The organism is Stenotrophomonas sp. Steno-C15, assembly GCF_056393265.1.
This window is the reverse complement of the sequence record NZ_JBWJPF010000003.1, coordinates 225,746-283,416: the sequence shown is the minus strand read 5'-3', so window position 1 is coordinate 283,416 and position 57,671 is coordinate 225,746. Positions and strand designations below refer to the sequence as shown.

Here is a 57,671-nt window from a genome sequence, read left to right as displayed (position 1 = left end):
GCACTGGCTGCGCGACGCATTCCGGCTGGACGACTGCTGATGCCCTCGATCATCACCCACGCTGCCGTGCCGATGCCCGGCGCAGAGGCAGCCTGTAAGGCCATCCACTCCGTACCGGTTGTTCCACGAGATCCAACATGAGCCCTGCCCTGCCCGCTGCCCTGGTTGCCGAACTGTCCGCCCTGCTGGGTACGGAGGGCTGGCGCATGGATGACACCGCGCTGGAGGCGAATGCGCAGGACAACTCATGGCGCCGGCAACGCCCCGCCGCCGTCGCGCTGCCGGCCGACACCGAACAGGTGCAGGCGCTGGTCCGCGCCTGCCGTGTGCACGGCGTGGCCCTGGTCGCGCGTGGCGCGGGCACCGGTACCACCGGGGCGGCGGTGCCCCTGCCGGGCAGCATCGTGCTGTCGTTCACCCGCATGGATCGCATCGTCGAGATCCGTGCCGGTGATCGCTGCGCGGTGGTGCAGCCTGGCGTGCTCAACGGCGCCCTGCAGCAGGCGCTGACACCGCATGGGCTGTTCTGGGCGCCGGACCCGTCCAGCGCGGAGATCTGCAGCGTCGGCGGCAACCTCGCCTGCAATGCCGGTGGCCCACGCGCGGTGAAGTACGGCACCAGCCGAGACAACGTACTGGGGCTGGTCGCGGTCACCGGCACCGGCGAGGTGATCCGCTGCGGTGGTGCCTATACCAAGGATGCCACCGGCTACGACCTGACCCACCTGCTGGTGGGCAGCGAGGGCACCCTGGCGCTGATCGTGGAAGCTACCTTGAAGCTGACGCCGCTGCCGGTCGCGCAGGCCGGACTGCGCGTGCTGTACCGCGATGCCGATGCCGCCGCCGCCGCGGTATCGCGGCTGATGTCGCAGCCAGTGGTACCCACCCGCCTGGAGTTCATGGACGCGCGCAGCCTGGAACTGCTGCGCCTCAATGGCGCCGACGTACCGGAGGCCGGCGCGATGCTGCTGGTCGAGGCCGATGGCGACCACGACACCCTGCCCTACCTGCTGCAGGCGCTGGCCAGCGCTGCCGAAGGCGACGGCATGATGGAACTGGACGTAGCGATGGAGGGCCGCGCACGCGACCAGCTGTGGGCGGCGCGCAAGGCACTGTCGCCCGCGCTGCGCAGCGTTGCGCCCGGCAAGATCAACGAAGACGTGGTGGTGCCGGTATCGCGCATTCCCGACCTGGTTGCCGGGGTACAGGCGCTGGCAGGCCAGTACAGCCTGACCATCGTCACCTTCGGCCATGCCGGCAACGGCAACCTGCACGTCAACATCCTGTACCACCCGGACGATGCCGATGAGAGCGCGCGAGCGCATGCGGCGCTGCCGAAGATCTTCGCGCTGACGCTGGCACTGGGCGGCACACTGTCCGGTGAACATGGCATTGGCCTGGCCAAGCGCGATTTCATGGCGCAGGCGTTCACTCCCGCCACGCTGGCGACCATGCGCGCGATCAAGGCCACGCTGGACCCGGATGGCATCCTCAACCCGGGCAAGGTGCTGCCGCCTGCATGAGGCGCCGCCCTGTGCATGAACGCCGTCCGTGTCAGGACGGTAGCGCCGGGCCATGCCCGGCGTCTTCATTCGTCAGGCGAAGTGCTGATAACCACCGTCGGCCACTTCGCCATCCACGTGCACGCCCTGCCCTTCGGCGATGCGGCCAATGCGGGTGAGCGGCAGGTCCAGCGATTCGGCGAGGTAATGCAGTGCGTCGCGCTGATCGGCGGCCGCAGTGAAGCACAGCTCGTAGTCGTCTCCGCCCCGCAACGCGCAGTCGCGCGCGCCATCGCGGCCGAGCAGCTCACGCAGCGCGTGCGAGATCGGCAACGCATCGGTATCGACATGCGCTGCCACGTCACTGCGGCGGGCGATGTGGCCCAGATCGGCCAGCAGTCCGTCGGACACATCCACTGCCGCATGCGCGAAGGCACGCAGGCGCAGGCCGAGGGTCACGCGTGGCGTCGGCCGCAGCAGGCGCAGGCGGAGGCTTTCGTAATCGGCCAGCAACGTGGCCGTGGCCACGTTCAGCGCCCCCTGTTGCCACAGGCGCAGCGCACCTGCCGCATCCCCCAGCGTGCCACTGACCCAGATGTCATCGCCGGCCTGTGCACGGTCGCGGCGCAGGGCCTGACCACGGCCCACTTGGCCCATCGCGGTGACAGACAACGACAGCGGTCCGCGCGTGGTGTCACCCCCGATCAGCGCGACGTCATGCTGGTCGGCCAATGCGAAGAAGCCATCGGCGAATGCCTCGATCCAGTCTTCGGACGTTTCCGGCAATGACAGCGCCAGGGTGCACCAGGCCGGTCGCGCGCCCATCGACGCAAGATCGGACAGATTGACCGCCAGCGTCTTCCAGCCGATATCGAAGGCCGGCGTCTCCACCGGGAAGTGCACGCCACTGTTGAGTGTATCGGCGGTCACCACCAGCTGTTCGTTCGCGCGCGGCTGCAGCAGCGCGGCATCGTCACCGATGCCGAGCAGCACGTCATCGCGCTCGGCGGTACGGGCGCGGATACGGTCGATGAGGGCGAATTCGGCCAGGGACATGGGGCGTTCTGCTCTTAGGTAGCAGCCGGGCCATGCGCGGCTGCAGTTCGATCACGCGCCACACTACCGGACGCAGCCCTGCCCTGCGCGGCAAGCCAGGCAGGGCACGGCTCTACAGCGATCGGGTCAGTGGCCCGATTCGACCTTGCGCCATTCCACGGCGGCGCGGTCCAGCACACCGTTGACGTAGGTGTGGCCGTGTTCGGAGCCGAAGCGCTTGGCCGATTCGATGGCCTCGTTGATCACCACGCGGTACGGCACGTCCAGGCGGTAGCGCAGCTCGTACGCGGCCAGGCGCAGCACCGCGCGTTCGATGGCATCGACTTCCTCGATGCCACGGTCCAGATACGGGCCCAGCGCTTCGTCGATGTCGGTGCGGTTGTCGAGCACGCCGTGCATCAGCGCCTCGAAGTACGCCAGATCGGCGATCTCGCGGGCCTGCTCATGCGCGAACTGGGCGATCAGCGACTGTGCGTTGCCGCCGGAGATCTGCCACGCATAGACGGCCTGCACGGCACGACGGCGCGCGCGCGAGCGCAGCACCGGATCAATGCCATCGCGGCGGACGGGTTTACCGGAGGGCTTGCCCTGGGTGTTCTTGTTCATGGCAGCTGCTCCAGAAGATTGACCATTTCCAATGCGGCGAGTGCGACTTCCTCGCCCTTGTTGCCGTGGCTGCCGCCGGCGCGGGCCTCGGCATCTTCCACGCGTTCCACCGCCAGCACGCCGTTCAGTACCGGCACGCCGAAATCCAGCTGCACGCGCATCAGGCCTTCGGCGCAGCGGTCGGCCACGTGTTCGTAATGACGGGTGTCGCCGCGGATCACACAGCCCAGGGTGAGGATGGCGGCGTGTTCATGGGCGGCGGCCAGGCGTGCGGCGACCAGCGGCAGTTCCCAGGCGCCCGGCACCCGGATCACGTCGATGTTGGCTTCGGTGATGCCGTTGCCGGCCAGGCTCTGGCGTGCGCCGGCCACCAGCGTATCGGTGATGCGGGCGTTCCAGCGGCTGGCCAGGATGGCAAAGCGCGCCGACTCGGGAGTGCGAAGATCGCCTTCGTAGTGGCTCATATGCGGCTTGGGGGACTCGATAAGGGGTAATTCTAGCGTGGATGGGCCCCGGCCGTGGTTGGCGGGGGCCTGACATCCGCCCGGCATGGCCCGTCGCTACCGGGGTCAGATCCCGCACCGCGGCCTCCGACCCCACGGGGCGACCGTTACAGGGCCACCGTCTCCACCACTTCCAGGCCATAGCCGGCCAGGCCGATCTGCCGGCGCGGCGTGCCCAGCACGCGCAGCTTGCCCAGCCCCAGATCGGACAGGATCTGCGCACCGGCGCCATTGCGGCGCCACTGGCCCACATCCTTGTCCTTGCCCGGCACCACCGGTGCGGGCTGCTGGCGCAGGCGGGCGAGCAGCGCCTCGCCATCGCGCGGCGCCGACAGCACCACCATCACGCCGGCACCTTCGGCGGCGATCGCACGCAGCGCGTCGGTGGCGGCCACGCCGAAATCGTCACGACGCCAGTGCAGCAGGTCAGCCAGCGGATTCTCCACCTGCACGCGCACCAGGGTAGGCGTGCCAGCGTCGGGAGTGCCGCGGACCAGGGCGAAGTGCAGGTCGTGGGCGATGCGGTCGCGGTAGGTCACCAGCCTGAACGGGCCAAACTCGGTATCGATGTCGCGCTCATCGACGCGTTCGACAGTCTTCTCGGTGGCCAGGCGGTAGGCGATCAGGTCGGCGATGGAGCCCATCTTCAGGCCGTGCTCGCGGGCGAACACTTCCAGCTCCGGGCGACGCGCCATGCTGCCGTCCGGGTTGAGGATCTCCACCAGCACGCCGGCCGGTTCCAGCCCGGCCAGCATGGCCAGGTCCACGCCCGCTTCGGTGTGGCCGGCGCGGGTCAGCACGCCGCCCGGCTGGGCGATCAGCGGGAAGATGTGGCCGGGCTGGTGCAGGTCCGACGGCCGCGCGTTGGGCTTCACCGCGGTGCGGATGGTATGCGCGCGGTCATGGGCGGAGATGCCGGTGGTCACGCCCTCAGCCGCTTCGATGCTGACGGTGAAATTGGTCTGGAACTGCGCGGTGTTGGCCTGCACCATCGGCGCCAGGCCCAGGTCGGCGGCGCGGGTGCGGGTCAACGGCAGGCACACCAGGCCACGGCCATGGGTAACCATGAAGTTGATGTCGCTGGCCTTGACCAGCTCGGCAGCCATGATCAGGTCGCCTTCGTTCTCGCGGTCCTCGTCATCGACGATGACGACCATGCGGCCCTGGCGGATGTCTTCCAGGATCTCGGGGATCGACGCGAAGTTCATGCTGCGCCTCCCTGCAGGTGCCCGCCAACAAGACGTTCGACATAACGGGCGACCAGGTCGATTTCCAGGTTCACCGCACTGCCCACGCCGGAGGCGGAGAAGGCGGTGTTGGCCACGGTATGCGGGATCAGCGCGACCTCGAAGCCTTCCTCGTCCACTTCGTTGACGGTGAGGCTGACGCCGTCCACGCAGATCGAGCCTTTCTTGGCGATGTAGCGCAGCAGCGAGGCCGGCGCGGCGAAGCGCCAGCGCTGGGCGCGCGCGTCATCGTGGATGGACAGCACCTGGCCCAGGCCATCAACGTGGCCGCTGACCAGATGCCCACCCAGACGATCGGTCGGGCGCATGGCACGCTCGAGGTTGATGACCGCGCCCTGCTCGAGTTGGCCCAGCGTGGTCAGGCCCAGCGTCTCGGTGGAGGCATCGGCCTGGAAGCTGTTGGCGTCGAATGCGATGACCGTCAGGCAGACACCGTTGATGGCGATGCTTTCGCCCATCTGCACGTGATCGAACGGCAGGTTGCCGACATTGAAGGTGAAGCGGACATCGCCGCCGATGGACTCGCGTGCGGCCAGACGGCCGACGCCTTCGATGATTCCAGTAAACAAGTAACGTTCTCCGCAGGATGTGAGCGAAAAACGCCGCAAGGCAAACAGGCACGCGCAGGGCATGAGCCCTGTGGCACCGTCTTCTTTCATCCGGACTATGACCGTCGGCTCCGGCCTTGAACCGGATCTGCTGACCCCCGGCCGTGGACCGGGGCGCTCGCGGGCTCGTGCTTGCGCACCTACCGCCGGTGGGGAGTTGCACCCCGCCCTGAAGACGTTTGTGTACCGGCGAACCGGCGCAGCAAGTGTACCAGCCCGTGCTGAACGGGGTGGGATGCCCGGCGCCGCAGCCGTTTCCCGGCGGGAAACGGATCTGACCCCAAGCCTGCCCAGCCTGTGACGGCTGTCTCTCGCATTTTGTAAAACTTTCATTAAAATTCGCCGCGGACGACATGACGTCGCCACGGGCGGCGCCTCCGGCGCGCCCGCCAATGGACTGCAATTCACAGGAATTCCCATGCGCAAGCTCCTGATCATCGCCAGCCTGCTGGCCGTCGCTCCGCTGGCCTCGGCCGCCGAAGGGCTGAGCTACACCTACGTCGAAGGTGGCTGGACCCAGGTCAAGACCGACGACAGCGATTTCAACGACCCGAAGCTTGACGGCGGCTACGTGCGCGGTTCGTTCGCGCTGGCCGAGCAGGTGCACGTGTTCGGCAGCTGGTCGCGTACCAGCAAGAGCTACCACTTCACCGGTGCGTCGGCCAAGTTCGAACTGGACCAGCCTGAGCTGGGCATCGGCTACCACATGCCGTGGACGGACCGCCTGGACTACACCGCCGACATCGCCTGGGTGCGCCAGAACGCCGAGCTGACCGTGAAATCGGATCTGTTCGGCCGCGAACACCTGAAGGATCACACCAACCTGGCCCGCGCCACCATGGGCGTGCGTGGCAAGCCTTCGCCGAAGACCGAAGCGTGGGCCAAGGCCGGCTACATGGATGGCGGCAACGACTTCAAGGGCACCTGGGTCGGCACCGTCGGTGGCCAGATCAATTTCACCCCGACCTGGGGCCTGGTGGGAGAAGTCTCCGGCCAGCGCGATGTCACCCAGTTCTCGGCCGGCGTCCGCGCCAGCTTCTGATTGCCCGATCCTCGTCGTGCGATCGAACGGGCCCCGCAAGGGGCCCGTTTTTTTTCCGCTGCACACCGTTATCTGGCTGCATCGCGCCATCGAAAGCGTGGGCAGATGCGCTAGGCTTGCCCGCCTCTGGACCCGGAATCACTGTCATGAAGACCCCCCTGCGCTCCCTGCTGGCCACTGCACTGTTGTGCGCTCCCTTGTTCGCCAGCGCCGCCTCGACGCAGCTGAGCCCCGAACAGACGTTCGATCTCTATGCCCGCGTACTGCTGGAAGACGACGCGACCGCCACGCGCACGCTCAACGACGCGCTGAAGCCGGCGTTCGAGGGCCAGGATGCCGTGACCCCGAACCCGGGGGCGCTGGCCAAGGCATTGGCCGAACCCTGGCAGACCGTGCTGGCCAGCACCGGCGCCAAGGTCGACGCTGCGGCCACCGAAACCCTGTACGCCAAGGCGCTGCGTGATTCGAAGTGCCGCGCAACCCAGAGCGTGATCGAAGACAACGAATACGTTGAAGACCAGAAGCTGGCGCGGATCACCTACACCTGCCAGGTGCCCGACCTGGGCAAGGTCCGCCCGCTGTTCGCCGCCAGCCTGGCCGACCATGCCAGCCCGGCCTCGCGCAAGCAGTTCACCGACGCCTACACCCAAGCGCTGCAGAGTGGTGCACGCGTGCCGGTCAGCGGCACCTTCACCCTCTACCCGGCCAAGGACAACGGCTACTGGTACAGCGGCAACTTCGATGACTTGGTGGGCACCGTGGCCGGTGCGCTGGCACCGTTCGAAGACTGGATGCAGGACGCGCAGGCGGCCAACGCGCCGAAAGTGACCGGCATACCGGGCTGCGACCTGCTGCTGCAGCAGCACCGCGCCTGCGTGGCGAAGATCGCACCCGACCAGATCAGTGGCGTGGACGCGATGGCCGAAGAGCTGAAGGCCAAAGCGCAGGTGCAGTCGGCCGAGGAGATGACGCAGGAGTGCAAGGCACTGCGCCCGCTGGCCGAGATGATGTGGACCGACGAATGCACCTGAGCCGCTAAGTGCTAGCGCCGGGCCACGCCCGGCGACACTCGAATGCACCTGATCGCGTGATGATGGCATCGCAGCGGGGACATGCGCTGCATGACCCCGCTTGCAACTTGTTGCATTGATTCACAGGGTGCCGGGGCCGATCCTGCAGCACCCTTCCCGGCCCCATACATGCGCCTGCTCGCCGCTCTGTCCTGTCTGTTCACCAGCGTGTGCATTGCCGCGCCACACACGCCGGAACAGGAGTACACGCTGCAGGCGCGTGTTGTCCTCCAGCACGATCCGGCTGCGCGCGACCAGCTGACCCTGTGGGACGCTGCCGCTGTTCCTCGCAACGGAATCGATTGGCAGCGCAGCCTCGATGATCTGCCCACCTGGTTGCGGCAGCAGCAGATCGTGCCGCCCTCGGCGGCGGTGATGCAGGATGTCACCGATGCACTGCTGGCGCGACTGTCGACGGCCACCTGCCACGCCGAGGCGTTCCTGCCGCTGGGCAGCCCCGAGATCGGTCAATTCACGCTCGCCTGCGCGTTGCCCGATCCGGCGCCCACGTTCGCGCTGTACCGGGCACTGCGCCAGGCCGGGCCTGGCGGGCAGGCGCAGCACAGCGATGTGTTCTTCAGCGCCTACGCCGCCCACCTTCGCAGCGCACCGGCGGCATTGCATCGCACCCATATGGTGGGATGGTCCTCCTATCGCCATGGCGATGTGCATGAGGCCCGTTCGGAACAGCTGTACCGGACCATCCTGCTGCACCTGATGCCGTTCGAAGCATGGAACCGGCATATCGCTGGCGATGAAGCCGCGACCATCCTGCACGACTGAGCAGGCCGTCCAGCGACGCGCCGATGCCGAGCCGTGGACGCAGCGCTGCTCACAAGGGACACCGAGCGCCATTGGTGTCTGCTGGCAGAGCCGCCACGAGTCACCACGTATCTCATCTCTCATCATGTTGGAAATACAGATGTTCGCTTCGCTCAGACCCCTTGCTCGCGCCGCGCTGCGGCTGCTGCCCTCCCTGCTGCTGATCGGCTGCGCGCAGGGCGCTCAGACCCCGATGGCCATACCCGGCTCGGTCGTCAGCCTCGTGCCACCTCCGGGATTCGCGCCAGCACCCCATTTCTCCGGCTTCGCCAGCGAAGATGGTCGCGCCAGCATCCTGGTCGCCGAACTGCCCGCCGACGCCCGTGCCGCCGTCAGCGGACTGTTTGTAGACGAGGCAACCGCGCGCAACCGCTTTGCCAGCCAGGGCGTCCGGGTCGACCGTCTGGAATCGGTCACCAGCGACGGGCGGACGATTCCGGTGGTCATTGGCAGCCAGATCGCCCACGGTTACACCTTCGACAAGTGGGTTGCGCTGTTCAGCGGCTCTCCAACGGTCATGATCACGATCCAGGCCCCGCGCGAACATGGGCTGACGCACAAGCAGGCAATGCGTGCTCTGGCCTCGGTGACCCTTGGCGCGCAGGCCACGCTTGAGGAGAAAGTCGCCGCCATGCCCTTCAGCGTCAGACCCGAGCCACCCTTCCGGCTGATCGACACCCATGCAAACTCGGCCGTAATCCTTACGGCCGGTGAACTGGATACGGATCCCGAGGGTCGCCAACCTCTGGTGGTCGTCGCCTCCCAGCTTTCTCTGCCGTTTGATTCGGACGATCTGGCGGAGGTATCCGATCAGTTGATTGCTGGAACTGTCCGCATCCAGGGAGGGACCGTTGCCTCGAGGAGCAACGTGCCGTTCGGCGGCATCGAGGGGCACCGCGTTGATGGACTCACACCCGACGGGCGTCACTACCGCCACTACCTTGCACTCTGGCCAGGTGAGCGGTTTGTCCGTCTGGCCGCGATTCTGCCGGCGGAGAGCACGCAGGAAGTGGAAGAGGCGATTGATGCCATCGCCGCCTCGGTCCGATTCCACGAATGACAGTGCAGACCGAGGACGGCGTCTGCCACTGCATCATGTGCGCAGCAGCAGGCGCAGGTCCTCACCCACCTGGCATTGCTCGACCACGCGCAGCCGGCGTTGCTGCTGCATCGCTTCGATGCCCAGCCCGGCCAGCAGCGGGCGGGCCTGGTCACCCAGCAGGGTGGGCGCCTGGTACAGCAGCAGCTCATCCACCCAGCCGCCGCGCAGCAGCGCACCGGCCAGCGTAGCGCCGGCTTCGGTATGCACTTCGTTGATGCCGCGCCCGGCCAGCAGCGTCAGCATCGCGCCAAGATCGAGACGGCCGTCGGCACTGGGCACGCAGGCGAACTCGGCATCGGCGGCATCCGGTGCGCTGACCGCCGCATCGTGCAGGTACAACGTGGGTGCCCCACCCTCGCGCACGCGGCTGCACTGCAGGGAACGCAGGCGCGAATCGAGCACGACGCGCAGCGGCGGCATCACGTCGACGTCCCGCAGGCGCACGGTCAGCATCGGATCATCAGCCAGGACGGTATCGGCACCGGTCAGGATCGCGCCAGCGCGTGCACGCCAGTGCTGCACGTCTTCGCGCGCCGCTGCTCCGGTGATCCATTTGGACGCGCCGTCGGCCATCGCCGTACGCCCGTCCAGGCTGGCGGCCAGCTTCACCCGCAGCCACGGGCGATTGCGCTCCACGCGTGACAGAAAGCCCTTGTTGAGCTCGCGTGCCTGCGCCGCCATCAGCCCTTCGGCGACCTCGATGCCGGCGCCGCGCAGCAGGTCGAATCCGCCGCCATCGACCTGCGGGAAGGGATCACGCAGCGCAGCGACCACACGCGATACACCGGCCTCGATCAGTGCCAGTGCGCAGGGGGGTGTGCGCCCGTAATGCGCGCAGGGCTCAAGGGTGACGTAGGCAGTGGCACCGCGCGCCTCATCACCGGCCTCGCGCAACGCGAATACTTCGGCATGCGGGCCACCGGCACGCTGGTGCCAGCCCTGCCCGACCACACGTTCACCATGGGCGATCACGCAGCCGACCATCGGATTGGGGCGGGTGGTGTAGGCGGCGCGCTCGGCCAGGCGCAGCGCGCTGGCCATGTGCAGATGGTCGAGTACGGAGAATGGGGTGGTCATCTGGCCATGGTAACGCTGCCGGTGTTGATCCATGCCATCGGTGCCAACCAGGGTTGGCACCCACCAGTGAATGCGGCCATCGGTGCCAACCAGGCAGAGGCGGTCAGCCCTTCTTCTTCTTGGCCAGGGCGATCACATCGCCCAACAGCTGCAGCTGTTCGGTGCTGGCCGGCAGCTCGCGTTCGAGTTTTTCGATTTCCTCGCGGAAATCGGCCACATCCTCGAAGCTGCGGTAGACCGAAGCGAATCGCACGTACCCCACGTGATCGAGCTTGCGCAGCTCGTTCATCACGAACTCGCCCACCTTGATCGAAGGCACTTCACGCTCGCCACTGAGGCGCAACTGATGGACCACCGCACGCACCGCCGCTTCGATCTTGTCTTCCGGCACGGCACGCTTCTGCAGCGCGCGATCAAAGCCGGCGCGTACCTTGCGCTGGTCGAAGGCCTCGCGGGTGCCATCGCTCTTGACGATGGCCGGCAGCTTCAGTTCGACGGTTTCCAGGGTGCTGAAGCGCTCGTTGCAGGCCTCGCACTCACGCCGACGGCGGATCGTCGCGCCGTCTTCAGAGACGCGCGAGTCGATGACCCGGGTATCGGCATGTTGGCAGAAGGGGCAATACATGGAACGCCTGGCTCAGGGGACAACCTACATGCCACGGTCATGGCAGCGTCGCAAAGGTACCTGAGAAGGGGCTTTCCGGCAAATTCCATGTGCTATACGGCCCCCTCGTCAAGGGCAACCCTGCAGCCGTCCCAGATGCACCCCAATACTCGGAAACACCCTGATGCGTGAGGCTGGACAGGCGATCCCTGCACCACCATGCGACCTGCCTGGAAAGTCAGGCGCCCGGAAGGTGAGCAGGCCGCCAGCGCAGCCAGGCCAGATGCGCCGCCGGCAGCAGCAGCGGCGGGCCGAACAGCAACAGGCTGAAGCCCTCCATGCGCTCGGTCATGCCGACCACCAGCCCCAGCACGACGGCGGGCACCGCAGCCAACGCGCCCAGCGCCAGCAACGCCCACCACACCCGGCCCACTGCCTGCAGGCCAGACCGGCCCTGCAGCAGGAAACCGGCGCCGATGTACAACCAGGCAACAATGCCCAGCGCCCCGGCGCTGCCCCAGCACACCAGCAACAGCCGGCTCGGCAGGCGGGTTTCCTGCGTCAGGCCGGAGTACACGCCCACCAGGGCCACGGTGCCTCCCAGCAGCACGCCTGGCAGCCCGAACAGCAGGGCCTGCACGAGGTGCAGGCGCTTGTGCAGACGTTCATCCATACGTTCATCCATGTGCGTTGCTCTCCCTGGGCCGGGGTCAGAGCCCTTCCCCTGCGGGACGGGATCCGACCCCATCAGCCGATCAACCGTAGACCGGGTACTTGCGGCACTGCGCGCTGACGGCGTCGCGCACGCGGGCGATCACGGCGTCATCGTTCGGCGCATCGAGGACATCGGCGATCCAGTTGGCCAGATCCACGCAGTCCTGCTCGGTGTAGCCACGGGTGGTCACCGCCGGCGTACCCAGGCGCAGGCCCGAGGTCACGAACGGCGAACGCGGGTCGTTCGGCACCGAGTTCTTGTTGACGGTGATGTGCGCCTTGCCCAGTGCCGCTTCCGCGTCCTTGCCGGACACGTCCTTGCCGATCATGTCCACCAGCATCAGGTGGTTCTGGGTGCCGCCGGAGACGATCTTGTAGCCGCGCGCGATAAGCGTGCTGGCCATCGCCTGGGCGTTCTTCACCACCTGCTGCTGATAGGTCTTGAAGGCCGGTTCCAGCGCTTCCTTGAAGGCCACCGCCTTGCCGGCGATGACGTGCATCAGCGGACCGCCCTGGATACCCGGGAACACGATCGACTGCAGCTTCTTGACCAGGTCCTCATCGGCACCCTTGGCGACGATGATGCCGCCGCGCGGGCCGCGCAGGGTCTTGTGGGTGGTGGAGGTGACGACGTGGGCGTGGTCCAGCGGGCTCGGATAGACGCCGGCGGCGACAAGACCGGCGACATGGGCCATGTCGACGAACAGGTAGGCGCCGACCTTGTCGGCGATGGCGCGGAAGCGTGCCCAGTCGATCACCTGCGAGTAGGCCGAGAAGCCGGCCACGACCATCTTCGGCTTGTGCTCCAGGGCCAGGCGCTCGACTTCGTCGTAGTCGATCAGGCCCTGGTCGTTCACGCCGTACTGCACGGCGTTGAACAGCTTGCCCGAGGCGTTCACCTTGGCGCCATGGGTGAGGTGGCCGCCGTGGGCCAGGCTCATGCCGAGGATGGTGTCGCCCGGCTGCAGCAGCGCGAAGTACACGGCCTGGTTGGCCTGCGAGCCGCTGTGTGGCTGCACGTTGGCATAGTCGGCGCCGAACAGCTGCTTGAGGCGGTCGATCGCCAGCTGCTCGGCGATGTCCACGTATTCGCAACCACCGTAGTAGCGCTTGCCCGGATAGCCTTCGGCGTACTTGTTGGTCAGCTGGCTGCCCTGCGCTTCCATCACTGCCGGGCTGGTGTAGTTCTCGCTGGCGATCAGCTCGACATGGTCTTCCTGGCGCTGGGTCTCAGCGGCGATGGCCTTGGCCAGTTCGGGATCGTAGGATTCGATGCGGACGTCACGCGGGAACATCGGGTACTCCAGCAGGCAGGGAAAGGGGGTGTACGGCTCAGCCCCTGATTGTAGCCCCGCACCGGCCGGCTGGGGCCGAAACGGACGGGGCCGGATCCCTCGAAGGAATCCGGCCCCGTATGGTTCCGAGTGATTTTGCGGGGTCCTCAGCGGCTGCTGAGCACGTACTGGGCGATCACGCCGGTGGCGATGGCCACCAGCAGCATGTTGCCGCGGTCATCGCGGATCCAGTGGTGGCCATGCGGCGGACGGCGCAGGTGGTAGCGCGGATAGTCGTTCACCACGTAGATCGGGCCGCGATAGTAGTCGCGGTAGCGGTGCCCGACCTTCCAGCCATAGCCGGGGCCGTAGGCAGGGCGGTAGACCACACGCGGCGGCGGTGCCGGGCGGTAGTAGCGGTCATGGTCACGGTGCCACTCGCGGCGGTCCTGCCGGTAATCGCGCCGGGCCTCACGGCGGTCGCGCTCCCAGTCACGACGGTCCTGTCGCCACTCGCGACGATCCTCCCGCCACTCGCGGCGGTCGTGACCGCGGCCGCGATGGTCGTCGTCGGCAAATGCCGGGGCAACCGCGCCGAGCGCCAGCACAGAGGCCACGGCTCCGGCCATTACTCGATTGATGCGCATGTCAGACCTCTGCTTGGGTGGTGGTGACCCCATATTGCGCACCGGATCTGAACCGTTTCCGGCTGGAAACGCTTCCCGCTTCAGGACTGTGACGGCGATTCAGGCCGCGGCCAGCCCGGCCGGCTCCCGGTGGCGCGGCGGGTAACCGGTTCCGGCTATAATTGGCGGTATTCCATTCAAGTCTGTGCCCGCTGCCGCACCGGGAAACCTCCCGTGACGGTCGGGCGCAGGGTCGCGCCTACGGAGACCTCATGTCCTCGCAATACATCTACACCATGAACCGCGTGTCCAAGGTGGTCCCGCCCAAGCGGCAGATCATCAAGGACATCTCGCTGTCCTTCTTCCCGGGCGCGAAGATCGGCCTGCTGGGCCTGAACGGCGCCGGCAAGTCGACCGTGCTGAAGATCATGGCCGGCGTGGATACCGATTTCGAGGGCGAGGCACGCCCGCAGCCGGGCATCAAGGTCGGCTACCTGGCGCAGGAACCGGAACTGGACCCGAACAAGACCGTGCGCGAGTCGGTCGAGGAAGGCGTGGGCGAAGTGCTGCAGGCCCAGGCTGCGCTGGAGGCGGTGTACGCTGCCTACGCCGAGGAAGGCGCCGACTTCGACGCGCTGGCCAAGGAACAGGAGCGCCTGGAGGCGATCCTGGCCGCCGGCGACGCGCACACCCTGGAAAACCAGCTGGACGTGGCTGCCGATGCGCTGCGCCTGCCGCCGTGGGATGCCAAGATCGCCAACCTGTCCGGCGGTGAAAAGCGCCGCGTCGCGCTGTGCCGCCTGCTGCTGCAGAAGCCGGACATGCTGCTGCTGGACGAACCGACCAACCACCTCGACGCCGAGTCGGTGGAATGGCTGGAACAGTTCCTGGCGCGCTACACCGGCACCGTGGTGGCCGTTACCCACGATCGCTACTTCCTGGACAACGCCGCCGAGTGGATCCTGGAACTGGACCGCGGCCGCGGCATTCCGTGGAAGGGCAACTACACCGAATGGCTGGTGCAGAAGGATGAGCGCCTGAAGCAGGAAGAAAACCAGGAAAAGGCCCGCCAGAAGGCGATCCAGAAGGAACTGGAGTGGTCGCGCCAGAACGCCAAGGGCGGCCGTTCCAAGGGCAAGGCCCGTCTGGCCCGCCTGGAAGAGCTGCAGTCGCAGGATTACCAGAAGCGCAACGAGACCAACGAAATCTTCATCCCGCCGGGCGAGCGCCTGGGCAACATGGTGATGGAGTTCAAGAATGTGTCCAAGAAGTTCGGCGACCGCCTGCTGATCGACAACCTGTCGATGCTGATTCCGCCGGGCGCGATCGTCGGCATCATCGGCCCGAACGGCGCCGGCAAGTCGACGCTGTTCAAGATGATCACCGGCCAGGAGAAGCCGGATTCGGGCGAGATCGTGATCGGCCCGACCGTGCAGCTGTCCTACGTGGACCAGAGCCGCGACAAGCTGGAAGGCAACCACAACGTCTTCCAGGAAATCGCCGGTGGCCTGGACATCCTCAACATCAACGGCATCGAGATCCAGTCGCGCGCCTACATCGGCCGCTTCAACTTCAAGGGCCAGGACCAGCAGAAGATGGTCGGCTCGCTGTCCGGTGGTGAGCGTGGCCGCCTGCACATGGCCAAGACCCTGCTGCAGGGTGGCAACGTGCTGCTGCTCGACGAACCGTCCAACGACCTGGACATCGAAACGCTGCGTGCGCTGGAAGACGCGCTGCTGGAGTTCCCGGGCAACACCTTCGTGATCTCGCACGACCGCTGGTTCCTGGACCGCATCGCCACGCACATCATCGCTTTCGAAGGCGACTCGCACGTGGAGTTCTTCCAGGGCAACTACCGCGAGTACGAGGAAGACAAGAAGCGCCGCATGGGCGATGACGCTGCGCCGAAGCGCCTGCGCTTCAAGGCACTGAAGTAACGCAACGGGAAAGGCCGCGCTCGCGCGGCCTTTCTCCTTCTGTGGGTCGCCCGCTTGCCGGGAGACACCTTCACGAGAAGCCCCATGTCCCTGTTCGAACGCCTGTTCCAGCTGCAGCAGCACGGCACCACCGTGCGCACCGAGCTGCTGGCCGGTGTCACCACCTTCCTGACGATGTCCTACATCGTCTTCGTCAACCCCGAAATCCTCGGCACCACCGGCATGGATGCGGGCGCGGTATTCGTCGCCACCTGCCTGGCGGCCGCGCTGGGCTCCACGGTGATGGCGCTGGCAGCCAATTTCCCGGTCGGCATGGCTCCGGGCATGGGCCTGAACGCGTTCTTTGCCTTCACCGTGGTCGGCGCCGCCGGCCTGCCCTGGCAGCAGGCGCTGGCGGCAGTGTTCATCTCCGGCCTGGTGTTCCTGGTGCTGTCGCTGACCGGCGTGCGTGCCTGGCTGGTATCCGGCATTCCTTCGTCACTGCGCTCAGCCATCGTCGCCGGCATCGGCCTGTTCCTGGCCATCATCGCCCTGCAGAAGTCCGGGGTGATCATCGGCAACGAGGACACGCTGGTGGCGCTGGGCCCGCTCAACACCGCCCCACCGCTGCTGGCACTGGCCGGCTTCCTGCTGATCGCCGTGCTGGAGGCGCGCCGCATCCGTGGTGCGATCCTGATCGGCATCCTGGCGGTCACTGGGGCCGGCTGGGCGCTGGGCGACGTGCAGTACCAGGGACTGGTGTCCCTGCCGCCAAGCCTGGCGCCGACCTTCCTGCAGCTGGACCTGCCGGGCCTGCTGCACCACGACGGCGGTGCCCCCATCGCGGTACTGCTGCAGGTGGTGCTGGTGTTCGTGCTGGTGGAGGTGTTCGATGCCACCGGCACGCTGTACGGGGTGGTCGGCCGCGCCGGCCTGCTGAAGCTGCCGGGTGCGCAGAAGCGTTTCGGCCGTGCACTGCTGGCCGACAGCACGGCAATCGTCGCCGGCTCCATGCTGGGCACCAGCAGCACCACGGCATTCGCCGAAAGCGCCTCGGGCGTGCAGGTGGGTGGCCGTACCGGCCTCACCGCCCTGGTGGTCGCCGCGCTGTTCCTGGCCGCCCTGCTGTTCTCGCCGCTGGCCTCGATGGTGCCAAGCTACGCCACCGCACCGGCCCTGCTGTTCGTTGCCGGGTTGATGCTGCGCGAGCTGGTGGAAGTGGACTGGAGCGACCTCACCGAATCGGTGCCGGCGGCCCTGTGCGCGCTGGCGATGCCGTTCACCTACTCCATCGCCAATGGACTGGCTTTCGGCTTCATCGCCTACGCCGCGCTGAAGGCCGGCACTGGCCGCTGGCGCGAGGTGCATCCGGCGGTGTGGCTGGTGGCCGTGCTGTTCGTGCTGCGCTTCGCGCTGGAGTAATCAGGGCAGGGGCCCGCTGTCACGGCGGGCTGGTGGTGTACTCATCGCCATGCCGGTCGCAGCTGGCCATCCACGCCGAAACGCCAGCGGCCCTCGGCCCAGCCCCGGCCGAACAGGGCCAGCATCTGCGAATAGTAGGCCGGTGCCTCGGCACGCTGCTGTTCCGGGCTGGGCAGGCTGGCCAGCAGCGACTTCGCCAGCCCCTGCTCGCGCTGTGCCAGCACACAGGGCAGTACAGCCGCGCGGAAACCATAGTTGCCTTCGCCCTGCCCCTGCCCGCTGCGGGTATCGACCTTTTCCCAGAGTGCCGCACCGCTGCGCAGGCGCTGCAGCGGACCGGACAACGCCGCCAGCTGCCGCCGGAACAACGGATCGCGCGGGGCCGTCATGCCTGCCCACGTGTAGCAGCGGATCGCATCGTAGCCGCCCACCGCTCCGTTCACCGGATCGACCACGAAGCGCCCCTGCTGCCACGCCGCCCAGTCCGGTGCATAGCCATGCGGGCTGGTCTGCTCCAGCAGCGTGGTCGCGTTGTCCGCCAGTTCCGCCCAGGGCCCACTGCGATCGGCCGCGGCAAAGCGCCGCAGCAGCGGCAGCGGCAGATAGCTGGGATTGACCCGGGTCGCATTGCCTTCGACGAATCCCTGCGGTCCCGGCAGCAGCATCGGGCCGAGACCGGGCAGCTGCACGACTTCCCTTTCCCGCACCTGCCCCAGCATGCCCCCGGCGATGGCCTGCAACGCAGGACGGTGCCAGAGCCGCCCCGCTTCGAGCAGGGCGTAGGCCAGCCACAGATCGGAATCGGACGCCGGATTGTCGTCCAGTACGCGCCAGCCGCCCTTGTCATCGCGGCCCCACAGCCAGGCCGGCAACCGCTGCCGCATATCGCCCCCGGCCAGGTTGTCCTGGGTCCAGCCCAGAACGCGATCAAACAGCGCCTGATCGTTGTCGACCAGCGCGAAGAACAACGCATACGACTGCCCTTCCGACGTACTGCGCTGGTCGTCCTGGCTGCGATCGATCATGCGTCCGTCGTTGCTGAGGCTGCTGTCCAGCAGCACCTGCCAGGCCGGCCAGCGCGGCGCTGCGAGCGCACGCCCTGCGCCCATGGCCAGCAACGGCAAGGCGGCCGTCGCCTGTAGCAGTCGGCGGCGTTGCGGATCAGCGGAACTCGCCATAGGGCACCAGCGGCGACACGGGCAGCGGCAGGTTGCCCTGCCAGGGCTTGAAGGTATAGCGCAGATAGAGCTGGAATGTGTTCGGAGAGAAGTCACGGCTGCGCTGCAGGGTTCCCGCCGCGCCCAGGACGATGTGATCGCCCAGCCGCCGCTCCACGGCCGCGTAGAGCCGATAGCCGGTGCCGGTGCTGCGGCTGTCGCCGGTGTACAGGCCGGCCTCGTCCAGCGCGAGAGCACCGTACTGCGGCTCCAGCTGTGCCACCACGCGCTCGATCAGCGCCTGGTCCGGGAAGCGGCTGATCGACGCCGTACGCGCGCTGGAAACACTGACCGACCCATCCACCCGCAGCGACCACAGATCATTGCGCCAGGCAAAGCTGGCCGGCAGGCTCAACGAGGCATAGCGCTGCGGGCTGTAGTAGCCGCCCTGGCCCAGCGAGTAGCCGCCCAGATCCTTCTGGTAACGCCAGTACATGGCCGTGGTGCCGACGTCCAGGCGCATGTCCGTACGCTGGATCAGCTTGTGGTACCAGCCGACCATCGCACGCGCACGCGTGTTGTCCGCGACGTTGTGACCGGTCAACCGGTGCCAGCTCCAGTTCGACCAGACGCCATTGCGTCCGCCCTCATCGAAGCCCAGGCTGAAGGTGATGCCATTGGCGGTCACCCCACCCCAGGCAATGCCGCTGCGAGGATCGTAGGCACCGGCCTGTGACAGCAGGGAGTTGGTCATCGGCCGCCGCGACAGCGTCGCCCCCCAGCCGAGACGGCCCAGATCGCCATTGGCGGTGATGCCTCCCAGCCAGTTGCCGATCAAATAGTGGGACGGCGTATGGCCAAGGTCGACATTCCAGCGATCGTCCAGCGTGCGCCAGCCGGCCGCGAAACCTGCGCCGGAACTGCGCCGCTGATGCACGAAGCGGGTACATCCCGGGGCCTGCAGCCGGGAGCCGTCGGCACGCAGCAGCGACAGGTCGCAGCTGCCGAAATCCTCGTCGTAAGTGCCGTCGGCGCCGGTGCGGAACCGCCCTGCGTCGAAGTGCACCTGTTCGATGCGCGCCCAGCCGAGCCCGCCTGCAAACGGCGCATCCAGATGCGCGATGCGGGTGTCGCGCCCGAGGCGGGAAATGCCGGGCGTTCCGTCGCTGCGACGACCGGTATCCTGCATTACCGTCAGCGTGGGATTTTCCTGCTGGTACAGCGTTTCCACGTCGCTGCGCAGGCTGCGCCGCAGCCAGTCGTCCCCCGCGGTCTCGCGGCTGGCCAGGGTCAGCGCGCGGTTGTCGCGCGGCTGTGCCTGCGTTGCGGCCAGCAGGCCGTTGTCGGCCATCGCCTGCGCGTACATGTCCAGCGCCTGCTGCGGATCCTCGCGGCGCACCAGTCGCGCCGCGTCGCGCCAGGACTGTGGATCCGGACCGTCCCTGCGGGCCAGCAGCGCGCGCAGGATCGCCAATGCCTTGGCGTCCTCGTGCAGGTCGGTCCAGATGCCGGCCAGCTGGCGCTGCTGGCCGAGCGCATCTTCGGCGACCACCGGCGGCGACAGCCGCATCTGCCGCCGCGCGTTGTCCAGATCGCCGGCACCGATCCAGGCCTGCACCTGGCCAAGCTGTGCATCGACGTTGTCCGGCTGCTCCGCAAGTACCCGCTGGTAATACTGCAGGGCCTGCAGGTGGTCGCCGCGCAGGCGCGCCCAGTCGGCCAGCAGCAGGTTGTTCTCGGCACTGGCCGGTTGCTGTTGCAGCAGGGCGATGGCTTCCGGCTCGCGTCCCTGCGCACGCAGCGACCAGAGATGATCGATGAGCTGCTGCCGGCGCAGCCGTGCGGACAGTGCGCGGATATCGTCATCCCATTCCGCCAGCGGCACCGCGTCCAGCACTGCCAGTGCCTGCGGCAGGCGATCGGTGCCGGACAGATACAACGCCTGCGCGTAGCGTGCTTCAGCGCTGTCATTGCGCGCCACCATGTCCGCGACCACCGCATCGGCCTCGGCAGGCCGACCCGCGGCCTGCAGCTCAATGGCCAGGGCACGGGCGAGCCACGCATCGGCGGGCAGCTCCACGCGCAGCTCATGCCCGAGCGCAAGGGCGGCCTCCGCATCGCCGGCCGCCAAGGCCTGCTCACGTCGTTCGCGCAGGCGACTGATCCGCAGCTGACGCAGATCCTCGGCGTACAACCGGCGCTGCGCGGCCGGCAACGCATCGATGAAGGTCTCCAGACGCTGCGGATCGGTCCTCCCATACAGCTGCACCAACCTGCGGATCACGTTGGCATCGTTCGGCGCCATCCGCCTCGCGGCCTGCAGCTGGCGTTCGGCCGAGGCGTCGTCGCCACGGGCCACGGCAACATCCACCTGTCCCAGCCGTGCGTTGACCTCGCGTGGCTGCTGCCGCTGCGCCTGCGCGTACAACGCATCCGCCTCGTCCAGCCGACCGGCACCGAGTGCGGCATCGGCCTGGTCCAGCAGCAGCCAGTAGCGCGTACTGGCAATGAGGTCGCGCCATTTGTCGCTGCTCTCGCCGACGGGCGTGGCCTGGATCGCGCGTTCGAACAGGCTGATCGCCGACGCACGACGGCCCTGCCGCATCTGCGCCATGCCCAATCCGCCCAGGAAGGCGGCTTCGCGCGGATAGGCCCGCAACGCCTGCTGGAAGGCACGTTCGGCCTCGGCATCGCGCCCGCGTTCAAGCAGTTGCTGGCCACGCAGACCCGCGCGCCAGGCCGGATCACTGACCTGCCTGTGCTGCTCGGCATAGCGCTCGCGCACCAGGGCGATGTCATTGAAGGTGGGATTGCGGGTGATGAACGCCTGCAGGCGACGCACGCCGCGCTCATCGGCGGGCTGGTCCTGCAGGTACGCCCACTCGGCATCGGCAGCCAGCCCGCGGGCGTCGGGGTTGCGGCCCATGCGCTGCAGCGCGTCGAGTGCTTCATCGTCGCGACCGGCCGCGAACAGCAGCTGCGACAGCGTCTGCAGCAGCCCGGTGTTGCCTGGATACGCCTGGTCCAATGCGGTCAGCTCCCGGATCGCCAGCGCGCGGCCATCCGCCTGCGCGCCACGCAGACGCCAGTACTCCAGCCCCAGCTGCAACCCCGGAGGCGCGTCATTGAACAGGCGGCGGTAGATCGCCAGCGCATCGGCACTGCGGCCACCGGCTGCGAACAGGCGTGCCTGCTGCAGCTCCTGCTGCAGATCGCCCTGATAGGCCTGCCAGAGGCGATCACCTGCGGCGAGTTCGCGACTGCCCGCACCGACCTGCCGCAATCGTTGCAGCGTCGCGGCCGCATCCTCCACCTTCTGCTGCGACAACTGCACCTCCAGGATCGCCAGCAGGGTGCCACGATCATCCGGTGCCAGCATGCGCAGCCGTGCCAACGCATCTTCGATCAGGCTCTGGCGCCCGGTCGCCTCGCCGATGCGTACCTGCTGCAACAACCACTGCCGCTGCTCGGCCGCAGTGCCGCCGGGCATTTGCGGCAGCGCCTGTGCCGCGCATGCGCCGGTCCCGGCCAGACCCAGCAGCACCAGCCGGGACGCCATCAGCAGCGGCGGCGAGGTCCGGCTCATTCCTTGCCCGCATCCAGGCGCCGCGCGGCGACCCAGCGCAGTGCACGCCAGAGCAGGAAGGCGACCATCAGCACCACCAGCGTGGCCAGCACGGCCAGCAATGCCGGATGATCGGCCAGGTGGTACCACAGCAGCAGCCACCACGGCAGCGCGCCCACGTAGTAGTGTTCGCCCACGAACTGGCTGTTGATGCCGGAACTGCGCAGGATCGCCACCGATCCCGCAATGGCTTCGCGCTTGCCGGTGTCGCTGAGTGCATCATCGAGCAGCTGATAGTCGGCCGGATGGCTGGCCGCCAGCGAGACGATGCTGCGCTGTGCATGACGGGGCGACTGCAGGCCGACGATGGCCGCGAAGGGGGCCTGTGCGGTGACCGCCACGCGGGTGACCGCAGGATCGCCCGCGCGGCTGCCGCGACGGGCCTGCTGCACCGCCAGCTCCGGCGATGACCACTGGCCATTCAGCAGGCGCGTGCGTTGGTCGTCGATCAGCAGTGACAGCTGCTGGCTGCCGCGCAGCTCATCCGGCAACGCGCCCAGGACCAGCAGGTCCGCATCCAGCGCACTGGCCTGTTTCCAGTCCGCGGACAGGCGCAACCCGTAGGCCGGGTACCCACTCTGCACGCCCAGGCCTCCGATCAGGTTGAGCAGCAGGCTGACCTGCGCCTCGCTGGCGGACGGCGGCACCAGCACCACGGTTTCAGACAGGTCCGCCATGCGTGTGAACGGGAAGCCGCTGAGCGCGAACGCGGACAGGTCCGGCAACCCCATGTAGTGATGGAAACCGGAGAAGTCGATGGTCGAATCCTCCTCGATGGCCGCCTGCAGGTTCGGCGGCAGCACGGTCTGGCAGTGGTCGCGCTGGGCACTGCCCATCACGCTGGCAAAGTTGAAGTCGAACCGCAGCTGGTTGCGGTCACCCAGCTTCAGCGCCGGAATCAACAGGCGGCCATCGTCGGCGCCGGCATCGCCAGCGAGCACAGGCAGGCGGATTTCCGCCACACCCTGCTTGCCGGTGCGGCGCACCAGCGGGAAGCTTGAAATGAACTGGTCGTTGATCGCCACGCCCAGCCGCGACTCATCACTGCCAAACGGCGGCGTGTAGCGGTAACGCAGGTTCAGTGGAATGCCCTGGTTGCGCCAGATGAACAGGTCCGGTGGCAGGTTGAGGTTGACCGTGATCGGCTGCGGCGACACCCCGTTGGCACGCAGCTGCTGCGGATAGTCCAGCAGCTCGGCCAGGCGCACCGCGCGATCGGTACGCACCCAGTTCGGCGCGTCGTACGGCCTGCGTGGCGCCAAGGGCTTCATTTCGTCGATCGCGACCTGGCGGCCGCGGAACAGGACATTGCCGGCCGCCATCGCCGAAACGGCCTTCTGCAGGTCATCATCGTTGCGGCCGAGCACCAGCAGCAGCTTGCGCTGCGGATCCTCGGGCAGGGCCATCAGCTCGATCACCGGCCCCTGCACAGGCGCATGGTTGGCGATCACCGGCGGGAAGCGGCCATTCACCGCCAGCACGACCGCGTGGCCCTGCTCGGGCAGCGTGCCGAAGCTCACCGGAAAACGGGCCTGCCGCCACCATCCCGCCAGGCTGCCGAAATAGGACGCCATGACCGCCGCAGCCCGCTGCTGCGCCAGCGTGGGCGCCGCTGCAAACACCACCGGCAGTTCCAGCCGCGCGGTGTCGCGCGGATCGAAGAAGGGCAGCGGGAAATTGGCCAGATCATCCTGCATGTCCAGCGGCTGGCCGCCCAGCCTCAGCGTGCTGTTGCTCGAGAGGTTGACCCACAGCGAGCTGTGCGTGGGTTCTTCGCAGATGTCGGTGTAATGGCCGACGAATTCCAGGCGGACCTGGTTGAAATCAGCGATCAGGCGCGCATCCAGCGGCAGCTTGGCCTGCACGGGGCGTCCCAGCTGGTCGTTGCTGATCGGTACCACGCCCATCATCGCGTCATTCAGATAGACCCGCAGGTGCGACAGCGTCGGCAACAGCGACGGCGAGGGTGTGAAGCTCAGATCCAGTTCCGCTTCGCGCGCGAGGCGATCGCGGCGCACCTGGAATTCGAACGTGGTGCTGTTGCGGACGCCGGACAGCAGCGTGTCCTGGCGGCGGCCGAGCTGTGCGAAGGTGCTGTGCCGTTGCCAGGGCCAAGCGCTGCCGGCCCAGGTATCGGGCAAGGCCGGTTCGCCGCGCGGCGCGGGCACCGATGCCGCTGTGGTCGGGGTCGGTACCGCAACCTGCGCGGCCGGGGCATCCGGCATTGAACCGGTGGCAGGCGCCGGCACGGGTGCTGGAGCGCCATTGCCGGACACCACTGGCAGTACCAGCAACGGCAGCAGCAGCCAGCGCAGAGAGGTCGGGATGCTCATGGACGAAGCCCTGGGTCAGCGGCTGGGTCAGCCGGGTGGGAGGGAAGCGGACGTTGTGGTGCGAAACTGGCCAGCCAGCGCAGCAGGCGACCGCTCCAGTGCACCGGGCGGTCGAGATCGAACGGCGTGAAGTCGCCCATCCGCCGATAGCCTTTCCAGCCCAGCACCAGCACGCTCCACAGGCTGCGTGGCAGGCTCTTGGGCTGGTAACCGGCATGCCAGTCCAGCCACGCATCGGCGCGGGCGAATGTGCATTGCGCGAACTCCACGCGCTGGCGCTCGTTGTCGAACTGCAGCAGCAGGCCGAGGCGATGGCCGACGCTGCGCTGTACCCGCGCCGGGAAGGCGAACTCGCGCCGGCCACGCCCGAGCAGCAGGTGTACGCGCGTGCCTTCGGCCAGTTGCGGATCCAGTCCCAACTCCAGGCCGACGCCATCGTTGGAATAGTCCTGCAGCACGCCCCGCAGTCGACGCCCATCGGGTATCTGCAGCGCCATCGGCAGGCGCGTGGTGACCCTGTGGGTGCGCCGCACCTGCTGCACCTCCGCCGCCACCGCCAGCGCGCCGCCGATGATCAGCAGGTTGTACAGCACCCACAACGAACTCACGACCACGGTGCCGCGCTCATCGGCGGGCCCCTCGATGAAACGCCACACGGCGAAGCACAGTCCCAGCACGTTCAGCAGCGCCAGTACCAGGTAGGGGCGCGCCACCCGCCAGTCGAAGCGGTCACCCGCCTGCGTGCCGCCCTTGTCGGTGACATTGAACTTGCCACGGCCGGGACTGAACAGGGCCACGGTGGTCGGCCGCGCGATGTACCAGGCCAGCACGGTTTCATAGACCTCGCCCCAGAACGGGCGGCGGTACCGGCCCTGGATGCGCGCGTTGGTCAGGCTGGCGTGGGCCATGTGTGGAACGACAAACAGCAGGATCGCCAGCGCGGGGGCGTAGATGATGTAGACATGCAGCAGGAGGAAGGCCAGCGGCGCGGTGAGGAACACCAGCCGCGGGATGCCCGCGAGGAAGTGCAGCATCGCATTGGCGTAGCAGAAGCGCTGGAACAGGCTCAGGCCTTTGCCAAGCAGTGGATTGTCGATGCGGAAGATCTGCACCATGCCGCGCGCCCAGCGGATGCGCTGGTTGACATGCGCGCCCAGGCTGTCGGTGGCCAGGCCGGCCGCCTGCGGAATGCGAAGGTAGGCCGAGTTCCAGCCCTGGCGATGCAGGCGCAGGGCGGTATGCGCATCCTCGGTGACGGTCTCGGTGGCGAAGCCGCCGATGGCATCGATGGCCTCACGCCGCAGCACCGCGCAGGAACCACAGAAGAATGCGGCATTCCACAGGTCGTTGCCGTCCTGCACCAGCCCGTAGAACAGCTCGCCCTCGTTGGGATCACTGCGGAACACCTGCAGGTTGCGCTCGAAGGGATCGGCCGAGAAGAAATGGTGCGGCGTCTGCACCAGCGCCAGCTTCGGATCGCGCAGGAACCAACCACAGGTGATCTGCAGGAACGAGCGCACCGGCAAGTGATCGCTGTCGAAGATCGCCACCAGTTCACCGTCGATCAGGGTCAGGGCGTGGTTGAGGTTGCCGGCCTTGGCGTGCCGGTTGTCGCTGCGGGTGATGTAGTTGACGCCGGTCTGCTCGGCGAAGGCACGGAACGCCTCGCGCTTGCCGTCATCGAGCAGGTGGATGCGAAGTCTGTCGGCCGGCCAGTCCAGCCCCATGGCGGCATGGACGGTATGCCGCACCAGTGACAGGTCTTCGTTGTAGGTGGGAATCAGCACATCCACCGTGGGCCACTGCCGGATATCGGCCGGCAAGGGCGCCGGACGCCGTCGCAGCGGCCAGGCAACCTGTACGTAGCCCAGCATCAGCACCAGCCAGGAATACGTCTCGGCCACCAGCAGCACCAGGCCGCAGACCAGGTCGAAGGTGCTGCTCCAGTTCAGGGTGGCGGTATAGCGCCACCAGAGATAGCGGCAGGACACGGTGATCGATAGCACCACCAGTACCAGCGTCGCATAGCGGCCGGGCATGCGCCGTACCAGCAGCGCGATGACCCAAAGCAGCAGCACGAACACGAACTGCGCCAGGTAGCTGAAGGGCTGGGTGATGCACAGCGCGGCCAGACCCAGCGTGGCCAAGCCGGTGACGGCGGTCAGCGCCTGCCGCGCGCGCAGTGGCAGGCGCTCCAGGCGCTGTGCGAGCCACGCCGCGAGGCGACTGTTGCCGACATCGGCAGGTGCATCACGCATCGCCCGCAGGTAGCGCAGGCGACCGCGTCCTGCCGCTCCGCGCAGCTCGGCGATGCGCTGGCGCCGGGCCTGGGCCAGGCGCTGGCGGCGCAGCGAGGTATGCGGAACCAGGCGCACCAGCGACAGCCATGCGGCCTGGATCAGCAGCCGCAGTGGATCTCCGGGGCGCCAGCGGCGATCACCCTGCAACTGCGGGAACGCACGCCGCAGCCGCGGCGCCAGCGCCTGCCACGCAGGTCCTTCCAGCCTCAACAGCGCCCAGCCCAGGGCCTGCAGCGACCACAGCAGCGCGCACAGTGGCCATGCGGCGTACACGCGCTCACGCAGCCGGTTCCAGTGCAGATAGTGGATGCGTGCGCCCTTCATCACCCGCTCTCCCGATCCTGCCGCCGCGCCGCCTCGGCCAGGCACCACAATGCCAGGCCGGCGACGTCGGCAGCCGCCAGCGCATCGGCCGCATGCTGGCCCAGCGGCTGCTTGCTGGCCAACGCGGCCGGCACCCGCGCATCTTCGTGCAGAGGCTGAGGCACCAGCATCGACGCGTGCGCATGCAGCCAAAGCTGCATCAGATCGCGCTGCACCGGAACCGCCGGGTCATACCGGTTGGCCAGCAGACGGCGCGGATCGTCGTGCTGCCGCTGCAGGAAGACGTGGCTTGCCGGATCGACGCACGCCAGGCGCAACGGCAGCGTACAGCGCGCATATCGGTTGACCGCCGCCGCGTGTGCCGGCAGCCGCTGCGGCAGGTCGAACAGCAGCCAGTCGAACTGCGCCGACAGCACTGGCACGCGATCATTCCAGGTGTCGGGTGCCAGACTCAGCGCCTGCTCGATCTGCAGGGCTTCGGCCGCGCTGACACGGCCGTACGGCAGCACCGCCAGGCCCGGCGCGCAGGCGAAGGCCGCATCACGCCAATCGCGGCCGTCCAGCATCGCCCGCGCCCAGCCATCGGCCTCCCGTGCGGCCAACCCGACATGCAGGCCCAGCATCTGATCCGGACTGCACTCGACCAGCAGCACGCGCTGGCCCTGCGCATGCAGCGCCTGTCCCAGTGCGGCCAGCACCGTGGTGACGCCTGTGCCGCCGTGCACGCCCTGCAGGGACAGCAGTACGCTCATGGCTGCCGCTCCAGCTCGGCCAGCAACGGCCAGCGTGCCAGTGCCCGGGCACGTTCGTTCTGCGCCGAGAAGTCCACGTAGGGCAACCCGGGCATGCCCAGGCTGCGACGCAGCAGATCGATGTCGTCCTCCTCCACCGAAAGCGTGCTGGCAACGGCCAGGATGTCGGCCATCAGCGTTTGTCCTCCGGGTACGGGTTCCAGGCCTGGCTGCCCTGCAGCTGCAGCCAGGGCTTGCCACCGTAATCGATGACCTTGGCGCCTTCGTTCTCCGACACCGAGGGCGTACGTGGCAGCCCCTGCAGCAGGCTGTCCCAGTCACGCGCTCCCGGCGGCGACTGCGCGTTCAGCGCATACACCCGCGACACCAGTTCGGAGAGGGCCAGATAGCTGCTGGGCTCGGGCACATGACGCGGCCCTCCGCTGGCCGGCGTGCCCATCCCGACCAGCTTGACGCCGACCGGCACATGGGTGATCGAAGGGCTCGGAATCTCCCGCATGCCGGGAATCTGCATGCGGTCGCCATGCAGCGCCGCGCCATGCTCGGGCACCACGACGATCATGGCGCGACGGCCACTGCGCTCCACCGCTTCGACGAAGCCTGCCATGTCACCCAGCACCATCTGCGCGCGGGCCTTGTAGTCAGCCGCGTTGGCACGACCGTCGGCGCCGACGATGCGGTTGCCGTCGTGCAGGGAGATCGTGTTGTAGAACAGCGCGACCTGCTGCGCCTGTTCGGCCTGGCGCTGCTTCCACCAGGCGTTCAGCACGTCACCATCGCGGCGCAGCGGCGACTTGTCGAACGCGACCAGCGCCCGGGGAAACGCGCTGATGTCCATCGGCCGTGCCTGCAACCCACCGTACTGGCTCAGTTCGCCGATGAAGTTGTCGAAGTGCCCATCGTGGTTCATCGCCAGCTCGCTCTGGAAACCCAGGCGCTGCAGGTTGGAGAACAACTGGCATTCGGCTGGCACCGGGTCGAACAATGCGGTGTGCGAGGTCTGTCCGCAGCTGGCGCGCAGCAGGCGGATCGCCGCCGGTCCGCTGTAGGCGGTGGCCGAGTTGAAATCGTCGAAGATCAGGTCCATGTGGTCCAGCAGCGTGTTCTGGCGCATGCCGACTTCGTCCAGATCACTCCATGCCAGCGAACAGATGTTGAGGATGATGACGTCGAACGGCGCAGCGCTGGCCGGCGCCGGGAACACCGTCTTCAGGCCCGACTGCTGCTGGTAGAAGGCCGCCAGCCAGGCATTGAGTGTCTCGTTGCTGGCCGGCGCAAGTGCACCGGCAGCGCCGGCAGCGGCGTCAGCACCGCCGGTCGCTGCGGTGGCCTGCGACGTTCCCCAGTTCAGGCCCGCCGGCAACGGCAGTGCCACCACCGCCATGCCCAGCATGCCCAGCACGCTCAGCGTCGTGATGCGCAGCCACGGTTTCAGCAGCAGGTAGGCAACCACCAGCAGCACCAGCACCGCGACCATCTGCCAGTTGATGAAGCGCTGCGCCAGCTCCAGCCAGTAGTCGGCGGAGAAATCGAGCACGCCCGGCTGTGCGAGAAGACGCTGGAAGGGCGGCCACCAGGTGTCCTGGTAGTAGAGCACCACGGCCACCGGCACGGCGACGACCGTGCGTGTGATGCGTGCCCATCGCCACGGCAGTGGCACCAGCAGGGCGGCCAGGAACAACAGGTTGGGCAGGATCTTCAGGTCCAGCGCGCCCATCCAGGCCAGCACCACCTTGGACAGGAAGTACAGGTTCCAGCCGCGCAGGTCCGACCACACGAACGGCGATGCGGGCGTCGGCTCTGCGCTCATTGCGGCCTCCGCGCATCGCGCACCCGCACGCCCGTCCGCCGCAGATGCCGTGGGGGCAGCCAGGACGCTGCGCGGCGACGCACCGCGCGCCACAGCGCGCCCAGCATCACGCCGAACGGAATCATCACCAGCGCACAGGCCGCGATCAGCGTCCACAGCTGCTGGTCGGTGGTCATGCGGAATCTCCCAACCGGAACGGGATGGGGGCGTTGAATGCGACCTCGTTGACCGTGGCCGCGGGTTGCGGCAACGGAACGGCAGGGGCGGGCAGCGTCTCGGATTCGGAGTCGCTGCCGCGGGCATTCATCGCTGCGATGTCGTACTCGGCCAGGCGCTGGTAGCCATCGAACAGCTCGCGCCAGGGCAGCCGGTACAGGTTGGAGAGCGCCTGTTCGACCGCATCGCGGCGGCAGCCGAACAGGAACAAACGGACCTGGCCGCGGTACACGCAGGCCACATCCCCCTGCCTGCGGATGTTCAATTGCTGCAGGGTCTGTTCCGCGCGCAGCCCGGCCACCGGCTGCAGCGCCAGCACGGCGCTTTCCACCGCGCTGCCGTCCTGATCGATGCGTTCGCCGACGATCTGCCGGAAGCGGTCGGCCGCCACGATTCCATTCACTTCCGGTGGCCGGTGGGCACGGATCAACGGTTCGGGGTCGGCCGCCAGCTGCCCCTGCCAACGCTGCCGCTGCACCGTCTCCAGCAGCGTCAGCAGCCGCGGCAGCGGAGTCGCCGCCGGCACCACCATGTTGCCGCCGCACTGCAGCAGCAGGCGCTCGTCGGCGTAGCGCAGGCACGGTTGCACCTCGCGCACCACCAGCTTCAGCAGGTCGCCGCGCTCGCGGCGCAGCCGATGCAGCAGGCGTGCCAGTGTGTCCACCTGGTCGTTGCTGCGGATCGCCAGCACCACGGTGGCCTCGCGCGCCTGCAGCGCCGAAGGCAGCAGGTCCGCCCAGCCATCGTGGAGCCGCCAGGCGGGCGACAGCGGCGGAGCGCCTTCCAGCACGTCGGCCTCGGCCAGGTACAGATCACGATCGCCGCCGCTGGCCTCGACCGCAGAGAGCACGCTGTCCGCCTCTTCTGGCACGCGGCGCAACCCGCCTTCTGCCGCTTCGATCGCGAAGGCACGGCGGGCCACCACACCATGGGCGTTGGCCCAGTAATGCAGCAGCAGCTGCAGCGCACCGCGGTGCGGATGCAGCTGGGCGACGCCGGAACAGGTCCGGTTCAAGGCCAGCAGGCGCGGCGCCAGGGTGGCCACTTCACCGTGGCAAAGCAGCAGCAGCACCGTGCCGGCCTGCTCCGCCCAGGCTTGCAGCTGCCGGTTCCATGCCGCCAGCCGGGCATCGCTCCAGCCTTCCAGCGCCGCCAGCGGAAACTGCACCATGCACAGGCGGGTCGCGGCGGTGGCCGCGCGGGGAAGATCAACCGCCAGACCGCGCAGGGTCCGCTGCATGGCAGCGGACGAGGAACGGAACAGACGCAACCGCGCCGGCCCCTCCCCCGGCGGCAGCTCGGCCAGCATCGCATCGGCGCCGCGCCCCAGCGTCGCCAGCACGGCGTCCTGCACGTCGCTGGCCGAACCCAGCACACCTGCGCCAACCAGGTCGGCCGGCGCGCTTCCGGCAGCGACGACCCAGTACAGCCCACCGCCGTGCATCTCGACGAACTCGGGCGGCAATCCGGCGATGGCAAGATGGGGCGCTGTCATGCCGGGTCCTTTCAGCGGACCTCAGCCAAGCCGACGCTGCGGTAGCGGAGGTGCTGTGTTGGGTGACTCGAATTTCATGACGCGCATCACACTCGTGCTGCGATACGTTCATGGCAGCTCCGATCTTGGTATTTCCGGGATCAAGACGCAGTCAACGTCGCCTGCGGAACAGGCAACGTTGGGGCACAGCGCAGCGGTGGAACGGCCGTTGGCCGCTACTCGTACTGGATGGTGAAAGTCGCCTGTCCGTTCGCGACACCGGCACCGACGGTACCGGCCTGGGTCTGTACATAGCGGGCGCGCAGCGGCAGGGTCATGGTGCTGGTGCCCGGTATGGTGGTGCCGACATTGATCGCCTGGCCGAAGCGCACTTCGCGCTCGGTGGTGCCATCGCGCTGGACCATCTGGATGCCGATGCGGGTCGCGCTGTTGGCAGCCGCGCTGAGCTTCAGCACGCCCGGCATGTTGGAGCTGTCCTGGTCGGCATCCAGGCGGATGCCGATCTTGCTCTGGTAGGCAGCAACATTGCTGCCCTGGCAGTTCAGGCGGATGTCGAAGTCACGGTTGACCGCGCGCGAACCGACGCCGGTGAACGAGGTGTTGGGGACACTGCCGAAATCCACCGCGATGTTGCGGCTGCCGGCGTCCACCTCGCAGGTCGGGCTGACCACGGTCGTGCCCGATCCCTTGAAGGTGGAGGTCAGCACCGGCCGGCTGGCACCATCGCCATCGTAGTAATAGGTGGTGAAACGTCCATTCGGCGCGATAACGCCCGATCCTGTCTGAGCTGCTGTCTTGATCAGTTCGACACGGAAGCGGCCTCCGCTCAACGAGAGGTTGGTATTGCTTCGCAGGATCAGCGTGTGAGGATAGTAGGTCTGGATATCACCGGAATCGCGATAGACGCGAATGCCAACACCTGCCACGTCGGTTGCGTATACGTTGCTGAATCCTGGTACCGGCGTCTGCTGTGCCGCATTGACGAAGCGACCGCTGGCGTTGCCGCCCCGGCTATCGCAGTAAGCGACGCTGTTGCGTTGATTGATGTTGACAATGAGTTCCTTGATCACGCCGCCGACCGGGGTGCTGGGAAGAATCACGATCTGGCCCATGTCCATGGTCACGTCTTGGGGTTGGAACCCGGACTGGGTGATGTAGCAACTGGCAAACGCAGGCGCCGCCACGAGGGCGCCCGTGAGCACGGCCAGTGCGGCCAGCGCCTTGCGGCCACGGGAATGAATCATCGGCATGCTGCCTCCAGCGGGATGAAGCCGGTCTTGGACGCATCGGCGCCCGCCGGAACCTGGTAATCGACGGTGCAGCGCTGGTCGGCGCCGGCGCCCCACTCCACCTGCAGGCGGCCGTGATCCTGCTCGCTGCGCACATACAGGCGGCCACCCTGGCTGACCATGCCCACCGGCTGGCCCTGCTCGTCCTTGACCTGTGCGCCAAACGGCAGGGTGCGGCCATCGGGATTGCGCACCTGGATCAGCAGCGCGTTGCCCTTGCGGGTATCGAAGCGCAGGTAGCTGATGGCACCGGCAAACGGTGCAACCGACTGGCTGCTGCTTTCCAGCTCGACGTCATGCGCCATGCCCTGCGGATCCAGGGTCACGGTGTTCAGGCGGTACGGCGATACGTACGGCACCACGGCGTAGCCGCGACCATCGATGCGCAGGCCCGGTGCGTTGGTCACCTGCGCGTCGCGCGCGCCCGGCGCCTCGACCAGCACCATGGTATCGCCAAGCTGCGGAGTGAAGGTGACGCCGCCCGGATGCATGACCACGCTGCCGTTGGCGCCCACCGATGCCTGGCGGAAATCGCTGGAATGGCTGTAGGTCGCGTTCAACGCGGTGTAGCGGCTGCGGTACTCGGCGTTGCCGACCGCGGTGGTGTTGCCCTCGCGGGAATCGGACAGGGCCACGCCGTAGCTGAAGTTGTTGTCGACGCCGGCCGAACCGGTGATGCCCACGCGGCTGTTGTCGTAGCCACCACGGTCACGCGCGCCCAGGTCGGCGCTGAACGACACCGGATGGGTCCCTCGGCCCAGCGGAACGCTCATCGAGAACAGGTACTGGGTGTCGGCCCGGCCGAGGATGCCTTCTTCGGTGCGCAGTGCCGAGAAACCGTAGTTCACCGAGCGCCAGGCGTTGTTGTAGCCCACCTGGTACTGCTTGGAGGTGCCGGAACGGTCGTAGAAGTCACGCACCGAACCGGTGACGTACAGCGCACCGGCACGGCGGCCCAGCGGCTGGTTCAGGGTCAGCTGGAACTGGCTGCGCTGGCGGCCACGGGTGGTCGGGTCGATGCCGCGATCATCCGCGTCGCGTCCGTACAGAGCGTCCTGCAGGCTGTAGTAGCCTTCGGTCGAATAACGATAGGCGGCCAGGGTCAGGTTGGTCCCGGTTTCGCCGATCATGTTGCTGTAGCTCAGGCGCACGCTGGCGCCGGTGTGGTCGCCGTAGTGGTTGAACGACGTACGGGCATGGGTGACATCGGCCGCGAACGCACCGATCCGGGTGGACAGGCCAATGCCGTACAGCAGTGAAACGTAGCCTTCGCTCAGCGCGCTGCCGCCGTACAGGGTCAGCTGGTTGCCGATGCCGCGCTGGTAGGTACCCTGCGCCAGCCAGGGTTCATCGCGCAGCAGCTCGTTGCGGACCTGGCCGGCAGTCACCGAGTAGCGGGAGACGCCTTCGCGCAGCATCTGCGGCACCGAACCAAACGGCACCTTGAACTCGCGGCGGCGGCCATCGGCCTCGATCACGCTCACTTCCAGGTCACCGCCGTAACCGGTCGGGTACAGGTCGTCGATGACGAAGCTGCCCGGCGATACGGTGGAGGAATAGATCAGCTGCTGGTTCTGCCGGACTTCCACCCGGGCATTGGTCTCGGCGATGCCGCGCACTACCGGCGCGTAGCCGCGCAGCGAATCGGGCAGCATGCGGTCGTCACTGGCCAGGCTGGCACCCCGGTATCCGATCGACTCGAACAGTTCGCCGGTGGTGTAGGCCTCGCCCACAGTGAGCATGCCGCGGATCTTCGGGATGCCGCGCTGGGCGTAGGTGGCGATGCTCTGCCAGTGGCGGCCGTCGCCCTCGGTCCAGGTCAGGTTGGAATCGTGGCGGAACTGCCAGCCACCCAGGTTCAGGCCGGCATTCAGGCCCAGATAGGCGCTGCGGTTGCGCTGTCCGCCTTCGACGCGGCTGTCGCTGTCGATGGCATTGAAGCTGTAGCCGACGAAGCCGGCGTTGATGCCACGGTCCCACAGCGCGGGGTTGACGTAGCCACGCGCTTCGCGGCGCAGGAACACCTGCGGGATGCTCAGGTCGTAACGCAGGTTGCCGCTGTCATAGACGCCATAGGCATTGGCCATGCGCTGCTGCACCGGCACGCACGTGGAGGTATCGGTCGGCACCGACGGATCCTGCTGCAGCAGCACCGCCTCGCTGTCCACGCCCATTTCCTCGAGCATCGGCAGCGCCAGGCAGGCATCGACGCGCCCCTGTGCATCCGCCTTGAACTGCACGTCGCGGCGGCCCTGCCAGGCGCCATTGACGTAGACGTCCACGCGATAGGTGCCGGCGACCATCGGATTGCCGTTGCTGAAGGCCGCCAGATCGACCTGCTTGGCCTGGCCGGAGAGGAAGCTGGAGTTGAACTGCGCCGACTCCGGCGCACGCGCGGTCGCCGCCCCAGTCTGCGCCATCAGCGCCTGTTCGCCGAGATTGGCCGGGGCAGCCAGCGCCCATCCTGGGCAGGCCACGCCGGCAGCCAACAGGCAAAGCGCCTGATGGATCGACAATGTCAATCTGTTTCCGATCACACTGACATTCCTTCAATTCGCCGCACGGCGGCGGTGGCGGGATGCGCAGGCCCTGGCCAGCGCGGCGCGTTCAGCCCCCGGTGCTGTCGAGGCGGACCTTGTGCTCCACCCGACCGCCGTAATCGTTGATGGTGATGAAGCGCACCTCGGTGGTGCCCGCCGGTGCGGCGAACTCCAGGTTCTGCTTCGGTGCGACCATCGTTCCCTTGTCCTCGACCGCCTTTTCGCTGCTGCCGGTCACGGCATGCACTTCGGCCAGGGTCACGTGGAAGGGGCTCGGGTTCTCCACCCGCAGGCGGTCACCGCTGCGGGTCCAGCGCAGGGCTGCCGGTGCGTCGTTGGCGACGCCCTTCAGGCCCTGCGGCCGATAGAAAAGCTTCAGGCGCGAACGGAACGCGACCTGCAGGTAGTTCTGCTCACCGTTCTCGGCGTTGTCCGGCGACGGCGGCACGTCCAGCACGTTCAGCCAGAACACCGACTCGCGATCGGTCGGCAGCTGCGCGCCGGAGAAGATCAGGCGCAGCGCCTGGCTGCGGCCCGGCTCGACGCGGCTGATCGGCGGCGTCAGCACGAACGGGGCATCACTGGTGTCGGCCGTCTGGTTGGCGTCGCCACTGTCGATCCAGGCCTGCACCAGCGCGGGCGAGTCGCCCACGTTGTCGACCTGCACGGTGACTTCGCGCGACTGCGCCGGATAGATCACACGCGTGCCATTGACCACCACGCCTGCCATGGCTTCCTGGCAGAAGAGCAGCGTCGACGCTGCCAGCAGCAGCGCCCGGGGAAAGAGAGCTTTCATCGGAAGTACTACGCTCGAGGTGTGTGGCCAGGGGCCGCGGAGCGCTGGCCGGCGCGTACGCCGGCCAGTGCGGGTACGGCGATGATCAGTTGTAGATGATCGTGTACTTGACGCTGCTGGTGACGTCGCCCGGGGTGGCGGCGGCAGTGGCGTAGTACTCGGCGTAGTAGTTCAGGTTGGCGGTGCCGTCGGTGGCAACGGTCACCCACTGCGAGTTGTCCTGGGCCAGACCGGTGCCTGCGGCCTTCACCGGCAGGAACTGGTTGTTCGAGCCCAGCAGCTGCAGCTGCACGTTGCCGGCAGCGTTGGCCGAAGCCTGGTTGATCAGGCGGCCGCTGTTGAAGTCAACGGTCGAACCCGGCTCGAAGTAGGTGGCGACGTTGCCGGCGCTGCACTTGGTCAGGTTGATGGCGAACGGGGTACGGCCCGCGACGGCACCGGCGGTGGCCAGGGTGTTCTTGGACACGGTCGGCAGGGTAACGGCGAAGTCCTTGCCGCCCGGGGTCGAGATGGTGCAGGTCTTGTCGGTCACCTTGCCATTGAAGGTGATGGTGCCGTCGGCAGCGTTGGCGGCCAGCGGAGCAGCGGCCAGCATGAGAGCCGCGATGATGTTGATCTTGTGCATTGCTTTTACCTAACCCTACTGAAGAGATGGAAGTAGAGGAGGAAGCAAGGAGCACTGCCGGGCTTCAAGACCCATCCTTGCGTCTCACCTGTGGCCGGATTCGGACATACCTACCCCTGAATCCGTGACGCAAGTATATGCAGAACTGTGATGAAAGTCCCATTATTTTTCTGAACGATGATTTATTGACGCCCCAAATGTGACGTGATAGGCACTTTTGGCTTGGCGGCCGATGGGGAGTTGGCGCGGACCGGCAAAGGTGGGGGAACGACAGCAGATGACGTCTTCGACCCCGGTGGCGGGCGCGCCTGAAAGAGGCTGTTTTCAGGCGGCCAGCGCCTTATTTGATGCGCATCACTCTTTGTTGGTGATGGCCCTAGCAGATTCGGATTTTGCCTATTAAAGGCCGTCCGGAGCTGTCGCTAACTAGGACACACCGAACCAGAGAACGTGTCATGAGGACTTCCCTTCTGCTGTGCGTGGCCCTGATGTCCGTCAGTGCGCTGGCCCAGGCCAGCAGTGGCAGCATCCGGTTCAGCGGCCGCATCGCCGAGCCGGGTTGCACGACGGCCCTGTCCCAGGGCGAGCTGAGCCTGGCGGCCTGCCCGCCGTCGGCCAAGGGCTCGACGGTGGCGGTGACCGCGGTGGGCGACAGCCAGGCCGCGACGCTGCGCGATGGCAAGCGCCATGGCCAGCAGCTGGCCGTGTCGGCCAGCGCCATGCGCGTCGGCGACATCGCCTTCTCCGAGCGCTACCGCGTGGAAGCGCCGCAGCAGCAACCGCTGCGGGGCGCCTACCTGGTGGTGGTCGACTACCTTTAAGCCGGGTCCGGCAGTTCAAAGACCTGACGCAGGTAGGCCAGGTAGCCGGGGTCGTCGCACATGCTCTTGCCCGGCGAATCGCTGAGCTTGGCCACCGGCTGGCCGTTGCAGCGGACCATCTTGATGACGATGTTCAATGGCGTCGGGCCCAGATCGTTGGTCAGGTGGGTGCCGACGCCGAAGGCCACCTGGCAGCGACCGCGGAAATAGTCGTACAGGCGCATCACCTTGGCGATGTCGAGCCCATCGCTGAACACCAGCACCTTGCTGCGCGGATCGACCCGGCGCTGCTGGAAATGCGCCAGCATGCGGTCGCCCCAGTCGAACGGATCGCCCGAGTCATGGCGCACGCCGTCGAACAGCTTGCAGAAATACATGTCGAAGTCGCGCAGGAAGGCGTCCAGGCCGACCACGTCGGACAGCGCGATGCCCAGGTCACCGCGGTACTCGCGTGCCCATGACTCCAATGCCGCCACCTGCGAATCACGCAGCCGCGGCCCCAGCGCCTGGAATGCCTGCAGGTACTCGTGCGCCATCGTGCCGTGCGGGGTCATGCCGTACAGCCGGGCGAAATGCACGTTGCTGGTGCCGACCAGCTGCGGGCCGAGCGCATCGCGCAGCAGCGGCAGCAGGCGCGCATGCCAGTCGCGCGAGTAGCGACGGCGGCTGCCATAGTCGGCGATGCGGCATTGCTCGAAGCCGGGGGTGTCGCGCAGCAGCGCGGCCTTGGCCTGCAGGCGGCGCTCGCCCTCGGCGAAGTCGGGCGTGGTGGTGTTGCGGAACCAGACTTCGTTGATGATGGCCAGCAGCGGCACTTCAAACAGGATCGTATGCAGCCAGGGCCCGGTGATGTCCAGTTCGATCTCGCCGGGCACCCGGGTCGAGGCACGCAGCTGGATGTACTTGCGGTCCAGGTGGAACAGGCCGAGGAAATCGGCGAAATCGGGCTTCACGAAGCGCAGGCCACGCATGTAATCCAGCTCGGCGTCGCTGAAGCGCAGGCTGCACAGGTGGTCGATCTCTTCATCGATCTGGTCGATGAAGCGGGCCAGGTCGATGCCGGGCGTGCGGCATTTGAACCGGTACTGCACCTGGGCGCCGGGGTGCTGGTGCAGCACCGCCTGCATCATGGTGAACTTGTACAGATCGGTGTCGAGCAGGGACTGGATGATAGGCATGAGGCGGATTATGCGCCCGGCGGGGTGAACCGGGGGGCCCGCCCATGCGCGCCGCCGCCGGACACGCTCGACACTACAGGGATCTGCGCAGCAGTCTCGGCACCAGCAGCAGCGCGTGCGCCCAGATCGCCCCCCAGACCGCCACCTGCACCAGCAACGAGCGCTGTGGCGCCTCGAACCTGCGGAAGTAACGCCACAATCCGCGGTGCTTGTGCCACTCGACGAAGAAGGGCCGCGAACGGCTGGACACGCCGCGCACATGGGTGACCTGCAGGTCGTTGGCGATCGCCACCACCGCGCCCGCCTCGCGCGCGCGCCGGCACAGGTCCAGGTCCTCGGCGTGCAACCGGTAACCGGCGTCCCAGCCACCGAGACGATCAAACAGCGTCCGCGGCATCAGCAGCAGCGCGCCGGACAGCGCCGGCACCGGCTGCAGCGTCTTTGCCGGATCGCGCGGAATCGCCAGTTTCGAGCCGCTGCCCGGCGAGCGCAGCATGGCCAGGAAATCCGGATCACGGCGGCGCACCGCCTCATCGGCATGGCCGTGCTCATCCACCTGCTCGACCCCGAGCAGGCAGTCACCGAGCACGTGCGCGCGGTCGCGCAGCCTGGCCAGGGTTTCCGGCTCGACCATCAGGTCCGGGTTGATGAACGCCAGCCATGGGCTGTGCGAATCGGCCGCGCCCTGATTGTTGGCGGCGGCGAAGCCCGGATTGTCCGGGTTGCCGATGAAGCGCACGCGCGGGTCGTGGCTGGCGTGCCGCTGCACGATATCCAGCGTGCCATCCACCGAACCGTTGTCGATCACCCGGATTTCCGCCACATCCTGCGACTGGCGCAGCCGCGACAGGCAGGCATCGATGGTGCTGCCGCTCTGGTAGGTAACGACGATGGCGGCAATGGCGGCATTCAAGCGGTTGGCTCCGACGCGGACGGGACGAACAGATCGCCCTGTTCGCGCGGCATTATCGCCTGCTGCATCCGCTGCTGCAGGTCCGCGCGCAGTTCGTGCAGCGGATCGTGCATCAGGAAGTCGGCCAGGCGTGGCACCCAGCCAGGCCACCGCGCGGCCAACGCCTCCAGATCGCCATCGCGGCTGACCGCTTCGCCGGCGCGGCTGACGAACGCGTTCTCGCACAGCACGTTGCGCCAGCCCAGGCCCGCCATGCGCAGGCTCAGATCGACCAGCGCAGCGTTCCAGCCGGCGTAGCTTTCCACGTCCAGTCCGCCGGCACGGCGACGTGCATTGCCGCGCACCAGTACCGCATGCGTGACCGCCGATGGCAGCTCCGGGTGCAGGGTCGGCAGTGCGGCGCAGGTCTGCGCCAGCAGCGCAGTATCGGTGGGCTCGGCATTGATCTCGCCCAGCCGGGGCCAGGCCGCGGTCTCGCCTGCATTGCACCAGGGCGTGGCGGTGGCAATGGCCGCATCGCGGGCGAAGGCGTCCTGCAGCTGCTGCAGCCATCCCGGCGCCGGTACGCTGTCCGGTGCCAGCACGGCCACATCGAGCCCCTCGCAGGCACGCAGCATTTCATCCAGATGGGCCACCTCGCCCAGCGGCCGGGCGCGGCGGGTGTACTCGGCCTGCAGTGGCGTGTTCGCCAGCCAGTGCTCGACGACCGCCTGAGCGCGTGGTCCGGTCTGGGCATCGTCGGCCAACCAGACCGCGGTACCCGGTGCCGTACCGGCATCAAGTGCGGCCAGACACCGGTCCAGCGCCGCATCGTCCACGCACAGCGGCAACAACACGATCGCCCCCATCCCGCCTCCGTGGTTGTCGGTGGCCACAGCGTAGCACCGGGAGGGTGTTGGCCGGGTTGCACCCGGCACGTGCAGAGGCCGGAGCCGAAGCGGGGTTCATGGAAACGGCGGTTGTCGCCCCGCCGTAACCCCCTACTTCTTTGCGCGCGGCTGGTTCAGCGGCTCCATCGCCCGGAAACGCTCGCTGTACTCGTCGGTCAACGTGCGCGCTTCCTGCGCATTGCGAACGATGCTGGGCGTCAGCAGCACGATCACCTCCGAACGACGGCTGGTGCGGCTCTTCTGCCCGAACAGTGCGCCGATCACCGGAATCCGGCTCAGGCCGGGAATGCCGCTGCTGCCGTCGGTGGCCGAGTCGGTGATGAGACCGGCCAGCATGATGGTGTCGCCGCTCTGTACGGCGGCCTCGGTAGCCAGCTTCTTGGTGGAAATGCGCGGGTTGCAGTTGCGCTCCTGCGGATTGCAGTTCTCCGGCACATCCGACGCGCTGCTGACTTCCTGCACGATGTCCAGGAACACCGTGCCGTCGCGGGTCACGCGCGGGCGCACCTTCAGGATCACGCCGGTATCGATGTACTGCACCGAGCTGTAGCTGCTGGTGCCGACGCCGGTGTTCACCGTGGTGGTGCTGATCGGCACCTTGTCACCCACGTTGAGCGTGGCCTCGGCGTTGTTGCGCACGAACACCGACGGGGTCTGCAGCAGTCGCACATCGGTGACCTTGTCCAGCGCGCTCACCACCGCTGCACCATTGTGGCCGGTGAACGCCCAACCCAGGCCTTCGCCGCCGGTCGCAGCACCGGCGAAGCTGCTCCAGGAGCCACCCGCCGCGGCCGGCAAGGTCACACCGCTCAAGGCTCCGGTCAGTGCACGCCCGGCCACGGCGTTGTCGAAGAACCAGTTCACGCCGTACTTCAGGTCGCCATCCAGAGCGACCTCGGCCACCTGGGCTTCGATATGTACCTGCAGTGGCATCACGTCCAGCTTCTCGATCACCTCGCGGATCGAGCGCCAGGCCTGCGGCGTCGCGCGCACCAGCAGCGTATTGGTTTCCTCCACCGCCGACACGCCGACCCGGTCGCCTTCCACTTCCAGGCTGACGCTGACGTTGCCGGACTGGCGCTGCGGCAGGTTCAAGCTGCCATTACCGCCACTGGAACTGCTCCCCGGGGTCGAGCCGAAGCTGCTGCTGTTGTTGCTGTCGATGCCACGGTCGCTGTCGCTGTCCAGCTGCGACGGAATGGCACCCGGGGCCAGCGATGCAGGGCTCGAGCCGCCCCGCTTGCCGCTGCTGGCGAACGCCTCGCTGAGCCGCTCGGCAAGATCGCGCGCCTTGATGTAGCGCAGCTCATGGGAGAACAGGCGAGCACTGCCACCGGCCGTATCGATGCGGTCCAGCCATTGCTGGATCTGGTCCAGGTAGCGCACCTGCGGGGTGATCACCAGGACCGCGTTGGCGTTTTCCAGCGGCAGGAAGCGGAACATGCCGGCGCTGGGCGTCTTGCTTTCCTCGCCGAACACCTTCTCCAGGTCGCTGGCAACCTGCTCGGCCTTGCCGGACGTGATCGGGAACACGCCCACCGACATGCCCGACAGCCAGTCCACATCGAAGATCTCGACCGTGCGCAGGTAGTTCTCCAGCTCGGCACGGGTGCCGCCGAGGGTGATCACGTTGCGGCCGCTGTCGACGTTGACGATGGCGTTGGGCCGCGCGTACGGCTCCAGCACCTTCTTCATCTCGGTGGCGGAGATGAACTGCAGCGGCACCACCCGGACCTCGAAACCGCGCGCGCTGGAGGCCGGTGCGGTGCTCGGCGCGACAGTGCCGGCCAGCGCCTGGTCGGCGGCAACGATGTTGTAGCGCCCGCCGCTGTACACCATGCGCGCGTTGTTCCAGCCCAGCACCATCTCCAGCAGGTTCAGCGCCTGTGCCGGCGAGACCGGCTTGGGCGTGGCCAACGTGACCGTGCCCTGCACCCCCGGCGCGATCACATAGTTCTGGCCCAGCATGTCACCGAGGATCGCCTTGACCACGGCATGCAGCGATTCGCCCTCGAAGTTGAACGTGGCGCTGCCGGTGCCGGCCGCATGCAATGCCGGCGACGGTGCGCGCGCGGCCTCGCGGTTGATCATCGTGCCGGTGCCACGGCGGATGACCGCCTGCGGTGCCCCCTGGCTGTCGGCCGCCGCATCGGCCTGGACGTCCGCTGCGGCCTGGCCGGCGCTGGCCGCAGGTTGCAGGGCGCCCTTGCGCTGCACATGGGGGCTGGAGACGGTACTGCAGCCCACCAGCAGCGCGAGCACGAAGGACCAAGGAAGAAAACGCAGGCTCATGCTCTCACTCTACCGGTTGGCGCCATTGCCCGAAGGCGGCGGCGACTGTTGTTGCTGTTGTTGTTGCAGCTGGCGGCGGCGGGCCTGGATGCGCTCGCGGATGGCCTGCATCTGCGCTTCGCTGGGCCCGTTGCTGTTGGCCGGCGGCGGGGGGGCGGCAGCAGACGCCGGCGCGGGTGTGGCGTCCGCTGCACGCTGCGGTGCGGTCGCCGCCTGTGCCGGCGCGGCCTGCGCCGGCAGCGGCACTACCGGCGGTGGCACCGGCACTCCCGGTGCGGGTGCACCGGTACTGCCGCGCAGAACCGTCGGTGGCTCCCCGCCCTGCCCGTTGAATACGGCAAGTTCCAGCACCTGGCTGCCGCCCGGGCCGATCACCGTCGCCTGGCGGGGTTGCAGCGCGACCAGCTGCCAACCGTCGACCGCGTCACCGTTGAGGCGCAGGCGCAGCGAGCGGTTCTGCTCCGTACTGAACGTGGCCAGGCCGAAGTCGTCCGTGAGCAGCACACCGGTCAGGCGCAAAGCGGCGCTGGCGCTGGGTTCACTGCCGCCCAGCAGGTAAGGGCGCGGCCTGCGGTCTTCGGCGAACAGCGGACGCGCGGCGATGGCGCTGTAGCTGTCCGCACTGGCCATCCGTTCCGGAGCGAACGCCGGCAGCACCGGCAGTGCTGCTGCGGGGTCGGCGTCGGCCCCGCCGGCCGGCAGGCGACTGCCCAGTCCGAAACCGGTGGCCAGCCATACCGCCGCGGACCAGCCGGCCAGGGCCAGCAGGAAAGCGGTGCGCAGGCTGAGGGGCTCACGTTTCATCGGCGACCTCCTCTCCCTCGGCGGCCGCCGGTGGCGGCGGCTCGACCGGGGCCGGGGCGGCCGCGGCGGGCTCCGCTGCGGGAGGTACTGCCGCAGCGCCACTGGCGGCACCGGGCAACAGGTAGCCGGCCAGTTCGAAGGAGACGTCCAGGCCCAGCCCGGATTCGTTCGGCGACTGCTGGAAGCGCTGCGCGATGAGATTGAGGTTGTCCACGAACAACCGCGGGCTGCCGGTTTCCAGGCTGTGCAGCACGGTCGCCAGTTCCGCCACGCCGCAGCGCAGGCGTACCTGCATGGCGACACGGACGAACTCGGCATCACGGCGATTGTCGGTCAGCGGCGTGCGATTGCTGATGGTGCAGCTGCGGTTGCCGGGGCTTGCAGTGGCCACCGCATCCTGCAGGCGCGCGCCGAGCGCGGCGGCCGCGGCTTCGGCAGTGGCCTCCTGCAGGAAGCCGGGTTGCCGTTGCAAGGCTTCACGGGTGGCGCGCAGCCGCTGTTCGATCTGGGGCTGCTGCTGCAGCTGCGCCTGCACGCGCTGCTGGCGCTCGCGCAGGGCCGCGACATCGGCATCGATCTCGCGCAGCGGCTGGGTGAACCAAGGGTGCACCAGCAACAGGTAAGCCAGGCCCAGCACCGCCAGCAGCAGCGCCAGCGCCAGCCAGCGGTCACGGCGTGCGCTTGGCATCGGCCGCCTCCGGAGTCGCTGCTGTCGGCGTTGCCGGTGCCGCCGCGGGCAACGGCTGAAGTTCGGCAGTCATGGTGAAGCGGTCCCGGCCGCTGCCGGCGCCGTCCGCCTGCAGCACACCGGTCAGGTTGACCTTGCGCCATTGCGGAGCATCCTGCAGCAGCTGCACCAGCTGCGAGGCTTCGCGGCTGAGCCCGATCAGCTGCAGACCGTTGTTCTCGATGGCCAGCTTCTCCAGATAGGTTCCTTCAGGCAGACGGCGGGTCAGCTCGTTCCAGATTTCCACCGTGCCGGCATGCTGGCGGCGCTGCGACTCCAGGAAGGCCGCGCCGTCGATCAGTGCCTGCAGCTGGGCGCGTTCACTGGCTACACCCCGGGCACTGCGCGCGCTGCGTTCTACGTCCGCACGCAGTGCGTCGGCGGCGGCGCGGCGGTTGTCCAGCAGCTGCAGTCCAGCCAGTACCAGCATCACCAGCGCGGCCAGGGCCAGCAGCAGGTTCCAGCGCCGCATCGGATCGGGCCGCGACTGGCGCTGGGCCGGCGGCAACAGGTTGACCTGCAGCGTGCCAGCCTGCGCATCGATCGCGTCGACGCCGGCCAGGGCGTCGCCCCATTCGCCCACGCTGGCACGCCAGGCCTCCATCTGGCGCAGCGGCCAGGCCACCAGTTCGACCTGCAGCTGGCCTTCCCCTGCCGCGCCCAGTTCACGCACGTCATAGCTGACCTGGCTGGCCTCGAACGGGGTCTGCCGGTCGATCTCATAACCGACCACCGCGTGCAGCCGGTCGCCGGCCGCGGCCGGCAGCCGCAGGGTGCGCCGCAGGACCCGCTCCACCGGCAGCAGCCAGAATCGCGGCAGGCTGCGCAGGCGCGGCTCCAGCACGCGATCCAGTACGGCCGGAGACGAGGGCCACGGCAGGGTGACCACAGCCTCGCGGCGCTCGCCCGCTTCGCGCCAGACCTGCAGCTGGTCACCCTCGCGCTGCAGCAGCAACTGTGCCTGGGCCCAGCCCAGCGCCCATTGCCAGCGCGCCGGCACCCACGCCAGCAACGAGTGCCGCCACCAGCGCAGGAAACGGCCGGCGCCAGGACCGATCTGGCCCTGCACCTGCCGCAGACTGTCCTGCCAAGCCGTCATCTTGCCGTCATTCCCTGCTCCCAGCGAAGCACTGTGTAGGACCGCCCGGGAATCCCCCCGGAGCCATTGCGAACCACTGCCTGCAACACCGACCTGCGTCCACTGCCGTCGATGACACGGGACTCGATACTATAGGTGCCGCTGCTGCTGGCAAGCGCTGAAGATCCATCCGCCGGATCGCCGTCACGCTCCGGCGGCTTCCGCTGCGCCAGCACGAGGTCGGCATCCAGGCCCAGCGCGGTCAGCACGGGAGCGCTGGCGAATCGCGGATCCGGTCGCGCCTGGCGGCTGTAGAGGGTCAGGTGCGGCAGCATCTTCCGGTACAGCGGCCCGTTCATGCCCAGCACCCGCTGCAGTTCGCCCAGCGTCTCGAAGCGCTTGTTGCGTGGCCCATACGGCAGCCCGGCCGCAGCGTAATCCTGTGCCTCGGCACCGCCGCCGGGCTGCAGCAGGCTGTCCTCGTCACGCCAGTCGACGATCGCGCCGGCCAGCTGGCGCGCGTTGTCCACCGGTTCGCCAAGTGCCTGCAGAAATGCGGTCAGCAGCGCCACGTCGGCCAGGTTCAGGTTGATCTTGCCGTTCTCGTCCAGCACCTGGATCTCGATGCGGGCACCGTCGAACTGCCAGCGATAGGTGCGACCATCGGCCTGCCACGGCGCGCGCAGCGGATCCGGTGACAGCCGCATCAGTGCGTACTCAAGTCCCGCACGGGCACGCTCCTGGCCACGTGCATCGTCGTCGAGCACGCGCTCCTGCAGATGCTCGACGCGGGCGCTGAGCGCGAACGCGCCGACCAGTGCGGTCATCAGCGCGATCAACCACAGCACCAGCACCAGTGCGGCCCCGCGCGACCGCATCAACGCCCCCCTCCACCGCCGCCCAGGCGGGGGGCCACCACCAGGGGCGGCCATGCGGCACCGCGGACCGGCACGATCCGCAGTTCCACCAGCAGAGGCAGGCGACGGGTGTCTTCCCAGCGCGGCAGCCACTCGGTCATCTGCCCGCTGCCGGCATCGATGCCGCGATAGCGCATCTCCACCGCTTGCAGGCCATCCACCAGCACCTCGGGCGGGCGTGGTGGCGTTTCGGCGATGCGCTCGCCCTCCTGCAGCAGGACCAGGTCCAGCAGCAGACGCTGCTGGCCGGCCTTGCCATCCACCTGCAGCGCATGCAGATAGGGCCCGCCGCGTCCGAGGTAGCCTGGCAGATCAGCGACGAACAGCATCCGTTGCTCTTCGCCCTGGAAGAACACCGGCTCGCGGGTCGGGTCTGGCACTTCCAGCGGGCTGCGCATCGCCCCGGCCAGCTGTCGCCGCAGCAGGGCCTGCACCGCGCGCATCCGCTCGCTTTCGGCGGCGATCTGTTCACCCCGCTGGCTGACCGCCATCGCCGAGCGCACGCTGGCGAACGCCAGCGCCAGGCCACCGGCAAGCAGCACGGTCGCCAGCATCACCTCAACCAGAGTGAATCCCGCAGCGCTCCGCTTCATCGCGCGCGCTCCAGGTCCGGCGGCAGCAGGCGCAGGCTGCGCCAGCGCAGCTGTTCGCGCTCGCCATCGCCCCACCGCACCTGCAACTGCAGTTCGGCCAGCCACGGGGCACCCGGCGACTGCGTGGCCGCGGCGTTGCCGGCGCGTGGCTCGGTCCAGGGCTGCACCTGCAGCTCCCAGCGATAGCGCCCGTTTTCCCAGTCGCCCTGCTGCTGCCCCACCTGCAGCGGCGCATCCACGCCCGCCGCAGCCAGCAGCGATTGCGCATGCAGGACGGCGCGCGTGCGCAGTTCGGCCTCGCGCACCTGCCTGGCACCGCCGGACAGGCTGCCCAACAGCAGGGTCAGCGCCAGCCCGAGCAGAGCGAAGGCCACGATCACCTCCAGCAGCGTGAAACCGCGCGCGCGCCGCATCACTGCGCCTGCCATGGGCCGGAGCGGACTTCACCGGTCAACCAGCCGACATCGATGCGCCATTCAGCGGCATCACGCTGCAGGCGGATGCGGCCGCCACTGGAACCGCCATCGGGATGGAACTCGATCACACCCTGCCCCGGCGCAGTGGCCAGCTGCGCCGCACCTTCGAAACGCACCGTCAACTGTGCCGGCAGTTCACCCTGGCGCTGGTTCGCCCCCTGCCAGCGATGCCGTGCCGGCTCGATCACGAACCGCTGCGGTTCGCCGCGCGCGATCGCCTGTGCACGCACCATGCGCAGCTGGTTGGCGATGTCCTTGCCGGCGCTGCGCAGCTGCATGCCGGCGAAGCCACGCGACAGTCCCGCCGCAGTGATCAGGCCGATGGCCGCGATCAGCGCGATCACCAGCAGCATCTCCAGCAGCGACAGCCCCGCCGGGCGCCTGCCGTGCAGGCGCGGTCGGGGCAACCGGCGCGGCAGGAAATACGTCATGCGGGATTACGGCTGGTAGCGGATGTCGGCATCGACGCTGCTGCCACCGGCCTTGCCGTCCTTGCCCAGGCTGATCAGCTCGTACGGCTGGCCTTCGCCGGGTGCGCGGTACTCCAGCGCGTGCCCCCACGGATCGTTGAGGTCGGCCGGCTTGGCGTACGGGCCGAGCCAACCGCCAACGCCGGCCGGTGCGGTCACCAGATCGGTGAGCGCGCCCGGCAGCTTGCCGGTATCGATCTGGTAGTTGTCGATCTTGGATGCCACGGTCTGCACCTGCGCCTTGGCGATGTTGGCCTTGCCCCGGTCGGCACCGCCCAGCACGCGGCTGGCCACCAGGGTCAGCACCGCGCCGATCAACACGATGACGATGATGATCTCCAGCAGGCTCATGCCCGACTGGTGCCGCGCGGCGGTGAAGGACAGGCGGATGGGTCGACGGTTAGCGATCATGATCGGTCCTTTCGGTTGCGTTGGGTCGAAGTGCGGAAGAGTCCATCGTCAACCGATGGCATTGGTCAGGTCGTACAGCGGGACCAGCACGGCGACGATGACCGCACCGACCACCGAAGCCAGCACCAGGGTGATCGCCGGGACCATCGCCGCCAGCAGGCGATCGATGCGCCGGGCGCTGTCCTGCTCGAAGGTATCCGCCGCCTTCAGCAGCATGGTGTCCAGCGCGCCGGATTCCTCGCCGACCTGGATCATCTGCAGGGCAAGCCGCGGAAAGCGCTTGCCGCGCGACAGTGCCAGCGACAGGCCCGCACCGTTCTTGACCTCGTCGGCGGCGGTATCCACGTCGGCTGCCAGCGCGCGGTTGCCCAGTACGTTGCGGGCGATGCCCAGCGCACCCAGCAGCGGCACACCGTTACGCAGCAGCGTCCCCAGCGTGCGCGCCAGCCGTGCGGTTTCCAGCTCGCCGAGCAGGCGGCCGATGCTGCGCCGTTGCAGCAGCCAGCCGTCGAGGGCCAGCCGGAAGGCCGGCTGCCGCAGCTTGCGCTCGAACAGCAGGGCCAGCACGCCCGGTACCACCAGCAGCAGGATCCACCAGTCGCGCACGAACAGGCCCAGCTGCAGCACGGCATTGGTGAACCACGGCAGCGCCACGTCCAGGCTCTCGTACATCTGCGCGAACTGCGGCACGACGTAACCCAGCAGGAACAGCAGCGCGCCGCCCACCACCACCAGCAGGATGGCCGGGTAGACCAGCGCATTGATCACCTTGCCCTGCAGCGCACGCGCACGCTCAAGGTAATCGGCCAGCCGCTGCAGGGTCTCGTGCAGGCTGCCGCCGGCCTCGCCGGCACGCACCATGTTCACGTACAGGCGCGAGAACAGGCCATGCTGGCGCTCCAGCGCGGTCGACAGCGGCGCACCACCGCGCACCACGTCGCGGATGTCGGTGATCGCACGACGCGAGCGCTCGTCCTCGGGCAGGCCCAGCAGGATCGACAGCGCGCGATCCAGCGGTTGGCCGGCGCCGAGCAGGGTCGCCAGCTGCTGGGTGAACTGCAGCAGCGCCGGGCCCTGCAGCGGGCGCTGGTGGAACAGATTGCGCCAGCTGCCCCCGCCGATGGACCCCGCATCGGCCAGCTGGGTTTCCATCGGCAGATGCCCCTGGTCCTGCAGGCGCGCGATCAGGTCGGCCTCGCTGGCCGCTTCCATCTGCCCGTCGAAGATCTCGCCATGCGGATTGAGGGCCTTGTAGCGGTAGTTCGCCATGTCAGCCCCGGGCTCCGGCGCGCATCAGCTCTCCTCCGTCACACGCAGGACTTCCTCAATGGTCGTCTGCCCGGCAAGGGCCTTGGCCAGGCCATCCTCGTACATGGTGCGCATGCCGCCTTCGCGCGCGATGCGCTCCAGCTCGCCCATGCCATCGCGGCGCATCACCGCGCGCCGCAGCGCGTCGTTCATCACCAGGAATTCCATGATGGTGGTGCGGCCCAGGTAGCCGGTCGGTGCCAGTGCCGAGGGGCGCGGCCGGTACAGGTGAATCGCCCCCTCCGGCTGCAGGCGGCGCAGCTCGAAACGATCGATCTCTTCCGGCGACGCCGGGTAGCGCTCGGCGTGGGTCGGCTCCAGACGGCGCACCAGACGCTGCGCGAGGATGCCGTTGATGGTGGAGGTCAGCAGATAGTCTTCCACACCCATGTCGAGCAGCCGGGTGATGCCACCGGCGGCATTGTTGGTGTGCAGGGTGGACAGCACCAGATGGCCGGTGAGCGCCGACTGGATCGCGATGCGCGCGGTCTCCAGATCGCGCATTTCGCCGATCATGATGATGTCCGGATCCTGGCGCACGATGCTGCGCAGCGCATTGGCGAAGTCCAGGCCGATCTGCGGCTTGGCCTGGATCTGGTTGATGCCTTCGATCTGGTACTCGACCGGGTCCTCGACCGTGATGATCTTGACGTCGGCGGTATTGAGCTGGCTCAACGCGGTGTACAGTGTCGTGGTCTTGCCCGAACCGGTCGGGCCGGTCACCAGCAGGATGCCGTGCGGCTGCTCCAGGACCTTGCGGAACTGCGGCAGGAATGCATCGGTGAAGCCAAGCCGATGGAAATCGAACACCACGGTTTCGCGGTCAAGCAGGCGCATCACCACGCTCTCGCCGTGTGCGGTCGGCACCGTGCTGACGCGAAGGTCCAGCTCCTTGCCCTGCACGCGCAGCATGATGCGGCCGTCCTGCGGCAGGCGGCGCTCGGCGATGTTGAGCCGGGCCATGATCTTGATGCGGCTGATGACCGCGGCGGTCAGGTTGGCGGGCGGGCTCTCGCCCTCCACCAGCACGCCGTCGACGCGGTAACGGACCTTCAGCCGGCTTTCGAAGGGCTCGACATGGATGTCCGAGGCACGCAGTTCCACCGCGCGCTGGATCACCAGGTTGACCAGGCGGATCACCGGCGCTTCCGAGGCCAGGTCACGCAGATGCTCGATGTCGTCCACCGCGCCGCCTTCACCATCGGCGGTTTCCACGATCGCCCCCATGGCGCTGCGGCCCTGGCCGAACCAGCGCTCGACCAGATCGTCGATCTCCGCCCGCATGCCCAGCACCGGCGTGACCGGCACGCCCAGGGCCAGCTGCACGGCCTGCTGCGGGTAGACATCGTGGGCATCGGCCAACCACAGCCGTACGCCGTGTTCATCCAGCGCCAGCGGGCAGACGTGGAACTGCTTGAGGAAGCGCAGCGACAGCGGCAGGCCTTCGGCGAGGGACTGCGGCGGCGTCTCGGGCACCTGCTTGCCTTCCAGCAGTGGCAGGCCCAGCACATCCGCGCTGGCCTGCGCCTGGTCCCGCTCGGACACCAGTCCCAGGCGCACCAGCAGGCCGAGCAGGCTGCCGCCGGCCTCGGCATGCAGCGGCCGCGCCCGGGCCAGGTCTCCTTCCTTGAGCCGCCCACGCGCCAGCAGCGCATCCAGGATGCGGCTCTCGGCGTCGTCGGCAGTGGTTGCAGCGAGCGCGTTCACGTGACTCTCCTGTCGATCGGCCCGACTTTAGCAGTTAAGCCGTGGTTTCCGCCGCCATCGCGCCGCCTTTCGAAAAATGACAACGCCCGCCACCACGGGGTGACGGGCGTCGCCAGTTCATCTACGACAGTGTGATGGCATTACTGCGTGGCGAGGATGGTCACCCCGCTGTAGGCGGCTTCACCCACCACCTTGACGTAGTACGTGCCGGCCACCGGCTTGTTGACGCGCACGGTTTCGGCGTTGCCCGCACGCGTGGACTTGGCGTCGTTGTCGCTCGCGCTGGGCTCGCGGCCCTGGGCCAGGTACACCGACACGTTGCCACTGCCACCGTAGGTGATCACGCTCAGCGATTTGCCCGCCACCGCTTCGAAGCTGTACAGGGCACTGCCGCCGGTCGCACCGGACAGGCCGCCGACAGCGACCTTGTTGGTCAGCGGTGTGGCTACCGGGCCGCAGTCCTCGGTGCACGGTTCCTCCAGCGCCTTGGCCAGTGCGGCCTTGGCGTCGACGATGCCGGTACCGATCGGGGTCGCCGACGGGATGGCCACCGGGAACGGGCGTGCGGTTTCCTTGAGCAGGGTACGCATGGCTGCCGGAGCCAGCGGCTCCTTGCCATCGGCGATCAACGCGCTCTGCACCAGTGCCGCCACCGCCGCGACGTGCGGCGAGGCCATCGAGGTACCGCCCATGCCCATGTAGCTGTAGCTGCCCGAATCCGGCGTGGTCGCCGCGTCGGAACCTGCCTGCCAGACATAGCCACCCGGATTCCCGTCCACGCTGCCACCACCACCGGGGCCGGAAAGATCGACGCGGGTGCCGTAGTTGGAGTAGTAGGTGATGCCGCCGGTGATGCGGGTGGCCCCCACCGTCACCACACCAGCGCAGCTGGCAGGACGGTAATTGGACGCGTTGTCGGTCTCGTTGCCGGCGGCCACCACGACCGTGGTGCCGCGCGAGATCGCGCCATTGATCGCATCCTGGTAGGTGCCATCGCAGCTGCCGCTGCCACCCAGGCTCATGTTGATGACTTCGGCCGGGTTGGTATTGGCCGGAATGCCGGTCACGGTGCCACCGGAGGCCCAGGTGATGGCGTCGGCGATGTCGGAGAGGTAGCCGCCACACTTGCCGAGTACGCGTACCGGCAGCACCTTGGCCTTGTGCGCGACGCCGGCCATGCCGACACCGTTGTTGGTCTGCTCGGCCACGGTGCCGGCGACGTGCGTGCCGTGCCAGGAGCTGTCTTCAGCCAGCGAACCGGTGTAGCACTCGTTGTCGTTCTCGACCCAGTCGCCATAGTCCTGTGCGCCCGGTACACGGTCGTCGGTAGCGCGACGTGAGGTCTCGGCATCGCTGATGAAGTCGTAGCCCTCCAGCAGGTTGCCGACCAGATCCGGGTGCTGCGGCAGGATGCCGGTGTCGAGCACCGCCACCACCACGCCTTCGCCCTGCGAAACATCCCAGGCCGCCGGCGCGTTGATGCCGCCGGTCGCGTTGTGCAGGTGCCACTGGTACTGCTGGTAGTACTGGTCGTTCGGCACCAGCGCCGGCTGCACATCGCCCGCACGCAGTTCGCTGCGGCGCAGCTTCACGTCGGCCTCGGCGTACTGCACCGCCGGATCAGCCTTCAGCTCCTTCAGCACGCGCTGCAGTTCAGCCGGGGCCAGACGGCCCTGCAGGCGGATCACATCGGCGCCGACGCCGAGCTTGCGCACGACCTGCGGGCCCAGGGTACTGGCGCGCGCAGTGCCGCCGGACAGGCTGGCGCGGGTCAGCGCCGACTGCACCGTGGACAGCTTGGCCGAACGATCCAGCGCAGCGGCCGTGCCGGCGCGGTACTTGACGATGATGCGGTCGGTGCCCGGCTGTGCGGTGCGCGCCTGGCGTGCCGGTTCCTGCGTCGGCAACCCGGCGGCATGGACGGCACCGACCGCGGTCATCGACAGCACGGCGGCGGCAAGCACGTTGATGCGAAGGTTCTGCTTCTTGATCACGTCGAAATTCCTCTTCTGGGTCATGGATCGAACCAACACTGCGGCCATCATTCCTTGACGACTCCCGGCCGGCCCAGCCGGGATTGCCGTGACCTCCCCCCAGGCCCTCGTTGCGGGTGTGGCGCCGGCGTGGGTGGCCGCCGGCGCGATGGAGTGGCTTACCAGCCGAAGCCGGCACCAACGCCGACCGAGCTGTCGTCGCTGCTGAAGGCTCCGCCGAAGGTGACCGTGGCGCGGTCGCTGATTGCACGCTGGTAACCCAGCGACAACGCCGACTCGCCGCCCTGGAAGCCGACACCGACGCCGACCCGGTTCTGGGTACGGATGCCGGCGGCGCTGGTGGCCATGTTGAGCATCGCCGCGCTCATCGCGCCCTGACGATCGATGCGACGGTCCATATGACGCAGGCGGCCATCGACTTCGCCCTTGAACACATCGAAGCTGTCGGTCACGGCCTTCACCTGGCCATCGGTGTAGCTGTTGGCCGTGGCGACACCACGGTCCAGCTGACCCTTGTTGACCGCGTCGGTGGCAGCGCTGCCGGCCGCGACATTGGTGACCTGGCGCTCGTTGCCTTCGCTGCCGACAGAGACGGTGTTGGCACGATCGGCAACCGAGCCCTGGCCCAGCGCCACGGCGTTGGCGGCCGTCGCACTGGCCCCCTGGCCGATGGCCGTGGACGACGCGCCGCTGGCAACGGCGCCCTCTCCCACGGTAACCGCGTTGAAACCCGCTGCCGGTGTGACGACCGGGATGCCCGAGCCCGCTGCGGCGGCGGTCGGCGCGCCCTGTACCCGGGCAGTGCTGGCAGTGGCCACGGTGGGGACAGCATCGGCGCTGGCCGTCTCCGCGGCCAGGCTGCCGGCGCCCCCCTCCAGCGGCGTGCTGGTCGAACGCAGGCTGGCGGTGCGGGAGCGGTTCGCCCCCCCGGTGCGCTGGTCGATCTCGCTGACCTTGCGGTCCAGTGCGCCGAGCGCATCGCCGACATTGCTGTAGCTGGCGCCCTGGATCACGTAGTTCGGCGCGACGAACACACCCTGCATGCCGACACTGGCGCCACCGCCGAGGAAGCTGGCGGCATCGCTGAGCGACTGGAACAGCTGGCCGCCATTGATCGCCTGGCGACTGCCTGCGGCGATGCTGCCGGCGCCGACATTGTCGATCGTGGTGCCCTCGATGCCGGCCAGGGTCAGCCGGTCGCGGCTGGCGTCGTCATAACCGACCGCATTGGCAGTGGACGTTTCCACGGTCGCGATACGCGAATCGAAATCGCCGACCCGGGTTTCCACCGCACCGACGCGCTGGTTGGTGACGTTGAGCTGCGAACCGGTGACCGCGTCGCTGCTGCCTGCGGCGATGCGACCGTCGGCGACGTTGACGATGCGGCGCGTCGCCGGACCATCGGTACCGTTGCCACCGCCGACGGACACCACATTGGCGTCCAGCGCGCGCGCGCCACTGCCCAGCGCCACCGAGTTCGCACCGGTCGCGCCGGCGTTGGCGCCGACGGCCAGCGCCGCATTGCCGATGGCGCTGGCACTGCTGCCCAGCGCATTGCTGCGGTTGCCGCTGGCACTGGCACCGGAACCGACGGCGACCGCGTTGCTGCCCGTGGCGCTGGCGGTCCCGGTACCGGTCGCACGGAAGTGGCGGCCGGTGGCATCGGCGGTGGCCGCCACCACATCCAGCTGGCCCTTGTTCACCGCATCGGTCGCCTGGGTACCGGCCGCGACATTGGTGACCTGGCGGTTGATCGCGCTGTGGGTAACGCCCGCCGCATCAACCCAGTCCTGCGCCGCACCGACCGATACCGCGTTGGCACGATCCGCCAGCGATCCGGCACCCAGCGCGACGCTGTTGTCGGCGGCCTTGGTCGTCCAGGTGTTGCTGCCCAGCACCGTGGCATTGGTTGCCTGCGCGTAACTGTTGTAGCCGACCACGGTGGCCCCGTCCTCGGTCGCCCACGCCTCGCTGCCGATGGCGGTAGTGTGCTGACCGCTGCCGACGCTGTTGGCATCCTGCCCGGCCAGTGCGTTGAAGCCCACCGCCACGCCATTGAGGCCGGTGGCCGCGTTGTTGCCGAGCGCGGTACCGTACTCACCGGCGCGTGCCTGTACGCCGAAACCCGCACCGGCGATCTGCGCGGTGGTGCCCTGGCCGACCGCCGTGGCGACGTCGGCCGCCTGCGCGCCACTGCCCAGGGCCGTGCCGAAGAAGCTGGACGTGGCACCCGCACCGTAGGCTGTGGACTGCCAGCCATTGGCATAGGCGAAGTTGCCGACCGCAGTCGCTTCGCGACCGTCGGCCGTGGCCCCGTAGCCGACGGCGGTAGCGGCCAGGCCGCTGGCCTGGGCGATGCCACCTACCGCAACGGCACCGATGCCCTCCGCTTCCGACTGCGCGCCCAGGGCGACGCTGGCCGGCCCGGCGCTGCTGCTCTGCGCACCGAGGGCGATCGCGCCGCCAGCGGTACTGCTGGCGCTGTTGCCGATGGCCACGCCATCCTCACCCGTCGCCACCGCGTTGAAGCCCACGGCAGCGGCATTGGCGGCGACCGCCGTCGCGCCACTGCCCAGTGCGGTGGCACCGTTGCCGATCGCGTTGGCCGCTTCGCCGGCGGCCAGCGCGTTGTCACCTTCCACATAGGCGCCGGCGTCGCTGTCGGCACTGCCACTGGCCTGGAAGTAGCGGCTGGTGTTCTCAGCTACCGACGCCACGGCGTCCAGCTGGTCCTTGTTGACCGCATCGGTGCCTTCGGTACCTGCGGCGACATGGGTGACCTGGCGTTCGCTGCCCGTGCTGCCAACCGCCACCGTGTTGTCGCGGTCTGCCTTCGATGCAGCACCGAGGGCGACGCTGTTGCTGCCGTTGGCGGTGGCATTGGCGCCCAGTGCGGTGGAATCAGCTGCGTCGGCCCACGAGTTCCAGCCGATGGCGGTGGCGTAGTCGTCGGTGGCCCATGCGCCCGCACCGAACGCCGCGGCGCCGTAGCCGCTGGCGCGGGCCGGGATCAGACCGAAGAAGGTGCTGCCGCCGATGGCGACGCTTTCATCGCCGCTGGCTTCACTGGACTGGCCCACCGCCACGGCTCCGGTACCAGCCGCGGCCGCACCGAAGCCGACGGCCGTGGTGTTGGCGCCGGTCGCGGCGGTGCCATAGCCGAGCGCGGTGCCGAGGCGACCCGTTGCCTCGCTGTAACCACCGACCGCCGTGGTGCCATCGGCCGACGCCGCGCTGCGGAAGCCGCTGGCCAGCGACTGCGCACCGCTGGCCAGCGCTTCCGAGCCGTTGGCGGTGCTGTACACCGCCGTGGCCTGTGCCCCCGCGCCGGTCGCCGTGCTGCCGATCTCGCTGGCAACCGCGCCGTTACCCAGCGCCGCACTGTTTTCACCGGTGGCCTGTGCGTTGCTGCCCACCGCTGCGGCATTGCTGCCGCTGGCCAGGCTGTCCAGGCCCACCGCGGTGGCACTGGCGGCGACCGCGGTCGCGCCACTGCCCAGTGCGGTGGCACCGTTGCCGATCGCGTTGGCCGCTTCGCCGGCCGCCAGCGCGTTGTCACCTTCCACGTAGGCGCCGGCATCGCTGTCGGCACTGCCACTGGCCTGGAAGTAGCGGCTGGTGCTCTCGGCCACCGACGCCACGGCGTCCAGCTGGTTCTTGTTGACCGCATCGGTGCCTTCGGTACCTGCCGCCACGTTGGTCACCTGGCGCTCGTTGCCGGCACTGCCCACGGCCACGCTGTTGGCGCGGTCGGCAACGGAACCCGCACCCAGTGCCACGCTGTTCGCAGCATTGGCGGTGGCGCTGGCACCGAGTGCGGTGGAATCGGCCGCGTCGGCCCACGAGTTCCAGCCGATGGCGGTGGCGTAGTCGTCGGTGGCCCATGCACCCGCACCGAACGCCGCGGCGCCGTAGCCGCTGGCGCGGGCCGGGATCAGACCGAAGAAGGTGCTGCCGCCGATGGCGACGCTTTCATCGCCGCTGGCTTCACTGGAATCACCCATGGCCACCGCGCTGGCGCCGCTGGCCGTTGCAAACACGCCCGTCGCAGTACTGTTGGCCCCGCTGGCGATCGTGCCGTAACCCAGTGCAGAACCGAGACGACCACTGGCTTCGCTGTAACCACCGACCGCCGTGGTGCCATCGGCCGACGCCGCGCTGCGGAAGCCGCTGGCCAGCGACTGCGCACCGCTGGCCAGCGCCTCCGAGCCATTGGCGGTGCTGTACACCGCCGTGGCCTGTGCGGCCGCGCCGGTCGCCGTGCTGCCGATCTCGCTGGCAACCGCACCGTTGCCCAGCGCCGCACTGTTTTCACCCGTGGCCTGTGCGTTGCTGCCCACCGCTGCGGCATTGCTGCCGCTGGCCAGGCTGTCCAGGCCTACGGCGGTGGCACTGGCGGCGACCGCCGTCGCACCACTGCCCAGTGCGGTGGCACCGTTGCCGATCGCGTTGGCCGCTTCGCCGGCGGCCAGCGCGTTGTCACCTTCAACGTAGGCGCCGGCGTCGCTGTCGGCACTGCCACTGGCCTGGAAGTAGCGGCTCGTGTTCTCGGCCACCGATGCCACGGCGTCCAGCTGATCCTTGTTGACCGCATCGGTGCCTTGGGTACCTGCCGCCACGTTGGTCACCTGGCGGGTGT

At 68.2% G+C, this 57,671-nt stretch carries 48 protein-coding genes and 1 riboswitch (2 of these 49 running past the window's edge); of the genes, 9 read left to right on the top strand and 39 right to left on the bottom strand.

All coding sequences use genetic code 11. The annotated features are described in order from the left end of the window. Both AC06FB_RS04770 and AC06FB_RS04765 read left to right on the top strand, forming a co-directional pair. Positions 1-40: the final stretch of a YraN family protein gene (locus tag AC06FB_RS04770; RefSeq protein WP_065182806.1), read on the top strand. 329 nt of this gene lie to the left of the window's left edge; 40 of the gene's 369 nt are visible here — the last part of the coding sequence; its start codon lies beyond the left edge, outside the window; its stop codon occupies positions 38-40. 97 nt (positions 41-137) lie between these two features. Then, positions 138-1,523, top strand: a complete 1,386-nt coding sequence (locus AC06FB_RS04765) for an FAD-binding oxidoreductase (RefSeq protein ID WP_065182807.1) — start codon at positions 138-140, stop codon at positions 1,521-1,523. 72 nt (positions 1,524-1,595) lie between these two features. Here AC06FB_RS04765 and thiL read toward each other — a convergent pair whose 3' ends face one another. The 5 genes from thiL to AC06FB_RS04740 form a co-directional block, all read right to left on the bottom strand. Then, the gene (gene thiL / locus AC06FB_RS04760) at positions 1,596-2,558 is read right to left on the bottom strand and encodes a thiamine-phosphate kinase (RefSeq protein WP_053516470.1); all 963 of its coding nucleotides are present in this window, start codon (positions 2,556-2,558) and stop codon (positions 1,596-1,598) included. 126 nt (positions 2,559-2,684) lie between these two features. Then, positions 2,685-3,164: a transcription antitermination factor NusB gene (gene nusB, locus AC06FB_RS04755; RefSeq protein WP_053516471.1), complete on the bottom strand. Its 480-nt coding sequence runs from the start codon at positions 3,162-3,164 to the stop codon at positions 2,685-2,687. Further along, complete coding sequence (gene ribH / locus AC06FB_RS04750) at positions 3,161-3,628, bottom strand: 6,7-dimethyl-8-ribityllumazine synthase (RefSeq protein ID WP_010481977.1); 468 nt, start codon at positions 3,626-3,628, stop codon at positions 3,161-3,163. Before ribH ends, nusB begins: the two co-directional genes overlap by 4 nt. Positions 3,629-3,774: 146 nt before the next feature. Then, positions 3,775-4,875, bottom strand: a complete 1,101-nt coding sequence (ribB, locus tag AC06FB_RS04745; RefSeq protein ID WP_065175819.1) for a 3,4-dihydroxy-2-butanone-4-phosphate synthase — start codon at positions 4,873-4,875, stop codon at positions 3,775-3,777. After that, positions 4,872-5,483 carry a riboflavin synthase gene (locus AC06FB_RS04740; protein WP_111186317.1) on the bottom strand — a complete coding sequence of 204 codons (612 nt, stop codon included), beginning with the start codon at positions 5,481-5,483 and terminating at the stop codon, positions 4,872-4,874. The genes ribB and AC06FB_RS04740 overlap by 4 nt, the downstream gene beginning before the upstream one ends. 74 nt (positions 5,484-5,557) lie before the next feature. Further along, a riboswitch (FMN riboswitch) is annotated at positions 5,558-5,703 on the bottom strand. A gap of 237 nt (positions 5,704-5,940) precedes the next feature. On the opposite strand from AC06FB_RS04740, the gene AC06FB_RS04735 reads away from it, so the two are divergent. The 4 genes from AC06FB_RS04735 (at position 5,941) to AC06FB_RS04720 (ending at position 9,516) form a co-directional block, all read left to right on the top strand. Continuing rightward, positions 5,941-6,564, top strand: a complete 624-nt coding sequence (locus AC06FB_RS04735; protein ID WP_053518907.1) for a hypothetical protein — start codon at positions 5,941-5,943, stop codon at positions 6,562-6,564. Positions 6,565-6,710: 146 nt separating this feature from the next. Continuing rightward, a complete protein-coding gene (locus AC06FB_RS04730) occupies positions 6,711-7,595 on the top strand; it encodes a hypothetical protein (protein ID WP_277381396.1) in 885 nt (294 codons plus the stop codon). A 168-nt stretch (positions 7,596-7,763) separates the two neighbouring features. Next, positions 7,764-8,417 (top strand): hypothetical protein, encoded by a 654-nt coding sequence (locus tag AC06FB_RS04725; RefSeq protein WP_322523250.1) that lies wholly within the window; start codon positions 7,764-7,766, stop codon positions 8,415-8,417. 139 nt (positions 8,418-8,556) lie between these two features. Next, a complete protein-coding gene (locus AC06FB_RS04720) occupies positions 8,557-9,516 on the top strand; it encodes a hypothetical protein (protein WP_111186318.1) in 960 nt (319 codons plus the stop codon). A gap of 33 nt (positions 9,517-9,549) precedes the next feature. On the opposite strand, the gene ribD is transcribed toward AC06FB_RS04720, so the two are convergent. The 5 genes from ribD to AC06FB_RS04695 form a co-directional block, all read right to left on the bottom strand. Next, complete coding sequence (gene ribD / locus AC06FB_RS04715) at positions 9,550-10,635, bottom strand: bifunctional diaminohydroxyphosphoribosylaminopyrimidine deaminase/5-amino-6-(5-phosphoribosylamino)uracil reductase RibD (RefSeq protein WP_111186319.1); 1,086 nt, start codon at positions 10,633-10,635, stop codon at positions 9,550-9,552. 103 nt (positions 10,636-10,738) lie between these two features. Then, positions 10,739-11,260 carry a transcriptional regulator NrdR gene (gene nrdR, locus AC06FB_RS04710; RefSeq protein ID WP_053518899.1) on the bottom strand — a complete coding sequence of 174 codons (522 nt, stop codon included), beginning with the start codon at positions 11,258-11,260 and terminating at the stop codon, positions 10,739-10,741. A 217-nt stretch (positions 11,261-11,477) separates the two neighbouring features. Beyond that, positions 11,478-11,912, bottom strand: a complete 435-nt coding sequence (locus tag AC06FB_RS04705) for a hypothetical protein (RefSeq protein ID WP_180876964.1) — start codon at positions 11,910-11,912, stop codon at positions 11,478-11,480. 82 nt (positions 11,913-11,994) lie between these two features. Next, complete coding sequence (gene glyA / locus AC06FB_RS04700) at positions 11,995-13,248, bottom strand: serine hydroxymethyltransferase (protein WP_065175825.1); 1,254 nt, start codon at positions 13,246-13,248, stop codon at positions 11,995-11,997. A gap of 146 nt (positions 13,249-13,394) precedes the next feature. After that, the gene (locus AC06FB_RS04695) at positions 13,395-13,874 is read right to left on the bottom strand and encodes an RcnB family protein (protein ID WP_065175826.1); all 480 of its coding nucleotides are present in this window, start codon (positions 13,872-13,874) and stop codon (positions 13,395-13,397) included. A gap of 251 nt (positions 13,875-14,125) precedes the next feature. On the opposite strand from AC06FB_RS04695, the gene ettA reads away from it, so the two are divergent. Both ettA and AC06FB_RS04685 read left to right on the top strand, forming a co-directional pair. Beyond that, complete coding sequence (ettA, locus tag AC06FB_RS04690; protein ID WP_005415249.1) at positions 14,126-15,790, top strand: energy-dependent translational throttle protein EttA; 1,665 nt, start codon at positions 14,126-14,128, stop codon at positions 15,788-15,790. A gap of 84 nt (positions 15,791-15,874) precedes the next feature. Beyond that, entirely contained in the window at positions 15,875-17,191 is a 1,317-nt protein-coding gene (locus tag AC06FB_RS04685) for an NCS2 family permease (RefSeq protein ID WP_053518892.1), read from the top strand. Between the two features lie 41 nt (positions 17,192-17,232). On the opposite strand, the gene bcsZ is transcribed toward AC06FB_RS04685, so the two are convergent. The 13 genes from bcsZ to AC06FB_RS04620 all read right to left on the bottom strand — a co-directional run bounded on the left by bcsZ (position 17,233) and on the right by AC06FB_RS04620 (position 36,453). After that, positions 17,233-18,369, bottom strand: coding sequence for a cellulose synthase complex periplasmic endoglucanase BcsZ (gene bcsZ / locus AC06FB_RS04680; protein ID WP_277381389.1), 1,137 nt, complete (start codon positions 18,367-18,369; stop codon positions 17,233-17,235). Next, positions 18,353-21,934, bottom strand: a complete 3,582-nt coding sequence (gene bcsC / locus AC06FB_RS04675) for a cellulose synthase complex outer membrane protein BcsC (RefSeq protein WP_478053427.1) — start codon at positions 21,932-21,934, stop codon at positions 18,353-18,355. Before bcsC ends, bcsZ begins: the two co-directional genes overlap by 17 nt. After that, positions 21,931-24,306 (bottom strand): cellulose biosynthesis cyclic di-GMP-binding regulatory protein BcsB, encoded by a 2,376-nt coding sequence (bcsB, locus tag AC06FB_RS04670; protein ID WP_478053426.1) that lies wholly within the window; start codon positions 24,304-24,306, stop codon positions 21,931-21,933. The genes bcsC and bcsB overlap by 4 nt, the downstream gene beginning before the upstream one ends. Continuing rightward, positions 24,303-26,930, bottom strand: a complete 2,628-nt coding sequence (gene bcsA / locus AC06FB_RS04665; protein WP_262101079.1) for a UDP-forming cellulose synthase catalytic subunit — start codon at positions 26,928-26,930, stop codon at positions 24,303-24,305. The genes bcsB and bcsA overlap by 4 nt, the downstream gene beginning before the upstream one ends. Further along, complete coding sequence (bcsQ, locus tag AC06FB_RS04660) at positions 26,930-27,682, bottom strand: cellulose biosynthesis protein BcsQ (protein ID WP_262101080.1); 753 nt, start codon at positions 27,680-27,682, stop codon at positions 26,930-26,932. Before bcsQ ends, bcsA begins: the two co-directional genes overlap by 1 nt. Further along, the gene (gene bcsR / locus AC06FB_RS04655; RefSeq protein ID WP_080375313.1) at positions 27,679-27,855 is read right to left on the bottom strand and encodes a cellulose biosynthesis protein BcsR; all 177 of its coding nucleotides are present in this window, start codon (positions 27,853-27,855) and stop codon (positions 27,679-27,681) included. The genes bcsQ and bcsR overlap by 4 nt, the downstream gene beginning before the upstream one ends. Further along, complete coding sequence (gene bcsG / locus AC06FB_RS04650) at positions 27,855-29,492, bottom strand: cellulose biosynthesis protein BcsG (protein ID WP_262101081.1); 1,638 nt, start codon at positions 29,490-29,492, stop codon at positions 27,855-27,857. The genes bcsR and bcsG overlap by 1 nt, the downstream gene beginning before the upstream one ends. Continuing rightward, positions 29,489-29,668, bottom strand: coding sequence for a cellulose biosynthesis protein BcsF (bcsF, locus tag AC06FB_RS04645; RefSeq protein WP_053518880.1), 180 nt, complete (start codon positions 29,666-29,668; stop codon positions 29,489-29,491). The genes bcsG and bcsF overlap by 4 nt, the downstream gene beginning before the upstream one ends. Next, positions 29,665-31,203 carry a BcsE family c-di-GMP-binding protein gene (locus AC06FB_RS04640; RefSeq protein ID WP_262101082.1) on the bottom strand — a complete coding sequence of 513 codons (1,539 nt, stop codon included), beginning with the start codon at positions 31,201-31,203 and terminating at the stop codon, positions 29,665-29,667. Before AC06FB_RS04640 ends, bcsF begins: the two co-directional genes overlap by 4 nt. A 215-nt stretch (positions 31,204-31,418) precedes the next feature. After that, positions 31,419-32,453: a fimbrial protein gene (locus AC06FB_RS04635; protein ID WP_180876947.1), complete on the bottom strand. Its 1,035-nt coding sequence runs from the start codon at positions 32,451-32,453 to the stop codon at positions 31,419-31,421. Beyond that, on the bottom strand, positions 32,444-35,008 hold the full coding sequence (locus AC06FB_RS04630) for a fimbria/pilus outer membrane usher protein (RefSeq protein WP_478053431.1): 2,565 nt from the start codon (positions 35,006-35,008) through the stop codon (positions 32,444-32,446). Before AC06FB_RS04630 ends, AC06FB_RS04635 begins: the two co-directional genes overlap by 10 nt. A gap of 91 nt (positions 35,009-35,099) precedes the next feature. Then, positions 35,100-35,828, bottom strand: a complete 729-nt coding sequence (locus AC06FB_RS04625) for a fimbrial biogenesis chaperone (RefSeq protein WP_053518872.1) — start codon at positions 35,826-35,828, stop codon at positions 35,100-35,102. 85 nt (positions 35,829-35,913) lie between these two features. Then, complete coding sequence (locus tag AC06FB_RS04620) at positions 35,914-36,453, bottom strand: fimbrial protein (RefSeq protein WP_053518870.1); 540 nt, start codon at positions 36,451-36,453, stop codon at positions 35,914-35,916. A 455-nt stretch (positions 36,454-36,908) separates the two neighbouring features. Between AC06FB_RS04620 and AC06FB_RS04615 the strand changes: the two genes are divergently transcribed. Next, positions 36,909-37,274, top strand: coding sequence for a hypothetical protein (locus tag AC06FB_RS04615; RefSeq protein ID WP_053518868.1), 366 nt, complete (start codon positions 36,909-36,911; stop codon positions 37,272-37,274). Here the strand turns inward: AC06FB_RS04615 and pncB are convergent. From pncB to AC06FB_RS04535, 16 genes are all read right to left on the bottom strand, one after another. Then, positions 37,271-38,452: a nicotinate phosphoribosyltransferase gene (gene pncB, locus AC06FB_RS04610; RefSeq protein ID WP_053518866.1), complete on the bottom strand. Its 1,182-nt coding sequence runs from the start codon at positions 38,450-38,452 to the stop codon at positions 37,271-37,273. The two genes, AC06FB_RS04615 and pncB, sit on opposite strands and share 4 nt — an antisense overlap. Before the next feature lie 73 nt (positions 38,453-38,525). Beyond that, a complete protein-coding gene (locus AC06FB_RS04605) occupies positions 38,526-39,365 on the bottom strand; it encodes a glycosyltransferase family 2 protein (RefSeq protein ID WP_065182821.1) in 840 nt (279 codons plus the stop codon). Further along, positions 39,362-40,213, bottom strand: a complete 852-nt coding sequence (locus tag AC06FB_RS04600; RefSeq protein ID WP_111186329.1) for a glycosyltransferase family 2 protein — start codon at positions 40,211-40,213, stop codon at positions 39,362-39,364. Before AC06FB_RS04600 ends, AC06FB_RS04605 begins: the two co-directional genes overlap by 4 nt. A gap of 132 nt (positions 40,214-40,345) precedes the next feature. Continuing rightward, positions 40,346-42,547 (bottom strand): type II secretion system secretin GspD, encoded by a 2,202-nt coding sequence (gene gspD / locus AC06FB_RS04595; protein ID WP_476342561.1) that lies wholly within the window; start codon positions 42,545-42,547, stop codon positions 40,346-40,348. Between the two features lie 9 nt (positions 42,548-42,556). Next, positions 42,557-43,351 (bottom strand): general secretion pathway protein GspN, encoded by a 795-nt coding sequence (locus AC06FB_RS04590; protein ID WP_263177281.1) that lies wholly within the window; start codon positions 43,349-43,351, stop codon positions 42,557-42,559. Further along, positions 43,341-44,039, bottom strand: coding sequence for a type II secretion system protein GspM (gene gspM, locus AC06FB_RS04585; RefSeq protein WP_164151713.1), 699 nt, complete (start codon positions 44,037-44,039; stop codon positions 43,341-43,343). Before gspM ends, AC06FB_RS04590 begins: the two co-directional genes overlap by 11 nt. After that, the gene (locus tag AC06FB_RS04580; RefSeq protein ID WP_262101086.1) at positions 44,020-45,177 is read right to left on the bottom strand and encodes a PilN domain-containing protein; all 1,158 of its coding nucleotides are present in this window, start codon (positions 45,175-45,177) and stop codon (positions 44,020-44,022) included. Before AC06FB_RS04580 ends, gspM begins: the two co-directional genes overlap by 20 nt. Continuing rightward, a complete protein-coding gene (locus AC06FB_RS04575; protein ID WP_262101087.1) occupies positions 45,174-46,037 on the bottom strand; it encodes a type II secretion system minor pseudopilin in 864 nt (287 codons plus the stop codon). Before AC06FB_RS04575 ends, AC06FB_RS04580 begins: the two co-directional genes overlap by 4 nt. Further along, positions 46,034-46,666 carry a type II secretion system protein J gene (locus AC06FB_RS04570; RefSeq protein ID WP_128989080.1) on the bottom strand — a complete coding sequence of 211 codons (633 nt, stop codon included), beginning with the start codon at positions 46,664-46,666 and terminating at the stop codon, positions 46,034-46,036. Before AC06FB_RS04570 ends, AC06FB_RS04575 begins: the two co-directional genes overlap by 4 nt. Then, positions 46,663-47,079: a type II secretion system protein XpsI gene (xpsI, locus tag AC06FB_RS04565; protein WP_053520017.1), complete on the bottom strand. Its 417-nt coding sequence runs from the start codon at positions 47,077-47,079 to the stop codon at positions 46,663-46,665. Before xpsI ends, AC06FB_RS04570 begins: the two co-directional genes overlap by 4 nt. After that, the gene (gene xpsH, locus AC06FB_RS04560) at positions 47,079-47,573 is read right to left on the bottom strand and encodes a type II secretion system protein XpsH (RefSeq protein WP_074901860.1); all 495 of its coding nucleotides are present in this window, start codon (positions 47,571-47,573) and stop codon (positions 47,079-47,081) included. The genes xpsI and xpsH overlap by 1 nt, the downstream gene beginning before the upstream one ends. 6 nt (positions 47,574-47,579) lie before the next feature. Further along, entirely contained in the window at positions 47,580-48,023 is a 444-nt protein-coding gene (gene gspG / locus AC06FB_RS04555) for a type II secretion system major pseudopilin GspG (protein ID WP_053520019.1), read from the bottom strand. A 48-nt stretch (positions 48,024-48,071) separates the two neighbouring features. Next, positions 48,072-49,292: a type II secretion system protein XpsF gene (gene xpsF, locus AC06FB_RS04550; protein ID WP_262101088.1), complete on the bottom strand. Its 1,221-nt coding sequence runs from the start codon at positions 49,290-49,292 to the stop codon at positions 48,072-48,074. Between the two features lie 24 nt (positions 49,293-49,316). Further along, the gene (gene gspE, locus AC06FB_RS04545) at positions 49,317-51,038 is read right to left on the bottom strand and encodes a type II secretion system ATPase GspE (protein ID WP_111186337.1); all 1,722 of its coding nucleotides are present in this window, start codon (positions 51,036-51,038) and stop codon (positions 49,317-49,319) included. 140 nt (positions 51,039-51,178) lie between these two features. Then, positions 51,179-53,032, bottom strand: a complete 1,854-nt coding sequence (locus AC06FB_RS04540) for a S8 family peptidase (RefSeq protein ID WP_065182835.1) — start codon at positions 53,030-53,032, stop codon at positions 51,179-51,181. 158 nt (positions 53,033-53,190) lie between these two features. Next, positions 53,191-57,671: the 3' portion of an ESPR-type extended signal peptide-containing protein gene (locus AC06FB_RS04535; RefSeq protein WP_478053425.1), read on the bottom strand. The gene runs 3,976 nt beyond the window's last position; 4,481 of the gene's 8,457 nt are visible here — the last part of the coding sequence; its start codon lies off the right edge, out of view; the stop codon is at positions 53,191-53,193.

What these genes read in the sequence shown, in the direction of transcription:
- AC06FB_RS04765 (WP_065182807.1), top strand. Translation starts at nt 138, where the DNA reads ATGAGCCCTGCCCTGCCCGCTGCCCTGGTTGCCGAACTGTCCGCCCTG.
- thiL (WP_053516470.1), bottom strand. Translation starts at nt 2,558, where the DNA reads ATGTCCCTGGCCGAATTCGCCCTCATCGACCGTATCCGCGCCCGTACC.
- nusB (WP_053516471.1), bottom strand. Translation starts at nt 3,164, where the DNA reads ATGAACAAGAACACCCAGGGCAAGCCCTCCGGTAAACCCGTCCGCCGC.
- ribH (WP_010481977.1), bottom strand. Translation starts at nt 3,628, where the DNA reads ATGAGCCACTACGAAGGCGATCTTCGCACTCCCGAGTCGGCGCGCTTT.
- ribB (WP_065175819.1), bottom strand. Translation starts at nt 4,875, where the DNA reads ATGAACTTCGCGTCGATCCCCGAGATCCTGGAAGACATCCGCCAGGGC.
- AC06FB_RS04735 (WP_053518907.1), top strand. Translation starts at nt 5,941, where the DNA reads ATGCGCAAGCTCCTGATCATCGCCAGCCTGCTGGCCGTCGCTCCGCTG.
- AC06FB_RS04730 (WP_277381396.1), top strand. Translation starts at nt 6,711, where the DNA reads ATGAAGACCCCCCTGCGCTCCCTGCTGGCCACTGCACTGTTGTGCGCT.
- AC06FB_RS04725 (WP_322523250.1), top strand. Translation starts at nt 7,764, where the DNA reads ATGCGCCTGCTCGCCGCTCTGTCCTGTCTGTTCACCAGCGTGTGCATT.
- AC06FB_RS04720 (WP_111186318.1), top strand. Translation starts at nt 8,557, where the DNA reads ATGTTCGCTTCGCTCAGACCCCTTGCTCGCGCCGCGCTGCGGCTGCTG.
- ribD (WP_111186319.1), bottom strand. Translation starts at nt 10,635, where the DNA reads ATGACCACCCCATTCTCCGTACTCGACCATCTGCACATGGCCAGCGCG.
- nrdR (WP_053518899.1), bottom strand. Translation starts at nt 11,260, where the DNA reads ATGTATTGCCCCTTCTGCCAACATGCCGATACCCGGGTCATCGACTCG.
- AC06FB_RS04705 (WP_180876964.1), bottom strand. Translation starts at nt 11,912, where the DNA reads ATGGATGAACGTCTGCACAAGCGCCTGCACCTCGTGCAGGCCCTGCTG.
- glyA (WP_065175825.1), bottom strand. Translation starts at nt 13,248, where the DNA reads ATGTTCCCGCGTGACGTCCGCATCGAATCCTACGATCCCGAACTGGCC.
- AC06FB_RS04695 (WP_065175826.1), bottom strand. Translation starts at nt 13,874, where the DNA reads ATGCGCATCAATCGAGTAATGGCCGGAGCCGTGGCCTCTGTGCTGGCG.
- ettA (WP_005415249.1), top strand. Translation starts at nt 14,126, where the DNA reads ATGTCCTCGCAATACATCTACACCATGAACCGCGTGTCCAAGGTGGTC.
- AC06FB_RS04685 (WP_053518892.1), top strand. Translation starts at nt 15,875, where the DNA reads ATGTCCCTGTTCGAACGCCTGTTCCAGCTGCAGCAGCACGGCACCACC.
- bcsZ (WP_277381389.1), bottom strand. Translation starts at nt 18,369, where the DNA reads ATGGCGAGTTCCGCTGATCCGCAACGCCGCCGACTGCTACAGGCGACG.
- bcsC (WP_478053427.1), bottom strand. Translation starts at nt 21,934, where the DNA reads ATGAGCCGGACCTCGCCGCCGCTGCTGATGGCGTCCCGGCTGGTGCTG.
- bcsB (WP_478053426.1), bottom strand. Translation starts at nt 24,306, where the DNA reads ATGAGCATCCCGACCTCTCTGCGCTGGCTGCTGCTGCCGTTGCTGGTA.
- bcsA (WP_262101079.1), bottom strand. Translation starts at nt 26,930, where the DNA reads ATGAAGGGCGCACGCATCCACTATCTGCACTGGAACCGGCTGCGTGAG.
- bcsQ (WP_262101080.1), bottom strand. Translation starts at nt 27,682, where the DNA reads ATGAGCGTACTGCTGTCCCTGCAGGGCGTGCACGGCGGCACAGGCGTC.
- bcsR (WP_080375313.1), bottom strand. Translation starts at nt 27,855, where the DNA reads ATGGCCGACATCCTGGCCGTTGCCAGCACGCTTTCGGTGGAGGAGGAC.
- bcsG (WP_262101081.1), bottom strand. Translation starts at nt 29,492, where the DNA reads ATGAGCGCAGAGCCGACGCCCGCATCGCCGTTCGTGTGGTCGGACCTG.
- bcsF (WP_053518880.1), bottom strand. Translation starts at nt 29,668, where the DNA reads ATGACCACCGACCAGCAGCTGTGGACGCTGATCGCGGCCTGTGCGCTG.
- AC06FB_RS04640 (WP_262101082.1), bottom strand. Translation starts at nt 31,203, where the DNA reads ATGACAGCGCCCCATCTTGCCATCGCCGGATTGCCGCCCGAGTTCGTC.
- AC06FB_RS04635 (WP_180876947.1), bottom strand. Translation starts at nt 32,453, where the DNA reads ATGCCGATGATTCATTCCCGTGGCCGCAAGGCGCTGGCCGCACTGGCC.
- AC06FB_RS04625 (WP_053518872.1), bottom strand. Translation starts at nt 35,828, where the DNA reads ATGAAAGCTCTCTTTCCCCGGGCGCTGCTGCTGGCAGCGTCGACGCTG.
- AC06FB_RS04620 (WP_053518870.1), bottom strand. Translation starts at nt 36,453, where the DNA reads ATGCACAAGATCAACATCATCGCGGCTCTCATGCTGGCCGCTGCTCCG.
- AC06FB_RS04615 (WP_053518868.1), top strand. Translation starts at nt 36,909, where the DNA reads ATGAGGACTTCCCTTCTGCTGTGCGTGGCCCTGATGTCCGTCAGTGCG.
- pncB (WP_053518866.1), bottom strand. Translation starts at nt 38,452, where the DNA reads ATGCCTATCATCCAGTCCCTGCTCGACACCGATCTGTACAAGTTCACC.
- AC06FB_RS04600 (WP_111186329.1), bottom strand. Translation starts at nt 40,213, where the DNA reads ATGGGGGCGATCGTGTTGTTGCCGCTGTGCGTGGACGATGCGGCGCTG.
- gspD (WP_476342561.1), bottom strand. Translation starts at nt 42,547, where the DNA reads ATGAGCCTGCGTTTTCTTCCTTGGTCCTTCGTGCTCGCGCTGCTGGTG.
- AC06FB_RS04590 (WP_263177281.1), bottom strand. Translation starts at nt 43,351, where the DNA reads ATGAAACGTGAGCCCCTCAGCCTGCGCACCGCTTTCCTGCTGGCCCTG.
- gspM (WP_164151713.1), bottom strand. Translation starts at nt 44,039, where the DNA reads ATGCCAAGCGCACGCCGTGACCGCTGGCTGGCGCTGGCGCTGCTGCTG.
- AC06FB_RS04580 (WP_262101086.1), bottom strand. Translation starts at nt 45,177, where the DNA reads ATGACGGCTTGGCAGGACAGTCTGCGGCAGGTGCAGGGCCAGATCGGT.
- AC06FB_RS04570 (WP_128989080.1), bottom strand. Translation starts at nt 46,666, where the DNA reads ATGAAGCGGAGCGCTGCGGGATTCACTCTGGTTGAGGTGATGCTGGCG.
- xpsI (WP_053520017.1), bottom strand. Translation starts at nt 47,079, where the DNA reads ATGCGGCGCGCGCGCGGTTTCACGCTGCTGGAGGTGATCGTGGCCTTC.
- xpsH (WP_074901860.1), bottom strand. Translation starts at nt 47,573, where the DNA reads ATGACGTATTTCCTGCCGCGCCGGTTGCCCCGACCGCGCCTGCACGGC.
- gspG (WP_053520019.1), bottom strand. Translation starts at nt 48,023, where the DNA reads ATGATCGCTAACCGTCGACCCATCCGCCTGTCCTTCACCGCCGCGCGG.
- xpsF (WP_262101088.1), bottom strand. Translation starts at nt 49,292, where the DNA reads ATGGCGAACTACCGCTACAAGGCCCTCAATCCGCATGGCGAGATCTTC.